A 55558-nucleotide genomic window follows, 5' to 3' on the forward strand; every position below is an offset into this window, starting at 1 on the left:
GGATACCGGTATCATAGCCCAGTTTCTCAGCGGTCTCGATCGCCTCTTCCGTGGTGCCACCCTTGCGGCATTCGGCAACAAATTCAGCAACTTCGGGACTTTCTGCCTCAAGCTCCTTGGCAATCGGGTGGTCTGGTGAGATGCCGACAAAGGACGCGCCCAGCAGCGTATCGGGGCGAGTCGTATATACGGTGATCGGCTCTTCGCCATCGGTACGTTCGAACCCAAACTGAAGGCCGCGTGACTTGCCGATCCAGTTTTCTTGCATCAGGCGTACCTTGGCGGGCCAGTTATCCAGAGTGTCCAGCGCGTCGAGCAGTTCCTCGGAATAGTCCGATATCTTGAAGAACCACTGGGTCAGTTCGCGACGTTCCACCAGCGCTCCGGATCGCCAACCGCGCCCGTTTTCCACCTGTTCGTTGGCCAGCACGGTCATGTCGACCGGATCCCAGTTCACCACGGCGTTTTTGCGATACACCAGCCCGGCTTCGAGCATGTCCAGGAACAAGGCCTGCTGCTGGCCGTAATATTCGGGGTCACAGGTTGCGAACTCACGAGACCAGTCGATCGACAGGCCCAAAGGCTTCATCTGCCCGCGCATGTCTGCAATGTTGCCGTAGGTCCAGTCCTTCGGGTGGCCACCAATCGCCATCGCGGCGTTTTCCGCCGGCATCCCGAACGCATCCCAGCCCATCGGGTGCAGCACGTTGTGGCCGGTCGCCAGTTTATGCCGCGCGATCACGTCGCCCATCGTGTAGTTGCGCACATGCCCCATATGGATTCGGCCGGACGGGTAGGGGAACATCTCAAGCACGTAATATTTCGGCTTGTCCGCCTTGTGGTCGGCGGTGAAGATCCCGGCCCTGTCCCAGGCCTCCTGCCATTTTGCTTCGATTTCGTTGGCCGAGTAGCGCGACATGGTGCGGTCCTTCGTGAATGAAAACGCCGGGCATGAACCCGGCGTGGTAATATTGCGATTTGCGGCGGGTGGCTAGAACTTGTTGTCCGCAATGCGTAGCTGGCGTGCGCGGGACAGGATCGCATCCTCGACCGCGCGGGTGGTTGCGGCACTGACCGGAGCACCGCCACTGGTTTGCAGCGAGACAGTCAACGAGCGCGCCGCCAGCGCCGGGTCACTGATATGGACCGTCGCCCGGTACGAGCGCCCGCCACCCGGCGGCTTGCCATAGCCGGTCACAATCACACCGGTAAACGGGTCAACTTCCTGTACTGGAAGGAAATTCAGCACATCCAGCGAAGCGCGCCACAAGTAGCGGTTCACATTTGTGACCTGCTCGGAGTTGTTCGGTCCGAAGACATCCCAGATCGTTGTACGGCCCGGATCGCTGAGTTCGCGTTCGTCTGTCGAAGAGCCATCGACAGTCAACGAGCGTGCATCCCCCGGCAATGGCTGGCTGCGCCCGCAGGCGACAGCGGCGGTCAGTATTATCAAACCCAGAATCGTTTTCAGGCGCATCGTCGACAGGTCCTGCTTCATTGGTTTTGCGTTGTTGGTTGATACTCCTAGACAAGGCGCAGTGCAGCAACAAGCCTATTCTTTTCTTATATTGGCGCAGAATGCGGGTTCCGGGGGTGGAAATCGACTGTGGCATCCTTGCACCAATCCGGGGCCAATGCAGGCGACGCAATTAAGGTAAGCTTGCGCGAAGGGGGCAAAAAGAGCGAAACGGTGTCCGTGCTGAGACATGTGCTTAGGCATATGTCGAGTAGAAAAACTTTTGAAACCGAGGGAAACAAGATGAAAAAAGTTCTCTTCGCATCGACCGCTCTGATTGCAACCGCAAGCGTTGCAGCGGCTGATGTTCGCTTCAGCGGTTACGGCCGTTTTGGTATCGGCTACCAGGAAGACCGTAGCTTCTCGACCTCCGCCGTTGTCCGCTCCGTGACAGCCGGTGGTGCTGTCACCACCACAACCCTGACTGCATCGGTTCAGGGCTCGGACACCATCTTGGTATCGCGCTTCCGTCTGAACATCGACGCAAACGTTGAAACCGACGGTGGCGTAGAGTTCTCGGGTCGTGTTCGTCTGCAGGCTGACGAAAACGCGGCAACCGGCGAAGCCAACTCGGCTGGCCTGAACGGCGCACGTTTCTCGGTCATCTACGGTGGTCTGCGTGTTGACGCCGGCAACGTATCGGGTTCGTTCGACAACTTGGCAAACTACTACGGTAACGAGCCTGGCCTGGAATCGTTCATCGGTCAGTACTCGGGCGTTGACTACAGCTTCCTGTCGTACTCCTCGACCGGTTCGGGCGCAAACGCTGTGTTCTTCCAGTACGCAGTTGGTGATTTCGCCTTCGGTGCGTCGTACGACCAGGTTGACACTGTGACCACCACAATCGGTACCGTCGCAGGTGGCCCGGCTCTGACAACTGTCACCGGTTCCGGCGACCGTTGGGACGTCAGCGCGACCTACAGCTTCGGCAACATCACTGCCGCTGTTGCTTACGGTCAGACCGACGTTTCGGGCGGTGGCAGCAAGCCTAGCCTGGCTGTTCTGACCCTGGGTGGCGAATGGGGCGACTTCTCGGGCACCCTGTTTGTTGCTGACGATAAAACCCGCGTAAGCGGCACCGACGGCACCGCATACGGTCTGTCGCTGGCCTATAACGTTGGCGCAGCAACCACCATCACCGCAGCATACGGTGACGGTTCGGCAAGCAACGACACCCGTCAGTATGGTATCGGCGCTATCTACGACCTGGGCGGCGGTGCATCGCTGCGCGGTGGTGTAGGCAGCTCGAAGCCGGGCGGCGGAAGCAGCACCATCCGTGCTGACTTCGGTGCTCAGTTCAACTTCTAAGTTGATCTGAAACCGCAAGGTTTGAGGGCAGGTCGAAAGACCTGCCCTTTTCTTTTGTGCCGACTTGGTGTTTGTCTGCGCAGGTAGGCAGATTGAGGAACCCCATGTCGCTGCAGGAAATCACCGACCGTATCGCCAAGGCGGAAATTGCCAATGGACGGCCCGCCGGCGCGGTAAAGCTGATCGCCGTTTCCAAGGTTCAGCCCGATGAACGGGTTCAGGCGGTGCTGGATCAGGGCCATCGGTGTTTCGGTGAAAACCGGGTGCAGGAAGCAGCAGGAAAATGGCCCGCCTTCAAAGAGCGGTACGATGGCATTGACCTGCATCTGATCGGCCCGCTGCAAACCAACAAAGCACGTCAGGCGATGGAACTGTGCAACGCGATCCACTCGGTTGACCGCCCCAAACTTGCCAAGACACTGGCGCGTCTGGCGCAGGAACTGGGCCACTGCCCTGACCTTTTCATTCAGGTGAATACCGGGGAAGAGGAGCAGAAGGCCGGAATCATGCCGTCAGATGCGGATGCGTTTGTTGCCGAATGCCGTGACCTCGACCTGCCAATTCAGGGATTGATGTGCATTCCTCCGATAGAGGAGGAGCCTTCGCTGCACTTCGCCCTGCTGGCAAAGATCGCAGCACAAAACGGCTTGTCCGGACTTTCCATGGGCATGAGCGGGGATTTCGAGAAAGCCATCGCGCTGGGTGCAACGCATGTTCGCGTCGGTTCGGCAATTTTTGGCGAGCGCGTCAGGCCGCAGGGATAATCAATCGCGTGCCTTGGGCGACACGCCTGGCAATCCATTTCAGATGGTCCCGGCGAAAGGCCACGCAGCCTTCGGTGGGAAACCCCTGTCGCCGCCATTGATGAATAAAGATGGCCGAGCCGCGCCCTGGAATCGCGTCGGGCCAGTTCCAGTCAACGACGAGCACAAGATCGTACAAAGGGTCTGATCTGCGCAGTTTCTCGTGGCTGTGGGCGTAGGGCGCCCGTACCAGATGGTTATAACCCGCATCCTGCATGTCGTCAGACCAAAGATCCCCCGGACCGATCGGACGCGCCCATGGCACGGGCCGACAGATGCGGTCCGGCCGGTACAGCATGGCCACAATCCGGTGCGTTCCAACCGGTGTTGCGCCGTCGCCTTCGCGCTTGTCCGCGCTGATCCCGCCTTTCCCGATGGTGCAGGGGAAGACCCGGCCCAGAAACCGGACACCGCGCGGCGTCAGCACAAGATCAATTGGTGTCACAGCAGATGGCCTGACTTTGCCGCCTTGGTCGCCAGATATCCCCGATTATGCGCCGTTTCACCAACCTGCAGCGGTACCCGTTCGGTTACGGCGATTCCTGTTTTCTCCATCATCGCAATCTTTGCCGGGTTGTTGGTCAGCAGGCGGACTGCATTGAAACCAAGGGATTTCAGGATATCCGACCCCAGGCGAAAATCCCTCTCGTCATCTTCAAACCCGAGGCGGTGATTGGCCTCGACCGTGTCAAACCCTTGATCCTGCAGGAAATATGCGCGCATCTTGTTGGCCAGCCCGATGCCGCGACCCTCCTGATTGAGATACAGCAGGACGCCGGCACCTTCCGTGCCCATCTGGGCCAGGGCCCCGCGAAGCTGCGGGCCGCAGTCGCATTTCAGGCTGCCCAACAGATCGCCTGTAAAACAGGCCGAGTGCAATCTGGCCAGAACCGGCTTGCTCCGATCCGGGCGTCCGATCTCGATGGCATAATGCTCTTCTCCACCATCTTCGGGGCGGAAAATGTGCAACCGGCCTGCCTCGGACACTTCCATGGGCAGGCGCGCCGCAACGACTTCGTGCAAGGCGCTGCGGTCGGCCAGATGAGGTGCCGCGCGCGTATGATCAATGCAGGTCAGTCCATGCGCTGCCGCAAAGGCGCGGCCGTCTTCAATTGCGGTGACAACAGCGGAAGGCAACAGGCGCGCGGATTTCGTCAGCGCAATCGCGATCCGGTGCAGATTGGCATGTCCCTGACGCTCGGACATCAGGGGGCCTTTCATCGGCGCGTTCAGATCGTCTGACGGATCGGCGACGGCCTGCACCCATCCAATATCCGCATCCGCCGGAAGGATCACGCGCGCCAGATCGCCGTCATAGGCCCGCGCCTTGAGCGTTTCCGCCCGCCGTCCGGTGATCGTGACAACCGGGTCGCTGCCAAGACCCCTGAGATCGGCAAGCCTTTGCGCGCTGAGTGTTTCCGACGCCAGGGCCAACACGCTAAGTCCGCCGTCATCTGTCAGGACCACAGGCAGGCCCATGCGCAGATCTGCCCGCGCCCGTGCCAGCAATTCCGAGATGTCTGGAATGAGACTCATCCGTGTTATCCTATAACGTTTCGTCCATCAGGTAGCCTGATCCGCGGAAAATGTGAAACATTTCCTATACGTCAGACACGAGGTCGTGAGACAGTTGCAGCAAATCTTGTTGATTGCATATTCCACACGCAAGTGATGCAAAAGGCATAGGAGGACGGGAACATGGCTCAGCTCAAGAAAATTCTGCTTGTGGATGATGACGAGGATCTGCGCGAAGCTCTGAGTGAGCAGCTTGTGATGACCGAGGATTTTGATGTCTTCGAAGCATCCGACGGGTCGTCAGCCATGGAGCGCGCCCGCGAGGCGATCTACGATCTGGTGATTCTTGATGTTGGCCTTCCTGACACCGACGGGCGCGAACTATGCCGCCTGATGCGTAAACAAGGTGTCAAAAGCCCGATTCTGATGCTGACTGGCCATGACAGCGACGCCGACACCATCCTGGGTCTGGACGCCGGCGCAAATGATTACGTCTCGAAACCGTTCAAATTCCCGGTTCTTCTGGCTCGCATCCGTGCCCAGCTGCGCCAGCACGAGCAATCTGAAGATGCGGTGTTCGTCCTGGGCCCTTACACTTTTAAACCGGCGATGAAGATGCTGATCACCGAAGAGGATCGCAAAATTCGCCTGACCGAGAAAGAAACCAATATTCTCAAGTTCCTGTACCGGTCCACCGACGGCGTTGTTGCCCGTGACGTGCTGCTGCACGAGGTCTGGGGCTACAATGCAGGTGTCACAACCCACACGCTGGAAACTCATATCTATCGCCTGCGCCAGAAGATCGAGCCCGACCCGTCCAATGCACGCCTTTTGGTCACAGAATCGGGTGGCTATAGACTCGTTTCGTAACTGGGTGTGGATTGAGGTGGATCAAAGTGATACTCTGTAAACATATTTAAGGTGATCCTATCCCGCGCATGTCCGGGTCATGACATGTACCTCCCTGTTGGACTGCCGGGCCTGCGGGCCCGGCTTTTTTTATTGCAACCGAAGGTTTACGTGTGAATTTCGGCGCTCCGGCCGTGTGGTTGCGCGCTGGCATTATGTAAGTCAGTTGTCTTTCCAGCGGTCTTCATACTCTCCGAGCAATCTGGACATCGCGAGCAGTGATGCGAAAAGACGGGCGTAAACGTCCCGTGACAACATCGGTTTGTTGTCGTCCAGCAACTGCACGAGATCGCTCACACCTTCGGCAAAGGCATCGCACACCTGGTGGTCCGCGATCGTCGGGTCCAGCGTCCAGATGCCGTTCTGATCGTAGTACGCTGCAGGCTGCGGTTCGTGTTCAATCATGGTGTGGCCTCATTCATCCGATGCACACCTGTGACCGCGACATACAGCGGGCAAGCCTGTTGGCAGGAAGTCACAAGAAATTGGCAAACGCGATAAAGCAATGAAGAAAACGAGCGCCTCACATCAAATTACATGCGGGTTCTTTTTCTCATGGCACCCTGACCACCGGGGCGTTAGGTTGCACCAACCGCGATACAGGAGACCTTCTACATGCCCTTCACAATTGCCACATGGAACATCAACTCGGTCCGGCTGCGCGAACCTATCGTGTTGAAATTGCTGCGGGAAGAGGCCCCCGACGTTCTGTGTCTGCAAGAGTGCAAGTCACCGGTTGAAAAAATCCCGACCGAAGGGTTTGCCGGGTTGGGCTATACCCATCTGATCGCGCGGGGTCAGAAAGGGTATAACGGCGTGGCCATTCTGTCGCGTCTTCCGCTGGAGGAGGTGGGCGATAAGGATTTCGCCGGGCTGGGTCATGCCCGCCATATCGCCGGGCGGCTGGAAAACGGCGTGGTGATTCACAACTTCTATGTCCCGGCAGGCGGCGATGTGCCGGACCGTGAGGTGAACGAGAAATTCGGTCAGAAACTGGATTACCTGACGGACATGCGGGACTGGTTCCATTCGGAGAAACCCGAAAAATCCATCCTGGTCGGTGATCTGAACATCGCCCCGCGCGAAGATGATGTCTGGTCGCACAAACAACTGCTCAAGGTGGTGTCGCACACACCCATTGAGGTCGAGCAACTGGCCGAAACGCAGGATGCGGGCGGTTGGGTCGATGTCACACGCAATGACATCCCCGAAGGCCAGCTTTTCAGTTGGTGGTCCTATCGGGCACGGGATTGGGATGCTGCGGACAAGGGGCGGCGGCTGGATCATGTCTGGGCGACGCCTGATATTTCGAACGCGGGTCATTCCAGCCGCGTTCTGCGCGAAGCGCGCGGTTGGGAGAAACCCAGCGACCATGCGCCCGTCTTTGCGACTTTCGACCTTTGAGCCCGCAACTCTACTATTGGTTTCTGCCCTTTGTGGTTGCATATAGAGGCCAAGTTCGAACGAGAGAGTGTAAGCCATGGAACTTCTGAACGCCGCAGCCGGCGCTGATGTCACCGATCTGATCAAGGACGGAACCGAGGCCACGTTCATGGCCGATGTTGTTGAAGCGTCGCAGGAAACTCCGGTCATCGTCGATTTCTGGGCACCGTGGTGCGGGCCGTGCAAGACGCTAGGACCCCAGTTGGAAGAGGCCGTGACCGCCGCCAAGGGCGCGGTGAAGATGGTCAAGATCAATGTGGATGAGGCCCAGATGATCGCCTCGCAGATGCGCGTTCAGTCGATTCCGACCGTCTATGCGTTTTTCCAGGGCCAGCCCGTTGACGGGTTTCAGGGCGCGGTGCCGGGTTCCGAGGTCAAGGCGTTTGTGGACCGCGTGATCGAAGCGGCCGGCGGCCAAAGCCCGGGCGGACAGTTGGATGATGCCGTTCAGGCCGCCGAAGAAATGCTGGCCGAAGGGGCTGCCGTCGATGCGGCGCAGACCTTTGCCGCCATTCTGGGCGAAGATCCGAACCATGCCGGAGCCTATGGTGGTTTGGTGCGTGCGCATATCGCGTCTGGCGATCTGGAACAGGCCGAAGCCATCCTGAACGGGGCACCGGTCGAAATCTCCGGCACAGCCGAGCTTGAGGCCGCGCATGCCCAGCTGGAACTGGCCAAACAGGCAGCCGATGCAGGCCCGGTGGCCGAGCTGAGCGCCGCCGTCGAAGCCGAACCCGGCAACCATCAGGCCCGGTTCGATCTGGCGCAGGCGCTGCATGCCAATGGTGATGTCGAGGACGCGGTGGCGCAATTGCTGGAACTGTTCCGCCGGGACCGCGAATGGAACGACGGAGCCGCCAAAACCCAGCTGTTCACGATTTTCGACGCGCTCAAGCCAAACGACCCTGTGGTTCTGAACGGGCGGCGCAAGCTCAGCTCGATGATATTTGCCTAATTCCGGATCAGGGCTACACTCGGATACATGATGCATCCCGCCGATCTTCCGGAAACGGTATCCGTTTTTCCATTGCCCGGGGCGCTGCTGTTGCCCCGTTCTCGCCTGCCGCTGCACATTTTTGAGCCGCGTTATCTTCAGATGCTGGACGACGCGCTCAAGACTCAGGAACGGCTGATAGCCATGGTTCAGCCGAATCCGTGCCAAAGCGACGAAAGCAAGCTGCACCAGATCGGATGTGCCGGGCGGGTGACACAGTTTTCCGAAACGGAAGATGGCCGATATCTGATCACACTGACCGGGATTTCGCGGTTTCGGGTCAAATCCGAACTGGATGCATTTACGCCCTATCGACGGTGCTCGGTCTCGTGGGATGGGTTTGACCGCGATCTGGGCAAGGCGGAACAGGATGACGGGTTCAATCGCACAAGGTTTCTGAATCTTCTGGAGCGATTCTTTTCCTCACGCCATCTGTCGACGGATTGGGACACGTTGAAGGACGCAGATGATGAGTTGCTGGTCAACTCTCTGTCGATGCTGCTGGATTTCGACCCCGAGGACAAACAGGCTCTGCTCGAGGCGCCCTGTCTGCGCACCCGGCGTGAAACGCTTGTGACGCTGATCGAATTCGCCCTGCGCGGCGGCTCTAACGAGGAAAAACTGCAATGAGCGAACCCGACACCACTTTTGATCGCCGCATGCTCGAGGCGCTGATCTGCCCGCAAACCCATGCGACGCTGCATTTTGATGCCGAAAAGCAGGAGCTTGTGTCGAAAGCCGCAAATCTCGCCTTTCCGATCCGCAACGGCATCCCGGTGATGCTCGTGGATGAAGCACGAGAACTCGACTGATCGTCTCAGGGTGCCCGGCGGCGTTTTAGATCGCGCGCCCCTGCAGCAGTTTTGGCAGGTCTCCGGTCAGCCCGGCGGCCTCGCGCACAAAGCCCCGGCGCAACCCGGGCATAGAGCCGACGATGCCCATGCCGATGTCGCGACCGATCCGCAGCAGCGGGTTGTCGTTGGAAAACAGCTTGTTGAACACATCCGTCGCCATGGCCAATGCGGCTGTATCGAACCGCCGCCACTCCTGATAGCGTTCCAGCACCAGAACCGAGCTGAAATCCTCGCCCCGCCGTCCGGCCAGCGTCAGCACCTCGGCCAGCGCGCCGACATCACGCAATCCGGCGTTTAATCCTTGCCCCGCAATCGGGTGCATGCCGTGCGCGGCATCCCCAACGAGTGCCAACCGCTCGCCGATGAAGGAATTGGCGATGGTCAGGTTCAGCGGGTAGGTGAACCGGTCGCCCTGCAAACGGATGTCGCCCAGGAAATCCCCGAACCGGGGGCGCAGGACCTGCAGATAGTCGGCTTCTGACAGGGCGTTGATGCGCCGGGCCGTGTCGGTCCGTTCACTCCAGACAATGGAGCTGCGATTGCCGGTCAGCGGCAGAATAGCCAGTGGACCTGGCGGCATGAAGAACTGGTGGGCAATGCCGTGATGGGGCAGGTCATGTTCGATTGCGCAGACCAGCGCCGTCTGCCCATAGTCCCAGCCGGTGCGCCTGATGCCTGCCCGCGCGGCAGTGCCGCTTCGGCGCCCGTCGCATCCGACAAGCAGGCCGCCGGTCAGAACAGAGCCGTCGTCAAGCGTCAGAGACACGCCCGTTGTATCGCATTCCTGCGCAACGACTGTTTTCCCGCTCAGCTGCGTGATGCCCTTTTCCTCGGCCATCGCCTCAAGAAAGGCGCGACGCAGATGGCGGTCTTCGACCATGTAGCCCATCGGGCCTTCTTCGATCTCGGCATGGTCGAAATGCATGAAGAAGGGCGACGGGCCGGCCCCGGCATGCCCGTCGGTGACCTTGATCTCGAGCATCGGTTGCGCGTGCCCGGCAACCCTGCTCCAGACGCCGGTCGCCGCCAGCAATCTTTGCGAAGCAAGAGCAAGTGCGTAGGCCCGGCCGTCAAATGCGGCGTCCTTGCGCACGGTCTCGGCCAGCGCGTCGATTACCGTTACAGAATGCCCGGTCTGCGCCAGTGCCAGTGCCAGTGCGGGGCCGTTCAGGCCGCCGCCAACGATCAGGATATCCGAAGCCTTAGTCATGCCCCGCAATATGCGCGCCCTTTCGGGATTGTCCATGTGCGGTCGTGTCGCTACCGTCCCCTCATCGTAGATAAATGGAGGTGAGGGATGCAGGAGTGGCTGACCATGACCGCGTGCGATCTGGGGCGCGGCATCGGAATGGGGCAGATCGACCCTGTGGATCTGACCGAAACCTATCTGGCGGCCATCGACGCGCATCCGCATCGTGATCGTATTTATGCCCGCGTTACCCATGACCGCGCCCGGGCCGAAGCGAAGGCCGCAAAGGAACGAGCTGGCTTGGGGCTGCGCCGATCCCTGCTGGACGGTGTGCCAATCAGCTGGAAAGACCTGTTTGACACGGCAGGCATCGCAACCGAGGCAGGCACGGCCCTGCTGAAAGGTCGCGTTCCGGATGCCGATGCCGTGGTCGTGCGCAACGCCACCGCCATGGGAACGGTGTGTCTGGGCAAGACACATATGAGCGAGCTGGCCTTTTCCGGCCTAGGACTGAATCCCATCACCGGTACGCCGCCCTGTATTGACGATGAAGAGGCGGTGCCCGGCGGCTCATCCTCGGGCGCGGCGGCTTCGGTAGCATGGGGGCTGGCGGCTTGCGGGATCGGATCGGATACCGGCGGGTCGGTACGCATCCCGTCGGCCTGGAACAATCTGGTGGGCCTGAAAACAACAGCCGGACGCGTCAGTCTTGAGGGCACTGTGCCATTGTGCCTGCGGTTTGACACGGTTGGGCCGCTGGCCCGTTCGGTCGAGGATGCTGCGCACGTGCTGGCGTTGTTGGAAGGTGGCACTCCCGCCGACTTGCGGGGGGCCAGCCTGAAAGGGCGGCGGTTTGCCGATCTGCAGAATGTTGCCAGGGATGATTTGCGGGACGGCCCGCGCAAGGCGCTTGAGGAAGCCCTGAACCGACTGCGAGAGGCCGGCGCGCAAATCGTACCGCTGGATGTTCCTGAACTGAACGACGCCATGGGTCTGACTAGTGTAGTCTATACGACAGAAGCGTATGGGCTGTGGCGTGACGTGATCGAAGCGAACCCCGATGCCATGTATCCGGAAATTCTGGAACGATTCCGCATCGGCAAGGCGCATTCCGGCCCGGACTACGTAGCGGCCTGGTCCAGGCTCAAGGCCTGCCGCAGCGCATGGGACGCCGCAACCGCCGGGTTTGACGCGGTTCTGGCCCCGACGGCACCCATTCTGCCGCCGAATCTGGACCGTCTGATGACCGACCATGACTACTACGTCACCGAAAATCTGCTGGCCCTGCGCAACACGCGCATCGGCAATCTGATGGGTTTGGCTTCTCTGACTTTGCCCACCGGAACACCCGGTTGCGGATTGATGATGCTAGGCTATCCCGGTTCGGAAGAAGCGCTGTTACGGCTGGGATCTGCGGCCGAATCCGCGTTGGCCTGAATGCCACAATCCCCTGATTCGGCACCTCTTTGTCTGGACGAGGCGGGGTGCGCCCTGTAATCTGCCAAAAAATCGGGACAAAAACGATCCCGGCATTGAGGCAGTTGTTATGAATTTCCCCGAGCGGTTTTCGGACCTACCGGCATATGCATTCCCGCGTCTGCGCGCCCTGTTGGATCACCATCAGCCGGGCGGTGAGGTCATTCATATGACTATCGGCACGCCCATGCATAATTTCCCGGCGTGGGTGACGAATATCATCGCCGAAAACGCTGCTGATTTTCAGGGATATCCGCCGAACGAAGGTTCGCCCGCGCTGCGGGGCGCGATCACCGATTGGATCGAACGTCGTTATGGTGTTTCGCTTGATCCCGATACCAACGTGATGGCCCTGAATGGCACGCGCGAAGGTCTGTATAACGCAGCTATGGCGCTGTGCCCGGAGCAGAAGAACGGCCAGCAGCCGATCGTGCTGTGCCCGAACCCGTTTTATCAGGTCTACATGGTCGCCGCGATCTCGGTCGGGGCGCAGCCGGTTTTTGTCCCGGCCACGGCCGCCACTGGTCACTTGCCGGACTATGCCGGTCTGCCCGAGGACGTGCTGAACCGAACTGCGGTGGCCTATATCTGCTCACCCGCCAACCCGCAGGGCGCGGTTGCGTCGCGGGACTATTGGGCTGAACTGATCCGTCTGGCTGAGAGATACGATTTCCGCATCTTCGCCGACGAATGTTATTCCGAGATTTACCGCGACGAAGCTCCGACAGGTATTCTGACCGTGGCGCAGGAACTGGGAGCGGACCCTGAGCGGATCGTCCTGTTCAATTCGCTGTCCAAGCGATCCAATCTGGCCGGACTGCGTTCGGGTCTGATTGCTGGTGGACCCGAGACGATCAAAAGGGTCAAACAGCTGCGGGCCTATTCCGGCGCGCCTCTGCCAGCGCCTTTGCAGGCCGCTGCCGCCAAGGTCTGGGCGGATGAGGCGCATGTAAGGGAAAACCGCGCGCTTTATCAGGATAAATACGCCATTGCGGATGAGGTGTTCGCTGGCGTGCAGGGCTATATGCCGCCTGAGGCCGGGTTCTTCCTGTGGCTACCGGTCGAAAACGGCGAGGAAACAGCGTTGAAGCTGTGGCAGGAGACCGGGGTGCGTGTCCTGCCAGGCGCATATCTTTCTCAAGGCGATCCGGGACATAACCCGGGCGAGCAATTTATCCGGGTCGCCATGGTGGCCCCAAAAACAGAGTTGCAGCGCGGGCTGATCACGCTTCGCGACTGCATCTATTCGTGAGGTACGAGGGCAAAATGGCATCATTGAACGCGCGCAACCGCGATCCTTTACTGGACAGCACAACGCAGGCCGCGATTGAGCGGCGCAGCAAGGAATTGATCGGGATCGCCCTGATCCTGCTTGGTTTTGCGGCAGCGGCAATGATCTGGTCCTACACGCCGGATGATCCGAACTGGATGGTATCGACAGACGCGCCGGTGCAGAACTGGATGGGCCGTATCGGGGCCTCGATCGCTGCGCCTCTGTTCATGATCGTGGGCTGGGGAAGCTGGAGCATCGCTTTGGTGTTGATTGGCTGGGGCATCCGCTTTGCCGGTCACTTCGGCGAAGATCGCGCCGTTGCGCGCCTGATCTTTGCGCCGATCTGGATCGCGGTTGTATCGGTTTATGCAGCGACTTTGGTGCCGGGCGACGCATGGCGCGCCACCCACAGCTATGGTCTGGGCGGTTTGTTTGGCGATACCGTGATGGGTGCGTTGCTGACATTGTTGCCGATTTCCTCGCATTTCATGGTCAAGCTGATGTCGCTGGCGATGGCGGTGGGGATGCTGGCGCTGGGCGTTTTTGTGCTTGGGTTTACCAAAGACGACGTCCGGCGCGGGTTCCGGGCTTTCCTGCTTGGTCTTGTTCTGTCCTACGACATGCTGATGAAGGGTCTTGGCCGCAGCGCATCTGCCACGGCCCAGGCCGCGCGTGACCGCCGCGCGCGGTGGGAAGATCGCAAGGCCGCCCGGATCGAGGCTGATGACCTCGTGTTCCAGGACGATATGGATTTTGCCGATCCTGTATTCGAAGAGCCTGAATTCGGGCCCGGGCCGCAGAAAACCGGGCTGCTGGCGCGGATGCCCGCGTTGATCCGGCGACCGGAACCGATGCCGGAACCCGAGCTTGTCGACCCTGAACCGGTTGCAGGTTTCGACGAAATGCCGGGAGAGGATCGTATCCGTTCGAAAATTTCGGCAGCCGTCCGCAGCCGCCGGGTCGCCACCGGTGAGATGACGCCCGAACCCGATCCGAACCTTCCGCTGACCAAGGGCCGCGGCAGAGGGCCCGACCCACTGATCCTGAACACAGCGCGGGCCGGAGAATTGCCGCCCGAGCCACCCATTACTGCGGCCGGGTTGCCACCCGAACCGCCGTTGACTTCAGGGGCGGCGCCCGAATGGCAGGCGCCTGAGCCGAACGCGTACGTGCCTGAACCCGATCACATGCAGGGCTTTCAGCCGGAACCCGATTTTGACGACGACGACGTTTTTGAGGACGCGCCCGAACCCGCGCCAGAGCCGCGCACTGCAATGAAAATCCCGGTGGCCGAGCCTCGCAAACCGGTCGTGGCACAGCCTGTGCGCCGCAGCCCGCCTCCGTCGCGTCGTGCTCAGGCCGAAGCGCAGCCGACCTTGTCGTTCGAGGAACGGCATTCGGATTTCGAATTGCCGCCGCTGGGTCTGCTGTCCAATCCGGCCAGCATTCAGCGCCATCATCTGAGCGATGAGGCGCTGGAGGAAAACGCGCGGATGTTGGAAAACGTTCTGGACGATTATGGCGTCAAGGGTGAGATCGTCAGCGTCCGCCCTGGCCCTGTAGTGACCATGTACGAACTTGAACCGGCTCCGGGCCTGAAAGCCAGCCGTGTGATCGGTCTGGCGGACGATATCGCGCGGTCCATGTCCGCCTTGTCGGCGCGGGTTTCGACATTGCCGGGGCGTTCCGTGATCGGTATCGAACTGCCCAACGAAAATCGCGAGATGGTGGTGCTGCGCGAAATCCTCGCCAGCCGGGACTTTGGCGATGGCAACCACGCGCTGCCTCTGGCATTGGGCAAGGATATTGGCGGGGAATCCGTCGTGGCGAACCTGGCCAAGATGCCTCACCTGCTGATCGCGGGTACCACGGGCTCCGGTAAGTCGGTGGCGATCAACACCATGATCCTGTCGCTGCTGTATAAGCTGACGCCGGATGAATGCCGCCTTATTATGATCGACCCAAAGATGCTGGAGCTGTCCGTTTATGACGGCATCCCGCATCTGCTGTCCCCGGTTGTGACCGACCCGAAAAAGGCGGTTGTGGCTCTGAAATGGGTCGTGGGCGAGATGGAGGACCGCTATCGCAAGATGTCCAAAATGGGCGTGCGCAATATCGCGGGCTACAACGGCCGCGTGAAGGACGCGCTGGCCAAGGGCGAACTGTTCAGCCGCACGGTCCAGACCGGGTTTGACGATGACACCGGCGAACCCACATTCGAGACCGAAGAATTCGCGCCCGAGGCGATGCCCTACATCGTCGTCATCGTCGACGAGATGGCCGACCTGATGATGGTCGCGGGCAAGGAAATCGAAGCCTGCATTCAGCGACTTGCACAGATGGCGCGGGCTTCGGGTATTCACCTGATCATGGCCACGCAACGTCCGTCGGTCGACGTGATCACCGGTACGATCAAGGCGAACTTCCCGACGCGGATTTCGTTCCAGGTGACCTCGAAAGTCGACAGCCGTACCATCCTTGGTGAAATGGGGGCTGAGCAACTGTTGGGGCAGGGCGACATGCTCTACATGGCGGGTGGGGCCAAGATCACCCGCTGCCATGGGCCATTCGTTTCGGACGAAGAAGTCGAGGAAATCGTCAACCACCTGAAACAGTTCGGCCCACCGGACTACATGAGTGGGGTGGTCGATGGCCCGGCAGAGGAAACGGCTGACAATATCGACGCTGTTCTGGGCCTGAATACCGGTGGAAACACCAACGGTGAGGATGCCCTGTACGATCAGGCAGTCGGGATTGTAATCAAGGATCGCAAATGCTCGACCTCGTACATTCAGCGGAAACTTGCCATTGGCTACAACAAGGCCGCGCGGCTTGTTGAGCAGATGGAAGACGAAGGCGTTGTTTCGTCAGCAAATCACGTCGGCAAACGCGAAATCCTCGTCCCCGAGCAGTAGGATATTTAATAACAAGGGCAAAGCGCTTATCTGGTGTCTCATGAAACAGATAGCCTTTGCCCTTGCTTTGACACTGGCCGCGCCTGCGGCCTGGGCGGCAGACAAACTGCCATTGTCGCAGATTTCAAAATACCTGAACGATATGAAAACCGTTCAGACGTCGTTCACTCAGGTCAACGATGACGGATCGCTAAGTACCGGAAAGCTTTGGATTCAACGCCCCGGCAAGATGCGGTTCGAATATGACCCCCCCAATGATGCCGTCGTTCTGGCGCGCTCCGGATCCGTGATGATCTTTGATCCGAAATCAAACCAGCCGCCCGAGCAATACCCGCTGAACCGGACACCGTTGTCACTGGTGCTGAAGCGAAATGTAAATCTGGGTGAGGCGAATATGGTGGTGGGGCACGAGTTTGACGGGACCGCCACAATCGTTACGGCGCAGGACCCCAAAAACCCCGACGCAGGCCGGATCGAGCTGATGTTTACAGGCGATCCCATTGAGCTGCGTAAATGGGTGATTCACGACAATGCCGGGGGGCAGACCACGGTCCTGCTGGGCGCATTGGAAACAGACGGACGCTTGAACCAGAGCCTGTTCTCACGCCCGAATTAGGACAGGCCGGGTAACTGCCGGCCTGCGCAATGGTGTCAGACTCGGCAGGACGCCAGCTGGGCCTGATAAAGACGCGCACGCGCATCGACATCATCCGCCACGTTCAGCAACCAGGATTTACCGTTGTAGGTGCCACGCGCAAAGCCGGCGTGACCTTCGTGATAGGCCAGGTACTGGTTGCGGGTGTCGCTGGGGTGGATGCCGTTGCGTTCGTAGCTTTTGTTCATGTACCAGCCGATGAAGTCCGACGCGTCGCGAATGCGATCCCGCTTGGCGCGCCGTTTTCCGGTTTCGCGCTGATATTGCTCCCACGTGCCATCAAGGGCCTGGCTGAAGCCGTAGGCGCTGCTCTGACGGCCTAGCGGGATCACTCCCAGTGCGTATTTGTGCGGGGTTCGTGCATCGTGGCGATAGCGGCTTTCCTGATAGATTGTCGCCATCTGAACGTGAATGGGCACCCCCCATTTCCGTTCGGTGGATTTGAACGCCTTGATATAGTCCGGCCTTTCGCGCGCAATACTGCACGCGTCATTCAATCTGCTGGGCGGTTGCTTGGAACCACCCCCACAGGATGCCAAAAGCAGCACCCCAAGGAGTACAACTAGAATTCTGCTCATGTGCCTCGTGCCTTTTTTGTTCATTCTAGCGCAGATTGTAGTTTGAGGAAATCACTTTCGTTACAGAACAATAGCCAGAATGACAGGTAATGCCCCCACGGAAAGAAGAGTCGAGACCATGACCATTCCGGCAACCGCGTCTGAATCGGCCTTGAACCGCTCGGCCAGAAGGTACGATGTGACTGCCACCGGGGTGCACATCTGTAAGACCAGCACACCGAATGCCACGGCCCCAAGATCGAACGTCACTGCAACGGTCCAGCCCAAAACAAAGCAAACGCCAAGCTTCAAAACTGACAGCCAGATTGCCTGCCCCAGCCTGTCGGTGGTCAGCCGTGCAATCGCGACGCCGAGCGTGATCAGCATCATGGGCACCGCCATCTGCCCCAGCAGCTCAAGCGTATTGGTCAGAAACAAGGGCGTTTCCCAGCCTTGCCACAAAAACAGGGCGCCAAACAGCGTTGCCCAGACCATCGGCTCGCGTATGACTTTGCCAAACGCGCCTTTTCCGGCCACCAGATAGATTCCGTAAGTGAATGAAAACAGGGCCGTGACCGCAAGAAAGATCACCGCATAGCCCAGTCCGGCCTGCCCGAATGCAAAAATACACAGAGGCAGCCCAAGATTTCCGGTATTCCCGAAAATGAGCGGCGACAGATACGTGCGCTGCTCCAGTTTCAAAAGATGAACGGTCACTTTGAAGACCACGGCAAGTGCCAGATTCCCGGCAATGGTGGCCAGCGTGAACCGTGACAGATCCCCGCCCGGAATTTCGGTCTGCATCAGGGCGACGAAGATCAGACTTGGCACGGCCAGTGTCATCGCAAACCGTGTCACGAACTGCAAACGGTACTCGAATCCCAGCCTGACCCAGGTAAACCCAATCCCTGAAAGCAAAAATACCGGAGCGACAATTTCGAACACTGTCAGTAGTAGGTTCACAGACTGTTTCCCTGAATTTCAGATCAATGATTGGCATTTTGGCCCGGAAAGAGGTAGTAAGACCTCCGGGGGCTGAAACAATGCTGAAGACAAATGCCAAATACGGCTTGGGCCAGGTGGTCCGCCATAAGAAACATCCCTTTCGAGGGGTGATTTTTGACGTGGATCCGGAGTTCTCGAATACGGAAGAATGGTATCAGGCGATTCCTGAAGACAGTCGGCCGATAAAGGATCAGCCGTTTTATCACCTGCTGGCTGAAAACGACCAATCCTTCTATGTTGCTTATGTTTCAGAACAAAATCTGGTTGCCGACCAGTCCGGAGAGCCGGTTGAGCACCCCGACATTCCCAACATGTTCGGCCCGTTCGAGGATGGCGCGTATCCGCTGCACTTTCATCTGAACTGATAACCGCATAGCTGCCGCCTTCCGGTCGCCGAAACTCAATACCCAAGCGCACATCCGTCTTTTCTGGGGTCACTAGCCCCCTCAAGAACACCGCTTTCACAGATTCGGATCGCCTGTGCACCGCCGAGGGGTGTGTCAGGAATTGAAACAGTGTGGCCAATGTCAGACAATTGTTGCGCTACTGCTTGCGGATATCCGCGTTCCAGTTTCAGTACCCCACCATCGGCAAAGGCGCGCGGCGCATCAATGCAGCCCTGAAGACTCAAATCAAAATCGACAAGATTGGACAGGAATCTGGCGTGTCCGGTCGGCTGGTAGGCCCCGCCCATGACACCGAATGGCATCACTACCCGGCCGTCCTGTTTCAGCATCCCGGGAATGATCGTGTGCATCGGGCGTTTTCCACCGCCCAGCTCATTGGGGTGCCCGCCTTGCAGCGTAAAGCCCGCCCCGCGGTTCTGCAGCAGAATGCCATATTTTTCAGACGCGATCCCTGATCCGAAGCTGTGGAAGATCGAGTAGATGAGAGATACGGACATCCGGTCCCGGTCGACCACCGTGATATAGACGGTATCCTTGTGAACGGACTCGGTCAGCCGTGCGGCGGCCGCCATTGCGCTTTTGGGATCGATAAGCGCTGCCAGCCTGTCTGCAATATCCTGATCGGTGAAACGTTCGGCCCTGGCCGTATGATCGGGGTCCGCAATGAATCGGTTGCGGGCATCGTAGGCCAATTTGGTGGCCTCGGCCTCGATATGAACCCTTTGCGCACCAAAAGGGTCCATCCCGGCCAGATCAAAGTTCTTCAGAATATTGAGCAACAGGATCGCAGTCGCCCCTTGCCCATTGGGCGGGTGTTCGACAAGGTCCGTGCCTTTGTAGTGCCCGCTCATTGGGTTGGTTTGCGTCCATCTGGTGGCTTGAAAGTCGTCTGATGTGTGGACCCCACCCAGTGTGTTCAAGGCGGAAATCATGTCTTGCGCGATGTCACCGGTGTAGAATGCTTCGCGCCCGTGACGAGCAATTTGGCGCAGAATCTCCGCCTGACCCGGAGCGCGAAAGACCTGACCTGTTTCCGGGGCCTTGCCATCGATCAGATAGTGGTCGCGGGCCGCACCCTGCAATACAGCCGCGCCGGATTTCCAGTCGAAGGCCACTCGTGCGGCCACCGGAACACCGGTCTCCGCGTAGTCGATGGACGGTTGCAAAATCGCCTCAAGCCCCAGCCGTCCTTCCGTTTCCGCCAGGTGGCAAAACGCATCAACAGCACCCGGAACTGTCACCGCATCCGGAGTGTTCAGGGGCACGGTCTTCAGGTCCTTTGCGCGCAACGCCTCTGCATCTGCTGCTTGGGGCGCGCGGCCTGAACCGTTCAGCGCGCGAATTTCGTTCTCGCCTGCGCGATTGAACAGGACAAAACAATCGCCACCCAGACCGGTCATTTGTGGTTCGCAAATACCCAGCAAAACCGCACCGGCGATGGCGGCGTCCATCGCGTTTCCGCCCTGCGCCAGTATGTCCAGCGCCACCTTGGCCGCCAAAGGGTGTGACGTCGCACACATGCCTTCGGTCGCCAGTACTTCGGAACGTCCGGGTTTGTGCAAATCGCGCATGACGGGCCTCTCCTCATTGAACGCGCAGACCGTATCGCGCGGCAGAGGAATGTCCAGTCAACTTGAGGGGAGGTTCCTCGGCGCCGGTCACTGGGTGGGGGCTGTGATGCTAGGCGCCGAGGGAAGCTATCTGAGCTACAAGACCCTTTTGCCAATTATTTGCGGCGCGACAATGTTTCGATCTGGGCCTTATTGTGGCCATTTTGGGTCAATTCGCCTCATCCGGGAAATCGAAGCGCAAAGACAACCTATTGCACCCTTCGCGCCGTTCATAATGGATGGCGCTGGTCAATTGGTGAATCAGGAACCATCCGAATCCCCCTTCGGGCAGACTCTGTCTGGTTGCGTTGACGTCCGCCGGAATAACATCGGGCACTCGACGCCCCGGCAAAGGGTTGCCGGTATCCGTAATGATAATAACAAGCCGATCCCTGTGCCGGCGGCACCTGACAAGAACACGGGCTGGGCGATGCCTGCATAGGCATGTTCAACCAGGTTGTTTATCGCCTCGGCCAGCGCGATTTTGACGTCGCTTGCCTTTGGTGCGGGCAATCCGCGCTCGGCGAGGCCGGCGCTAAGACGGGCGATACCCATGCTCGCCTCAGCTTCGGTTGCGGCAAAGCTCAGTTCCAGAAAGTCATGATCATGAACAGAAGCCACGCGAATGGTTTCCTTTGCAACTTTAATCCGCAGTCGGCGTCAGGGCGTCTTCCAGCGTCGCAAATAATCGAAAAACTGTATCCATGCGGGTCAGCCGAAATACTTTCTCGACAAACGGATGCAGACCCGCCAGATCCAGGCTGCGGTCATCGCCAAGCTGTTTCATGGATGCGACGATGGCACCCAGTCCGCTGGAATCGATGAATTCGACATCCGACAGGTCCAGCACCACCCGGCCCGCGCAGCCGTCGGTCTGATTGCGCATATCTTCCTTGAACTGTATCGCAATGGCGGCGTCGATCCGGTCTGCCTGAACCTTGATCACCTGCGTCTCACCGGTTGCCGTACTGATCAGACCCATGTCCAATTGCCCTCCAGAATGAAAAATCCTCGTAGAAATACGCTAGACGGCAATTCTTACCATTCGGTATTCAGAACCCGGAAAACGAGAAGGAGAATCCGGATGAAGCAGGTCGTGATCGCGGGTGCAGCCCGCACACCAATGGGCGGGTTTCAGGGCATGTTCGATGGGGTTGCGGCGGCCGATCTGGGTGGCACGGCCATTCGAGCGGCCATGAAGGGGGCCGGAGTACAGACCGTGGACGAGGTTCTGATGGGCTGCGTTCTGCCCGCCGGTCAGGGACAGGCTCCGGCGCGGCAGGCCGGTTTCGCCGCCGGTTTGGGCGAAGACGTGCCCGCAACGACCCTGAACAAGATGTGCGGGTCCGGGATGAAGGCGGCGATGATGGCGTTTGACCAGATTGCGCTGGGTCATGCCGACACCATGGTCGCGGGCGGTATGGAAAGCATGACAAACGCCCCCTACTTGCTGCCCAAAATGCGCCGCGGGGCGCGAATCGGTCACGGTCAGGTGGTGGACCACATGTTTCTGGACGGGCTTGAGGACGCGTATGACAAGGGCCGCCTGATGGGCACCTTCGCCGAAGACTGCGCCGAGGCCTATCAATTCACGCGTGAGGCACAGGACGAATACGCGCTGCAGTCTCTGTCCAACGCGCTGGCCGCTCAGGAAAACGGGGCGTTTGACGGCGAAATTGCGCCGCACGTCGTGCGGACCCGCAAAGGTGAATTCACACAAGATATTGACGAACAGCCAAAATCGGCGCGGCCGGAAAAGATTCCGACCCTGAAACCCGCGTTTCGCAAGGACGGGACCGTAACAGCCGCCAACTCCTCATCGATCTCCGATGGTGCGGCGGCGCTGGTTCTTGCCTCCGCCGAAGTGGCCGAGGCGCAGAGCCTGAACGTTCGTGCGCGCATCCTCGGGCATGCCAGCCACGCGCAGGCTCCGGGCCTCTTTACGACCGCTCCGGTTCCGGCGGCGCAAAAGCTGCTGTCCCGCATCGGATGGAGCAAGGATGACGTCGATCTGTGGGAGGTGAACGAAGCCTTCGCCGTCGTTCCCATGGCGTTCATGCGCGAAATGGGTTTGCCGCGTGAAAAAGTGAATGTGAATGGTGGCGCCTGCGCCCTGGGTCATCCGATCGGCGCATCAGGTGCCCGAATCATGGTGACGCTGCTCAATGCTCTGGAAAAACGAAACCTCAAGCGGGGTGTGGCAGCCATCTGCATCGGCGGCGGCGAAGGCACCGCAATAGCAATCGAACGGGTTTGACCCTTCATCTTTTTCCAAATACTCCGGGGGTGAATTGAGTCAACGGCTCAAGAGGGGGCAGCGCCCCCTTTACCCACCACAGACGGGACTTCCACCATGACAGCAGACTACACCATGCTGGCCAGAACCATTGCCGCTCTGACCGAAGGCGAAAGTGACGAGGTTGCACTGATGGCCACCGTCGCCTGCGAGGTGCATCATTCCGACGACCGGTTCAACTGGACCGGGTTTTATCGGGTGACCGAACCGGGGTTGCTGAAAATCGGCCCTTACCAGGGGGGGCATGGATGTCTGGTCATTCCCTTCGACCGGGGTGTTTGTGGTGCGGCTGCGCGCACAGGGCAGGTGCAGCTTGTTCCGGATGTCGACGCGTTCCCGGGGCATATCGCCTGCGCGTCCTCAACCCGATCCGAACTGGTCCTGCCTGTTCACAATGCCGCAGGTGAGGTAATCGCGGTTTTCGACATCGACAGCGATCTGCCCGATGCGTTTTCGGAGGATGACGCCGAATACCTGACGGAGATATTGTCCAAAACTTTCGCGCGAGCCTGATGGAAACGCAGGGGGCGAAAGGCCCACTCTCGGACTTCGACATTTTGCTTCACGCAAAGACCCGCTAAACTCCGAAGGCCTCGAAACCTGGCGGGTCCGGCATGATTCCACACCAATTCTCTACTCAACGGCTTTCGGTCAGCCACTGGAAAGACCATCTTGCCGAACCGCACTTGCGGCGCAAGCTAGCTGACGATCTTGCCGCGCTACTGACCCCTGCGGTCTTGAAAAACCTGCCGCCGCCCATGCAGTTGCGGGACCGGGACATCTCAGCCTGGATCGAGGCTCGTCACGCCGAAAGCGACATTCTGCTGGTGCGTCAAAGCAGCGACAATAAGCTGATCGGACTGATGGTGCTGGCCGTGGATTTGGACGGTGATGCGCCTCCGAGTGTCCATATCGGCTATCTGATTGCAGAAATTGCCTGGGGAAACGGCTATGCCTCCGAACTGTTAAAGGGGCTTCAGACCGCAGTGCTGTCAGGCCCTGCCATGCGACTCGTTGCCGGTGTCGGTCGCGACAATCCAGCCTCTGCCCGCGTGCTTCGGAAAGCAGGCTTTGAACTTTTGACGGAACGCTGTTCCGCCACCACCGAGATTTATGTCCGCAACATCGGCTGACTGACGGTGCAGTCAGGTCTTGTCACTGCATAAGGGTCGGCAGGCCGTTGGCCATGGCAAGATACAGGGCCAAGACCTGCAACGTGGCAACTCCGAACAGCCAGGCCGAGAATCCGCGTTTTCGGGATTTGTGCCGAAACAGCCATCGTCCAAGCAACGCGCCGGGGCTGCCGCCGAGGGCTGCAAGCCACAACAACCTGCGTTCTGGGATTCTGCGCTTGCGCCGCTGCGCCCGGACCTTGTCCCAGCCGAAACACAGCAGGGTCAGACCGTTAACCGCCCAAAGATAGATCACTGCAATCCACATGAGTGGGACATAGCCAATCGGACAGGTCGACCCAAGTGAAAAAATGCTTGGAATTTTCACGGAATCGCGCCATCGTGAAAAACGAGGAGAAAATTTCACGAGAATCGGAGTGGCCCCCGTGAACAGCCAGGCCCCGCAAAGCGCGACACTCGGAGCGGACATCCGCGCTCTGCGCAAGGCGCGCGGGCTGACGCTGACCGATATCGCGACTCGTCTGGACCGGTCCGTCGGCTGGCTCAGCCAGGTTGAGCGCGACAAGTCCGAACCATCGATCTCGGATCTGCGCCAGATTGCCCAGTGTCTTGGTGTTCCGATGTCGATGCTGTTTGCGCATTCCGCGGCGCCTGCCGCCGAACAGGGCTATGTCGTCCGGGCCGGATCCCGGCGTCCGATGGGGTCCGGCGAAGAAGGGCTGATCGAAGAACTGCTGTCTCCTGATCTGACCGACGATTTCGAGATGGTGCATTCTACCTTTCAACCCCAGTCCCGCATGCAAACCCCTGCAAATCGCCCGACGCAAGAGGTCGGTTACATGGTCTCCGGGCGGCTTGATCTCAAAATCGGCGATCGTGAATACACGGTCGGTCCGGGTGACAGTTTTCGGATCAAGCACGAGCCCTATCAATGGTCCAACCCCTATGACGAGCCCGCGGTTGCGGTCTGGGTCATCGCCCCGCCGGTATACTGATGAGCTTTGAGGCCTGGACCATATTCGCGCTGTTCTGGGTGGTATTCGTTACCACACCGGGGCCGAACGCGGTCAATTGCATCTCGAACGGGATGAACCTGCCATTTGCCAAGGCGATGCTGGGTGTTCTGGCCATTGTGACTCAGGCCAGCGCGTTTTTGATCCTGTCGGCACTGGGCGTGACCGCATTGATCGCGGCGTCCCCAACCGGGTTTTTCATCGCCAAACTGATCGGGGCAGGGTTCCTGATCTGGATGGGCGTGCGCGGCTGGATGAACGCGGCAAAGCCGGTACCTGCCACGGAACGTCCAGCGCGGCACGTCTATCTGCATGCACTGGCCATCGCCACGATCAATCCCAAAAGTGTCGCAGGATACCTGGCCGCGTTTTCGCAATTCGTGCAGCCCGATGTGCCGATCTGGCAGCAAATGTCGGTCATCATGCCAACAGCGCTGGTCATTACGACACTCAGCTATACCGGCTTCACACTTCTGGGCGCGCTCATGGGCAAGGCGGCGCTGGGCGCGGTGTTCAACATCTGGGTGCGCCGGATCATGGCTGCATGTTTCATCATTTACGGTGTGCTGCTGGGAACCAGCACCACGCCTACAGCAAGGGGGTAATAGAATGCAGACAGGATCATGTTTGTGCGGCTCGGTTGCCTTCGCGGTCGACGGTGAGCTTTCACCGCCCTCGGCCTGCCATTGCGGTCAATGCCGCAGGCAGTCGGGTCATATCTGGGCGTCCGCCTCGACGCATCAGGACAATCTCAGTTTTTCCGCCAGTGACACGCTCAGCTGGTTTCGTGCCTCGAATATCGCCCGACGCGGTTTCTGCAGCGCCTGCGGCTCGTTCCTTTTCTGGCAACACAATGACGAGGACACGATTTCGATTTCCATGGGGGCGCTTGACGAACCCACGGGCCTCACGCTCGCCCGCCACATCTTCGTGGCCGACAAGGGCGATTACTACGACATCACGGACGATCTGCCTCAAGAGGCACAGTAACAGGGATCAAACAACATGAATGATTTTCCGACAAAAGCCCGAGTGGTTGTTATCGGTGGCGGTGTGGTGGGGGCTTCCTCGCTGTACCATCTGGCCAAGAAGGGCTGGACCGACTGCGTTCTTCTGGAAAAGAACGAGCTGACCGCAGGTTCGACCTGGCACGCGGCGGGTAACGTGCCGACGTTTTCGACCTCGTGGGCGATCATGAACATGCAGCGCTACTCGACCGAGCTGTATGCGCGGCTGGGCGAAGAAGTCGACTATCCGATGAACTACCACCAGTCCGGCTCGATCCGTCTGGCGCACAGCAAGGAGCGGATGCAGGAATTTGAGCGGGCGATGTCGATGGGCCGTTACCAGGGCATCCCGATGGAGATGTGGACCCCGGAAGAGGCCAAGGAACGCTATCCCTTCCTTGAAACGCATGATCTTGAGGGGGTTCTGTATGATCCGACCGATGGCGACATCGACCCCGCGCAGCTGACGCAAGCGCTGGCCAAGGGGGCCCGCGACATGGGCCAGAAGATCATCCGTTTCTGCCCGGCAACCGGCGTGACCCAGCATGACGACGGCACCTGGACCGTACACACGGACAAGGGCGATATCGCCTGTGATTATGTGGTCAACGCCGCCGGTTACTACGCGCAGCGTGTGGGAGAGTGGTTCAAACCTTATGGCGGCCGAACCGTTCCCGCGATGGTCATGAGCCACCAGTATCTGCTGACCGACGAAATCCCCGAAGTCCAAGCGTGGTCCAAGGAAAACGGGGGCAAGAAGCTGCCGCTGCTGCGCGACGTGGATGTCTCGTACTACCTGCGTCAGGAGAAGAACGGCTTCAACCTTGGCCCGTATGAGCCCAATTGTAAGGGCCACTGGATGACAGAAGATGACCCGATGCCCGAGGACTTCAGCTTCCAGCTGTGGAATGATGATCTGGACCGGATTGAGGACATCGTGACCGACGCGATGGAACGGGTGCCGCTGATGGCAACCTCGGGCGTGGGCCGCGTGATCAATGGCCCGATCCCTTATGCACCGGACGGTCTGCCGCTGATCGGTCCAATGCCGGGTGTGAAAAACGCGTTCGAGGCGCACACATTCACCTTTGGCATCGCGCAAGGCGGTGGCGCGGGCAAGGTGCTGGCCGAATGGATCGTCGATGGCGCGACCGAGTGGGATATGTGGGCTGTCGATCCGCGCCGTTACACCGATTACACCGATCAGGACTATTGCAACCAGAAGGGTCTGGAAGTTTATGGCAACGAGTACGCTATGCACTTCCCCCAGCACGAATGGCCCGCCGCGCGCGACAAGAAACTGTCGCCGGTTCATGCCAAGGTGAAAGAGCTGGGCGGTGTCATGGGCGCCTATAACGGCTGGGAACGGGCCAACTGGTTTGCGCAGCCCGGCGACGACACGTCGCTTGAAGCCACCCACACATGGGGCCGCTCGGGCCCGTGGGAGCAGCGCGTAAAGGAGGAATGCGAGGCCGTGCGCGACCATTGTGGTGTACTGGATCTGCCGGGGTTCTCGCGCTTCATGGTCAAGGGCGAAGGTGCTGCCGAGGCGCTGCGTGGTCTGGTCACGGGTGGCCTGCCCAAGACGGGTCGCATGAACCTTGTCTATATCTCTGATGATCGTGGTCGCATCCTGACCGAGATGTCCTGTATCCGGATGGGCGAGGACGAGTTCGTCATGATCACGGCCGCAACTGCCCAGTGGCATGACCGCGACATTCTGCTGAACGCTATGCCCGAAGGCGTTTCGGTCGAGGATGTGACCACCACCCGCGATACACTGATCGTCACGGGGCCGAAGTCGCGAGAGATCCTGTCGGGCATGACCGATGCGGACCTGTCGACCGGATGGCTGACCCACCAGTCGGCAACCGTCGCCGGGCAACCCGCTTACCTGATCCGTGTTTCCTTCGCAGGTGAGCTGGGTTGGGAGGTTCATGCCCTGAACGAACACATGCCAGCGATCTATGGCGCCATCATTGACGCGGGTGCCAAGCCCTTCGGGATGTATGCGCTCAATTCCCTGCGTGTCGAAAAGGGTTATCGTGCGTGGAAAGGCGACCTGTCGACCGACTACTCGCTTCTGGAAGGCGGTTTGGAGCGGTTCGTGAAACTGGACAAACCACAGGACTTCCCCGGCAAGGCTGCGATCCAGAATGAAAAGCAGCAGGGCGTGAAAAAGCAGTTCGTCACCATGCTGGTCGAGGCCGGAGATTGCGACGCACCGTACATGTCATGCCTCTGGCATGAAGGTCAGATCGTGGGTGAAACCACATCCGGTGCATGGGGGTATCGCATAAATGCGTCGGTCGCACTGGGCATGGTGCGTCCTGATCTGGCTGCTCCGGGCACCGAACTGGAGGTCGAAATCTACGGTCGGAAATGCCGAGCCGTCGTGCAGCAGGACCAGCCGCTCTGGGATCCGGAAAACGCGCGGTTGCGTGCCTGATCCATCAGGGAAAACTGCGGGTCGGCCAAAAGTCAGGCGGACCCGCAATTTGATGCAACACCGCTGTCGGGCATAATGCATCCGCAAAACCTGTAACGGGGAGAGATGGCAATGACCCATCCGGAGACAATGTCCGGTGTTTACCTGACACGCCATGGCGGGCCGGAGGCACTGGAATGGCGTCAGGATATTCCCCTACCCACCCCCGGACACGGGCAGGTTCTGGTCCGGGTGGCTGCGGCAGGCGTCAACAATACCGACATCAACACGCGTGTTGGCTGGTATTCACCGGATGTCACGGGTGCAACGGACGCGGTCGATCAGGATGTCGATGCCGGCGGTTGGGGCGGCGCTCTGCAGTTTCCCAGAATACAGGGCGGTGATTTGTGCGGCATCGTTGAGCGGACAGGGTCCGGCACCGGATTCCAGCCAGGTCAACGTGTCACCTGTCCGATCAACTTGCCGCGCCCGCGCCCCGGTCAACCCAGCGGTTTCATTGCATTGGGTTCTGAGATTGACGGCGCCTTCGCGCAATACTGCCTGGTCGAGGCAAGCGACCTCTACGACGTGTCAGTGTCACCCCTGTCGGACACCGAGATTGCGGCAATACCCTGCGCTTTCGGCACGGCCGAAAACCTGCTGACCCGCGCAGGTGTAACGGCCGGACAAAAGGTTCTGATAACCGGGGCATCCGGTGGGGTCGGGCTGGCTGCCGTCCAACTTGCAACATTGCGGGGGGCTTCGGTCTGGGGTGTAACCAGCGCCTCCAAAGCAGACGTGGTCAAGGGACAGGGTGCGATAGATACCTTTGATCGCGACGCGGCCTTGCCGCCAGACATGTTCGATGTGGTGGTCGACGTCGTCGGCGGACCGGCATTTCCGGGGTTGATTCTGGCGCTGAAGCCGGGCGGGCAATACGCCGTTTCCGGCGCCATAGCAGGCCCGATTGTACAAGCGGATCTGCGCGATATCTATTTGAGGGACATCACCATTCATGGCTGTACACACCAGGCATTCGACGTTTTCGGACGGCTTGTCGAACTTATCAATGCAGGGCGGATCAGGCCGCTTGTTTCGAAGACGTATCCTCTGAAAGACATTGCCCGGGCGCAGGAAGATTTCCAATCCAAAGCGTTTCCGGGGAAACTGGTCCTGATTCCGTAACGAGGTAAGACATGGCAGACATCACCCTTCTGGACGGCTCCATCGGGCAGGAACTGGTCAAACGCAGTGGCGACCGGGCAACGCCGCTTTGGTCAACGCGGGTGATGATGGATCACCCGGAACTGGTGGGCGACGTTCACGCAGATTATTTTCGCCGCGGCGCTACGATCGCGACCACCAATACCTATGCCGTTCACCGTTCGCGCCTGGAACGTGTGGGGTTGGAAGACCAGATCGGAGCGCTGACGGACACCGCCCTGTCTCAGGCAGAACGCGCACGCGCGGGAACCAAAGGGCGCATTGCAGGGTCGCTGGGTCCGCTGCTGGCCACCTACAGGCCCGACCTGCGGCCCGATCCTGAGGACGCCGCTTCGAAATACGCCGAACTTGTCGAACTGATGGCTGACAGGGTCGACCTGTTCCTGATTGAAACCGTTTCGTCGGTACAGGAAGCAGAAGGTGCGTTGCGCGGCACAGTCGATGGCGGGCGTCCCGTCTGGCTGGCCCTGACCGTCGATGACACAGACGGCACACGTTTGCGGTCGGGTGAACACCTGTCGGAAATCTCACCTCTGGTCGACCGCTTTGCTCCAGAGGCCGTGCTCGTCAATTGCTCGCCACCCGAGGCCATGCCTGCGGCTTTGCAAATCATCGCGAACATGGGAAGACCGTTTGGCGCCTATGCGAATGGATTCACCGAAATTTCCGAGGGATTTCTGAAGGACGCCCCGACCGTCGACGCGCTTGAACAGCGCAGCGATCTGGGGCCTCAGGTCTACGCCGAACACGCCATGCGCTGGGTGGAACAGGGGGCCACGATCGTAGGCGGTTGTTGCGAGGTCGGTCCGGACCATATCGAGGCACTGGCCGAACAGTTGCGCGCAGCCGGGCACAGGATTGTCTGAGGGCACAAGAATGCAAAAGCGGACAGGACCCGAACCGCAGGGATCCGGCAAACAGCATCAGTTCGATATCATGGTTGCGCCGGGATACGTTTTGCTGGAGCTCGCGTCATTGGTCGATGTCCTGCGGATTGCCAACCGCGTTTGCCCGAATCCTCCGTTCCGGTACACCTATCGGTCGTTGAAAGGCGGCCCTGTCGAAAGCAGCAGCGGCGCAACCGTTTCAACCGAACCGGTTTCTGCACAACCTGATGCCGACTATCTGTTCGTGATCGGCAATTCCGACCCGGACCTGCCGGACCTGTCACTTGGGCGGGTGGTGTCGGACTATACCTACCGCGGCGCGCAGGTGTTTTTGCTGGCCGAGGCCGCCAGCCGCTATATTGACGAGCAGGGCACGGATGACATGGCCACCCACTGGGAAAACGCATCTTTCCTGCGCGAAAGGGGCGCCCGGTTCGAAGCCAAGATGTCCATCGCAACCCAGCAGGGTTCGGTCGTCACCTGCGCCGGAATGGAGGCGACCACCGATGTCGCCCTGGCCGTTATCGGGCGCCATGTTTCGGGCCCTGCCAGGATGACGGTTGCTGACATCATGCTGCACGAAAACATCCGGGACTTTTCCTCGCAGCAGCCGTTTTCCGGGGTTCGGACCACGGCGACCGGGGATGCAAAACTGGACCAGTGCATCAAGCTGATGCAGGCCAATATCGAAGACCCTTTGCCGATCCAGGACATCGTCAATCTGCTGGGGCTGTCGAATCGGTCGCTCGAACGCAAGTTCCGGTCGATCTTCGGAACCACACCAAACGGATTTTACCGCGAAATGCGGCTGGCGCGCGCGAACAATCTGCTTCTGAACACCACCATGAGCGTGCGCGAGATCGGCCTGGCATGCGGATTTCCCAACGGATTCTCGTCGATTTACAAGAGCTTTTATGGAATCACGCCGTTTGTTCTGCGGCGGGAAAAGCGGGCATCTTCGCAAAGGTGATTTTTGCAGAGGACCTGACGATTTTGATGCATTTGTTGTCGCACATCCGTGGCATTTTATCCCAAACCTGACACAGCGGAGACATCAGGATGGTTGATCTTCCCACCAAGGCCCGAGTGGTCATCATCGGCGGCGGCGTTATCGGATGCTCGGTCGCGTATCATCTGACCAAGAAGGGTTGGACAGATGTCGTGCTGCTGGAACGCAAGCAACTGACCAGCGGCACCACCTGGCACGCCGCGGGTCTGATCGCGCAGCTGCGCGCGACCGCCAACATGACCAAACTGGCGAAGTACAGTCAGGAACTCTATGGCTCGCTTGAGGAGGAAACCGGCGTCGCGACCGGGTTCAAGCGCTGCGGATCGATCACCGTGGCCCTGACCGAAGAGCGCAAGGAAGAAATTTATCGCCAGGCCGCCATGGCGCGGGCATTCGGGGTCGAGGTCGAAGAAATCACGAACGAGCGCGTGGCGGAGCTTTATCCGCATCTGAACCTCGAAGACGTCAAGGGTGCGGTTTACCTGCCGCTGGACGGACAGGGCGATCCTGCCAATATCGCGCTGGCGCTTGCCAAGGGCGCACGGCAGCGCGGCGGCATTGTCAAAGAACGCGTGAAAGTCACCGAGATCGTCAAACAGGGCCGCAAGGTGACAGGTGTGGACTGGGTTGCCGATGACGGCAGCGCCTCGGGCCACATCGAATGCGACATGGTGGTGAACTGTGCAGGCATGTGGGGGCACGAGGTTGGCCGGATGGCGGGCGTCAACGTCCCGCTGCACGCCTGCGAGCATTTCTACATCGTTACCGAGAACATCGATGGTCTGACGCAGCTGCCCGTGCTGCGGGTGCCGGATGAATGCGCCTATTACAAGGAAGACGCGCGCAAAATCCTGCTGGGCGCGTTCGAGCCGAACGCCAAGCCATGGGCCATGGACGGTATCCCGGATACCTTCGAATTCGACCAGTTGCCCGAGGATTTCGACCATTTCGAACCGATCCTCGAAGATGCCTGCAACCGGATGCCCATGCTGGCCGAGGCCGGAATCCATACCTTCTTCAACGGCCCTGAGAGCTTTACCCCCGACGATGCCTACCACCTTGGCCTTGCGCCCGAGATGGACAATTTCTGGGTCGCGGCAGGGTTCAACTCGATCGGCATTCAGTCCGCCGGTGGCGCGGGGATGGCACTGGCCGAATGGATGGATACGGGTGAGAAACCGTTTGACCTTGGCGATGTGGATATCAGCCGGATGCAGCCGTTCCAGGGCAACAAACAGTACCTGTTCGAACGCTCGAAAGAGACGCTGGGCCTGCTCTATGCCGATCACTACCCCTATCGTCAGAAGGCGACTGCGCGCGGTGTGCGGCGGACACCGTTCCACCACCACCTGAAGGAACAGGGCGCGGTATTTGGTGAACTAGCCGGATGGGAACGTGCCAACTGGTACGCCAGTGAAGGGCAGGAGCGTGAGTATCAGTACAGTTGGAAGCGCCAGAACTGGTTCGAGAATTCGGCCGCCGAGCACCGCGCCGTGCGCGAGAATGTCGGCATGTACGACATGTCTTCGTTCGGCAAGATCCGGGTGGAAGGTCCGGATGCCGAGGCGTTCATGAACTATATCGGCGGCGGCGACTACTCGGTGCCCAATGGCAAAATAGTCTATACCCAGTTCCTGAACCGCAGCGGCGGGATTGAAGCGGATGTGACGGTCACCCGCCTGACTGAAACGTCCTATCTGGTGGTCACTCCGGCGGCGACCCGTCTGGCGGATCAGACCTGGATGCAACGCCATGCCGGCAATTTCAACGTGGTCATCACTGACGTCACCGCGGGCGAAGGGGTGCTGGCCGTGATGGGTCCGAACGCCCGCGCGCTGCTTGAAAAGGTCTCGCCCAACGACTTCACCAACGCAACCAATCCATTTGGTACCGCACAGCAGATCGAGATCGGCATGGGGCTCGCCCGCGCGCATCGCGTGACCTATGTGGGTGAACTTGGTTGGGAAATCTATGTCTCGTCTGACATGGCGGGTCATGTGTTCGAAACACTGCACGAGGCTGGTCAGGACATGGGGCTGAAGTTGTGTGGGATGCACATGATGGACAGCTGCCGGATCGAAAAGGGCTTCCGCCATTTCGGCCACGATATCACTTGCGAAGACCATGTTGTCGACGCCGGACTCGGGTTCGCTGTCAAGGTCGACAAGGGCAGTGATTTCATCGGCCGCGAGGCGGTAATCGCGCGCAAGGAAAGCGGGCCAAAGAGTCGCCTGGTGCAGTTCAAGCTGACCGATGCAGAGCCGCTGCTGTTCCACAATGAACCGATCATTCGCGATGGTGAGTATGTCGGCTATCTCAGCTCAGGCAACTATGGCCACACGCTGGGCGGCGCCGTTGGTATGGGATACGTGCCATGTGAGGGCGAGAAGGCGGCTGATGTATTGGCATCGAGCTATGAGATCGACGTGTGCGGTGTGAAGGTTAGGGCAGAGGCATCGCTGAAGCCGATGTATGACCCTAAATCCGAGCGCGTCAAAGTCTGAACCGGTGCGTTGGGGGCGCTGCCCCCGCCGCAGCAAGCTGCGCCTCCCCCGGGATATTTGCAGCCAGATGAATGAAGGATCCCTTGTTCATCTGGCCAAAAATATCCCGGAGCGCGAGGCAGAGCCTCGCAAGCGGTGAAAAGCCAGCTGAAAGCCCAAGGCGCGATCCTATCAAGGTTCTTGATACGTGCGTTCACAGAAATCACAGTTCCCAACCCGGCCTGAACTGCCGTAAAGACGAACGGTATCAGCCGGAGACCTGACATGGCGGACATCGCTGCTCCAACTCAGAACGTCGATACGCCGCGCGGTCTGGCGCTGGCTGTAACCGCCTATGTACTGTGGGGGTTTCTGCCGCTGTACATGAAGGCGATGGCGCATATCGGTCCGGTCGAGGTTGTGGCCCATCGGGTGATCTGGTCCGTGCCGGTCGCCGGTCTGTTGCTGGTCGCGCTTGGACGTACAGGTGATCTGAAGGCGGCCCTGCGAAACCCAAAAATGCTGGGCATGGCCTGCCTGACGGCCGCTTTGATTTCAGTGAACTGGGCGATCTATGTCTGGGCTATTGCCACCGGGCGGGCGCTGGACGCGGCCTTGGGGTACTATATCAACCCCTTGTTCAGCATTGCGCTGGGCGCGGTTTTGCTGCGCGAACCTTTGAACCGAACGCAGATAGTAGCGGTTGGGCTGGCAGCGCTGGGCGTCATCATACTTGTGCTAGAAGCCGGAGCACTGCCCTGGGCCGCACTGGGTATGATGTTTACTTGGGGCTTTTACGCGTTCTTCAAACGCTCCCTTCCTATCGGACCAAACCAGGGATTCCTTCTCGAGGTTCTGGTTCTTCTGATCCCGGCTTTGGCCTATGTGACCTGGCTGGGCGCGCAAGGCAGAGGGCATTTTGGGATGGCTGGGGCGGATACGATGCTGCTGGCGGGTGCCGGTGTGGTGACGGCGGTGCCTTTGCTGGTTTATGCCAACGGCGCCAAGTTGGTGCGGTTGTCCACCATGGGCATTCTGCAATACATCGCCCCGACCATGATCTTCATCACCGCGATTACCTTGTTTGGAGAACAAATCGATCGTGGTCGCATGATCGCCTTTCCGCTGATCTGGGCGGCTTTGATTGTCTATTCGGTTCCGATGATCCGGCAGATTCGGGCTCAGTCCTGACGCAGCGCGCGGGCAACTTCATCCGCCCAGATCGCGTAGGTTTTCGGACTGGGGTGATACCCGTCTGGCGCGGCAAGCGCCGGGTCATCCGGCAAATCCAGCACGAGGTGCCGGCACTGAGGGCGCTCTGCGACCACCTTCTGCAGCGCCTGATCCAGCCGTCGCGCCTGACGGTCCAGAACCCAGGCCAAAGGTTGGGGTAGCGCCGGGAAACGGCCCATTTGCGGGACTGCAGTAACAATCACGCGCCGCGCGCCCATGGTGCCTGTCAGCAGAGACATCAGGCGGGTTTGTCGTTCGGCAAACCGGCGTTGCGTCACGGCGCGGGTGACGTCATTCACACCCAGCGCCGTCACCACGGCATCGAACTGAGTATTCAGTGCCCCAAGACGGTCTATAGTATCCTGCGTTGTATGGCCGGTCGTAGCCTCCAGCCGCCATTCAACACAATAGTGCCGCGCCAGCCGCTGGACGAGTTGCCCGGACAAGGCTTGTTTCTGCGTGCCTGCGCCTACGCCGGCAGCCGAACTGTCACCCGTGATCAGCAACCGCAGCCGGGGCCCGCGGCCATCTCGGCCTTCGCGCGGCCCTGATGGCTCGGGCAGCATCTGGGCATTGCGCCGGACAGACAGGCCCTGCATCGCCAGAACCGGCAGCAGCGGAAGGCGCAGAAGCTGATCAGGGGCGACAGGAGCACGCATGGTCAGCTCAGCGCCTTGCGAAATTCCAGAAAGCGGGCGTCGCTCATCACCCGCGCCATCATCGCCTCACGCAGGGCGCCGACGGTTTTGTGCGGGCGCATGACCACTTCGAATTTCTGGATCAGGCCATCGTCATTCAGCGTGATCAAATCCACACCCACGGCATCCAGTTCACCGACCTTGCATTGGAACTCCAAAGCCCAGTCGCAACCTTCGCCCATAACACGGCGATAGCGAAACTCGGAAAACACCTGGCTGACATGCCCAAGCACTGCCGCAACCGGTGCACGCCCGGTCCATGTGCTGTAATAAGTCGGCGGCAGGAACTGCACATTCTCGGCCAGCAGATCCGGTATCTGGGCCTCGTCACCTTTTGCAACCGCGTCCTGCATGCGCTCGATTGTCGGATGCATCTCTGTTCCTCCTCAACTGGGTCCGAGAGTTGCCGAACGATGGGTCGCAGGCAAGGACGACGTTGCGGGAGGTCGCGCGCTGCGATAGGCAAGCCCGCATGAGCGAGACCTACACCCCCCCAAACATGCCACTGGATGTGCTGCATGAAGACGCGCAGCTGATCGTGGTGAACAAGCCGCCGGGCCTGCTTTCGGTACCCGGCCGGGGGGAGCATCTGTCGGATTGCCTTCTGACCCGGGTTCAGGCGGCTTTTCCTCAGGCCCTGCTTGTTCACCGGTTGGACCGGGACACGTCAGGTGTGATGGTGTTTGCACAAACACCGCATGCGCAACGCCATCTGGGTCAGCAGTTCGAACAGCGCCAGACGCGCAAAACCTATGTTGCGCGTGTGTGGGGCCAGGTTGAACCCAAATCCGGAACGGTTGATCTGCCTCTGATCGTCGACTGGCTAAACCGGCCGCGCCAGATGGTATGCCACGAGACCGGCAAACCTGCGGTGACGGACTGGCGGGTCGTTCGACATGAGGACCGCAGCACGCGCATTCGGTTGTTTCCCAAAACGGGCCGGTCGCATCAGCTGCGGGTTCACATGCAGGCATTGGGGCACCCGATCCTGGGTGATCCGTTCTATGCGACGGGTGCGGCGCGGGATTACCCGCGCCTGATGCTGCATTCCGAAGAGCTTCGCCTGAAGAACCCCGAAGGCGGAGTTGCGATGAAATTCAGGGCCAAGCCCGATTTCTGAAGCTAAAGCACCCAGCCCCATATCATCTTGAGGTTGCCCAGAGAAATTCGTCTGACACGCCTTCGCTGTTGCATGGACCGACAGTGGCGTTCGGCCATGATCTGGCGTTCAATCTCAAACCCGCGCAAGGTGTGATCTTGCGACCATCTTCCGAGTTTCAGCGTCATCATGACGTGGTTGTCGCGGCTTGGCATGATTGCTCTCCATTTTTTCGTGATGTGCCAAACATTGCAGCCCTCTCCTGACACTACCCTGTCAGTGGGGTGTGCTATTGTGTCAGCAGACCGTCAGGAGGATGCGATGGGCCGATCTACCCGTCTGTTTGAAATTATCCAGATCCTGCGCATGTCCGATGCGCCGGTGACAGCGGATGCGCTGGCTGAGCAACTGGAAGTATCTGTTCGCACCGTGTACCGCGATATCGCGGCTCTGCAGGCGCAGCGGACGCCGATCGAAGGAGAGGCGGGCGTGGGCTACGTGATGCGCCGGGGGTATGATCTGCCGCCGCTGAACTTTGATGCGGAAGAGATTGAGGCGCTGTGGGTTGGACTGTCAATGCTGGCCCGCACGGGTGACAGTACCCTGCAACAGGCCGCAGACCGCGTTTGCCGAAAAATCGAAGCGCTGCAGGTGCCCGCAGACTGGTTGCAGGTGGCGCCGTGGGGGGCGCCTCGGGACGATCCTGACAAAGGGTGTGTTCCGGTTGCCAGCTACCGCGAGGCAATCCGGGCGGAACAGAAACTCAGGCTGGTTTACGTCAATTCCGAAGACGAACGTACGGAACGTGTCGTACGCCCGGTTGCGCTGATCTATCACATCGAATGCACGATGCTGGCGGCATGGTGCGAGTTGCGAAACGGGTTTCGACACTTTCGCACGGACCGGATCTGGGCGTGTGACGTTCTGGACGCGCATTTCTGCGGTCAGGGCCAGCCGCTGCGCAACATCTGGCAGGAGAACAACAATTGGGATGCGTCATCAGCCCCTGCTTGACCGGCAGGTAATTGCCGATTTCACCGGAATGTTGCTTGAGGCTTCAACGGCCTGCCGTGATATACTGGCCCAAACAAATCAAACCCGATGAACGGGTTCATGAGCAGAGGGTAAATCCATGACGATTTCCAAGTTTGTTATTTCTGCCGGGCTGTGTTCGGCACTTGTTCTTGGCGCATGTACCGACCCAGGTACGCTTTCAGTGCAAAGTGACCCCAATCAGAATGCAAAGCAGGGTGCCTTGCTGGGCGGTTTGATCGGTGCAGGCGTCGGCGCTATTGCAAATGACTCGGATCCGCTTTTGGGTGCGCTGGCCGGTGGTGCCATTGGTGCCGCAGGTGGCGGCGTCATCGGCAATCAGCTTGATCGCCAGGCGGCGGATCTGCGTCAGCAACTGGCCAATGACGGGATCACCATCGTCAATACAGGCGACCGCCTGATCGTCACCGTCCCCAATGACATCACCTTTGATACCGACAGCTCAACCGTGCGCCCGGGGCTGCGGTCCGATCTGGTGAAGGTGGGGCAGAATCTGGTCAACTACCCGAATTCGAACGTTCAGATCATCGGCCATACCGACAGCGACGGCGACGCCACCTATAATCAGGGCCTGTCCGAGCGGCGGGCCAATGCCGTGGCCGATATCCTGCAGGCCAATGGCGTCAGCTATTCCCGCATCACTACAATCGGTCAGGGTGAAAACAATCCGGTCGCTTCGAACCTGACGCCGGATGGCAAGGCGCAGAACCGTCGGGTCGAGATTGTCGTCGTGCCCAGCGGCAACGCCTGATCGGATCCAACAACCGTGGACAGGGCACATTCTCTTGCCCTGTCCATGCGCACTGACTGTGCGTCAACAGGGCTATGGTCCCGGTCCATCCCCGTATAAGTTCCCGAAAACAACAAAGCGGAGTTCCCGATAATGTCCGAACCGACCCTTCTGGGCCTGTCCGGTTCGTTGCGCCAGAACGCGACAAACCGAAAGTTGCTGCGCGAGGCCGCGCGGTTGTTCGAGCCCGGCACTTTCATCGAGGCCGACCTCAACCTGCCTCTATATGACGGTGATCTGGAGGCGGGTGAGGGCATTCCCGCGTCGGTTCAGGTGCTGGCTGACCAGATTGCGCAGGCCCATGCGGTGATCATTTCGACCCCGGAATACAACAAGGGGCCGTCCGGTGTGCTGAAAAACGCGCTGGACTGGGTCAGCCGAACCAGTGGCAAGCCATGGGCGGACAAGCCCGTTGCGGTGATGTCCGCCGCTGCTGGTCGGGCCGGCGGCGAACGCGCGCAGATGATGTTGCGCGCCTATATGGTGCCGTTTCAGACGCGCATCCTGCAAGGTCCTGAAATCCATCTTGCCGACAGCTCGAACGCATTTGACGATCAGGGGCGGCTGAGTAGCGAGCGCTATGAGAACCCGCTGCGGACGCTGATGCAGAAGCTGAAAGCCGAGGCCGGCTTCTGAGGTCAAGGCGCGGTACTTGTTCCGCAATGCCCTGGCGCGTAACGTGCGGGTATGTCAGATGAAACTCCGGCTGAAACACAGCAGGACATTATGGATCCCGCGCGCGCCGCTGCCTTGCAGGTGGCGCTGGGACAACCAGTTTCCGTTGCGGCGGGCGCACCGCTTCCGCCGTTTTTTCACCAGTTGTATTTCTGGTCACCGCTTCCACCCGATCAGCTTGGCCGGGATGGGCACCCCAGGGTGGGCGGCGGCCTGATCCCGGATCTGGGCCTGCCACGTCGCATGTGGGCCGGAGGCCGGTTGCGGTTCCGCGCGCCCCTGGTCGCGGGCAAGCCAGCCCGGCGCCGGTCCTTTCTGGAAAGCGCCACGTCAAAAACTGGCCGGACCGGGCCGCTGGGTTTTGTCACCTTGCGGCACGAAATCTGGCAGGGGGAAGATCTATGTCTGACGGAATTGCAGGATCTTGTTTACCGTGAAGACCCTTCGGCTGATGCAATCAAGCCGAAGCCGCCAACGGCCAGAACCGACCAAACGGATCGCCGAGAGCTTGGGTTTTCCTCAACTTTGTTGTTTCGGTATTCGGCACTGACATTCAATGGCCACCGGATCCACTATGATCTGGACTATGCGCGCGACGTCGAAGGCTATGACGGGCTTGTCGTTCATGGACCGTTGCTGGCGCAGCATCTGATGTTGTTTGCAACCGATCTGATGGGGCCGCTGTCCGAGTTTTCGTTCCGCGCGTCCTCCCCACTCATGCACTTCGAAACGGCGGCCCTGTGCCGGAACGGTCGCGAGCTGTGGGTCGCGGGGCCGGACGGCCGGAAATGTATGCAGGCGGTTGCCACTCCGGTGTCAGAGTGAGTCTTCGGGTCTGAATCCCTCCGGTATCTGATCGCGGTTTTCCAGTATCAGATCGGCCATGACATCGGCCACTTTGGGGGCCATGCCGAAACCGATCTTGAAGCCGCCATTGGCAATGTACTGACCCCTGTGCATCGGATGTTCGCCCAGCATTGGTGCGCGGCTTTTGCTGCGGGGGCGGACCCCGGCCCAGCGTTCAATCACTTCGGTGCCGTGCAGAACGGGAACGGCGCGCGTGGCGCGGTCGATCACGTCTTCCAGCGCGCTGTCGGTGCTGGAAGGGTCTTCATAGTCCCGCTCGGATGTCGATCCGATGGCCAGAGTGCCGTCCGCATGGGGCACGATGTGAATTGCATCAACAAAAAGCTGAGGCACCGACCCTGCATCGAACCTAAGCAGGGCAGCCTGGCCCTTGACCCCATTGCCAACAGTTTTGCCATAGTGGCGGTTCAGTTCCAGCAGGCCCGCCAATCCGGTGGTGTGTACGACCCGACCCCGGTCGGGCGCGTCTGTGGCAATTTCGACCCCCATCACGGACAGGGCCGCAACCAGCGCGGCACAGGCCCGTCTGGGATGCATGCGCGCACTCAATGTGTCGTGGATGACGTATCCCGTCGGGCTGGGCGGGCACCAGGCGCCGGCCTTGGCGGTTTCAACAACGCGCCATTCTGCCTGTCCCTGCCACAGTTCGATGGCCGTTTTAGCGCGCTGATGCGCAAGATCCAGATTGCGCTGGTCAGCGATGGGCTGCAGGCGACCCAGACGCGCATAACCGGGTGACACGCCACCTGTCGCTTCGACCTGGTTCCAGAACGCTTGGGCCATGATCAGGCTGTCGAACTGAAATGCCTTTTTGGCATTCCAGTTTTCCGGCACATGAGGCGCCAGTGCGCCGACCAGACCACCGCTGGAGCCCGAGCCGGGACCATAAGGATCGACTACCTGCACCTTTGCGCCGCGCCGCGCGCAGGTCCAGGCAATGGACAGGCCGAAAATACCCGCGCCACGCACTGTCACATCGACCATTGCCAATCCCCTTTTCCTTGTTCAGTGTCGCGCCGCCTAGCTACAGGATTCCCCGATGGCAGACCAGCGCGCCGAACTGACCTGGACGGACGAGCAGATCCCGATTTCGGACCGGTTCGACGATCCATATTACTCGCTCCAGAACGGGCTGGAAGAGACACGGCATGTGTTTCTGGCGGGCAACGATCTGCCCGGTCGCTTCGCGCCGGGTTTTCGAATCGCCGAGCTTGGATTCGGAACCGGCCTGAACATGCTGACGGTCTGGTCCGCGTGGGAGGCATCCGGTCAGACAACACCACTGACCTTCACCAGTTTCGAAGCCTTTCCGATGGATCCTGCAGACATGGCACGCGCACTGGCATGTTTCCCAGAGCTTCAACCCTGGAGCAGCCGGTTTCTGGCGCATTGGCAAGGTGGCGAATGCGATCTTGGCACGCTGCACCTGAAAGTGATCGAAGGCGACGCGCGTGAAACCCTGCCCGCTTGGTCGGACATTGCGGACGCCTGGTTTCTGGATGGGTTTTCCCCGGCCAAGAACCCGGAGTTGTGGCAGGCGGACCTGTTAAAGCAGGTCGCCGGTCACACTGTGGCTGGCGGAACAGTCGCGACATATACCGCCGCCGGTTTCGTGCGGCGTGCGTTGACCGAGGCCGGGTTTTCAGTCGCGCGTTCGCCCGGATACGGGCGCAAACGGCACATGACACGGGCGATCAAAGAATGAGTCAGCAGAACAACGTGCGGGCCGGGATCGCCCTGATGGTCGCGGCCACAATCGTCTTTGCGTTGCAGGACGGGATTTCGCGTCATCTGGCCGGAACCTACAACACCTACATGGTCGTGATGATCCGGTATTGGTTCTTCGCGGCATTTGTCATCACCATCGCGGCCCGTGCACCCGGCGGGCTGAAGGCGGCAACACAAACCAGCCAGCTTGGGCTTCAGGTCATCCGGGGTGTGTTGCTGGCGGCCGAGATCTGTGTGGCCGTTTTCGGGTTCACGGTTCTGGGTCTGATCGACAGCATGGCCGTTTTCATCTGTTATCCCCTGTTAGTGGCCGCGCTTAGCGGGCCGGTTCTGGGTGAAAAGGTGGGCTGGCGGCGCTGGTCCGCGATCGGGGTCGGTTGCATCGGGGTCCTGATCATTCTCGAACCGGGTGTTGGCGTCTTCAACCCCTGGGCGGTCATTCCTTTGATTTCGGCCCTGATGTTTGCGGTCTATGGATTGCTGACCCGATACGTTGCCCGTCGCGACAGCACGGCCACCAGCTTTTTCTGGACGGGTGTCGTCGGGGCGGTGGCCATGACGCTGGTTGGCATGTGGTTCTGGGAACCGATGGCCCAGGCGGACTGGTTGTGGATGGCACTATTGTGCGTCAGCGGCGTGACAGGGCATTGGTTGCTGATCAAATGCTATGAAATGGCGGAAGCCAGCGCAGTTCAGCCCTTTGCCTATTTCCATCTGGTCTGGAGCGCACTGTTGGGCATTTCGATATTTGGCGAAACGCTGCGCCCAGCTGTTGTCGTGGGCGCGGCGCTTGTCGTGGCGGCAGGTCTGTTCACCCTATGGCGCGAAAGACGCCAGGGTTGAGCCGGTAAGTTCCTGCGAAAACGGAATGGGCAGGGCCGGCTTGCCCAGACGCGCGCGATAGACGGGCATGCTTTCCGCGACGCGCATGACATAGTTGCGCGTTTCGCTGAACGGGATGGTTTCGATCCAGTCGATGACGTCGACCTCTCCGGCGCGGGGATCGCCAAAGCGTTCCATCCACGAAATCGGACGCTTGGGTCCCGCGTTGTACCCGGCCGCCATCATGACCACGTTGCCTTTGAACTCGGCGGCCAGCCCGGACAGGTAGTTCGCCCCCAACTTGGCGTTGTATTGCCAGTCCGATGTGAGGCGTCCGGTCTGATGGCCGCTGAGGATACCCATCTCCTGCGCGACCAGCTTGGCGGTGGCTGGCATGACCTGCATCAAACCACGTGCGCCGGCTCCGCTGACCACGACCGGGTCAAACTCGCTTTCTCTGCGGGCAATGGCCAGGGTCATTTCTTTCGCCATGGGCAGGCCCATATCGGCCACCGGATGGACAGGGTAGTAGGCCGCAGGCAGAACCGATCCTGTTCTGGCGGCGCGCTTGGCGATCATGACTGCCAGATGTGGCTCCTTGAGTTCCAGCACCAGATCACCCAGTTGACCGGCCTCAACCGGATCGAGACCTTCCACCAGATGGGTCAGAAACTGTTCTGTCAGATTATCTTCGCCGGCTCGCAGCAGCAGAAGCCCAGCTTCCAATACACTGGAATTCGCAAACCCGGCCTGTTTCCAATGCGGTGCACGGCGCGGGTTGGCAAGCTCGCTGTCAAACGGGCGCCCGATGCGCTCGGCAGCCAGCAGGCCATAGAAGGAAGTCTGGTAATCCGCGCCGATTGCGTAGGCGTCATAGGCCTTGTCCGCATCGCCCTGCGCCGCATAGGCCCGGCCAAGCCAATAGCCGCCGCGCCCTTTGGAAATTGGCGACTGAACTGCGGCCGAGAAATTCTGGAAATGGCGCACGGCCGTGTCCGGATCGTTCAGTTTGCGCAGCGCGAGGAACCCGGCGAGCCATTCCAGATCAGCGTAACCATAGCCCATTTCGGGCGTCATGTGATGGTTGGCTGCCACGTCATAGGCGCGTGCGATATTTCCGTTGCGCATCTCCAGCCGCGCCAGCCTGCGCCGCCCTTCGGCCCATTTGTCCGGCTCGCCCAATGCCTGTGGGCTGGTCGAGCGTTCCAGCATCAAGTCGATGGCGCTGTCGTCAAGTTCCTTGCGGTCCCGCCATACGAATCGGTCATAGGCCAGCCCGGCTGACGACGCCAGCGAGTCCGGTACTGCGGAAATCTTTGCATCCACACCGGGCTGGCGTTTTTGCAGCGCGATTCTGGCTTCGGCCAATTTCCGTTCATCCGCACTGACCAGCGGCAACATCTGATCAGCGCTGACCAGATGCCCGTCCCAGAGCATACGGTCCAGCCGGGCCGCGTGATGCGGTTTCAACAATTTGCCGAAGTTTTCCAGATAGTCCTTCTGCAAACCCGACCCCATGGGCATCGTGCGCCAGGCCATCACGATATCCGCCTCGGCATCGCCCCTGCGACCCTTGGCCATCAGGGCAACCGCGAAATTCAAGGCACCCTCGGCGGTTTGCGGCGGTGAGCCGTCGTAGAACTTCAATACCCGGTCTGGGTCGGCCCCGGTGAACGAAGGTTCGCTTTTGCGGCGCAGCCAGGCCAGTCCGGGCCAGTCCGACCGGCGGTCGAGAAACACAAGTACATCGCCCGAACTGCCAAAGCCGCTGCGCAACCAGTGCCAGACGATGATGTCACGGGACACCGACCCGCGCGTTCCTGCGACGCGCAGGGCCTCGTTCCAGTCGCCTTTGCGCATCTCATTCAGCGCGGCGCGCAGGTCCGCGGCGGCATCCGCGCGCGCCTGAGCCGTCGAACAAAGAATCACGGTGATCAATACCGCCAGAAAACGTGTCATCCCTTGCATTTCCCAACCAACCAAGGATACAGCCATTCAGGATAAACCTTGCGCCGCCGGGATCAACTCACAAACCGAAGATTGTGATAAAGGGTGGCGCGTTCACAGCAAACTGTACGCTAAGGAGCGTTCCATGTTCAAAGGCTCGATGCCAGCACTCGTCACCCCGTTCCGAAACGGTGAGTTGGACCTGGACACGCTCAAACATCTGGTGGAATGGCAGATCCAGGAAGGTTCGACCGGGCTGGTGCCGGTGGGAACCACGGGCGAAAGCCCAACGCTCAGCCATGAAGAACACGAAGTGGTGGTGGAAGAGGTCGTCAAGGCCGCTGCCGGCCGCGTACCGGTCATCGCGGGTGCCGGATCCAACAACACCGTCGAAGCGATCCGGTTCGTACAGTTCGCCGAGAAGGTCGGCGCGGCTGCGGCTCTGGTTGTCACGCCGTATTACAACAAGCCGACCCAAAAGGGTCTGATTGCCCATTTCAGGGCGTTGCATGATTGCGCGGGTATTCCGATTGTCATTTACAACATCCCGGGCCGCTCGGTGATCGACATGACACCGGCGACAATGGGCGAACTGGCACAGCTGCCGCGCATTGTCGGGGTGAAGGATGCAACCGGCGATCTGGCGCGGGTCAGCCAGCAGCGGGCAAGCTGCGGTACCGACTTCTGCCAACTGTCCGGGGAAGATGCGACCGCTTTGGGCTTCAACGCGCATGGCGGGGTCGGATGCATCTCGGTGACGGCAAACGTGGCACCGCGCCTGTGCGCCGAATTCCAGCAGGCGACCCTTGCAGGTGATTACGCCAAGGCGCTGGCCTATCAGGACCGTCTGATGCCCCTGCACGAAGCGATCTTCATCGAACCCGGCCTTGTCGGCGCCAAATACGCGCTCAGCAAACTGAACCGTTGCAGTGAAGACGTGCGCTCGCCCCTGACCGGGCTGGACAGCAGCACAAAATCTGCCATCGACGCGGCAATGGCCCACGCCGGACTTCTCTGAACGCGCTCGACACGAAAAAAGGGCGGCATTCACCGGGTGAAGCCGCCCTGTTTCTTTTCGGTATCCGGACTTCTTTTGTTCGAAATTCCCCCGGTGGTGGACTGAGCCTATGGTTCAGGAGGGGCTGACCCCCTCGCTTCAGCGCTTGCCGTAATACAGCCCGACCACATGCTCTGCCTGAGCGAAGAACAGCCAGCGTGATACGGCAACGCCAGCCAGGTGCGACAGCACGGCCAACAGCACAAAGAAATGGCTGAACGGCAATACCAGCAACACAACGGGGACAAGGAAGGCCAGCGTGAACGAAATGATCCGCAGCTTTTCGGCGTGTTTGCGTCCGACCACATGCACGAATTCGCGCAACAGGTAGTTAGTCCCGGTATGCGGCGGTTCAAACGCCCGGACGGTCCCCCTCGACCCAAGCCCTGTTGCGGTGCCCAGATCCGTTCCCGAAGCCGCAAGGGCTTTGTCGCCCCGCACCCAGTACAGAATCTGAACCAAACCGGCAATCATCAGCAGGGGACGGGCCAGTCCCGTCTGTCCGGCCAGCAAGGCGCCGCCGGCCAGGCTGAAGGTAATAAACATGAGCGGGGTCAGTTTCATGTTCCAGCGTGGAATGGTCTTCAACTGGGTATAGATCATCGAGGTGGTAAACACGGTCGCCAGTGAAAACAGCGCCCCCAATGCGCCCAGAACGCTCCAGCTCTGGCCCAGAAAGACCACGCCAAAGGCATAGAGGCCCATAAGAACCAATGCGATGACCGCGCACCAGCCCTCACGCGAAAGCCAGCTTGATCGCCACTGCGAAAAGGCTTTGAGCGCGCGTTCGGGGTGGCCCAGATGGAAGGTCGACGCCATCAGGCCGCCAACGGCCAGACCATAAGCGATAGCGTAGAAAACAAAAGCCACCCAGCCGGTGACGTCCGGGCTGCCAAGGCCAAGAAAGAACAGCAGGCCAAAACCAAGGCCGGACAGCGTGGTGAAGATGATAACGGAAGGTGCCGGATGCATCAGAGCTTCTCCAGAGTTTTGTCGAGCCAGCCCAGAAACCCCTTAGGTTCTTCGGCGACGGGTGCCAGAAGCGGTGCCAGGATGTCGATCTGTTCTTCGACAGTGTCCTTCGGGCGCGGCGGCAGGTATTTGTTGACGGGCTTGGTGCCCATTTCCGGCATCAGATCCATGCCATCCCGTTCGGCGACCAGTTTTGATACATCGCTGTTCGGATCACCCAGATCGCCAAAATGCCGGGCCCCGGCGGGGCAGGTACGCACACATGACGGGATGCGATCCACCTCGGGCAGGTTGTCGTTGTAAATCCGGTCGACGCAGAGGGTGCATTTTTTCATCACCCCTTCGGCCTGATCCAGTTCGCGGGCGCCGTAAGGGCAGGACCATGCACACAGGCCGCAACCGATGCAGTCGCTTTCATTGACCAGTACGATTCCATCCTCGACCCGTTTGTAGCTGGCTCCGGTCGGGCAGACGGTGACACAAGGCGCGTCTTCGCAGTGCAGGCAGGATTTGGGGAAGTGGATCAGCTGGGCGTGCCCTTCGGCAGGCTGCACCTCGTAGGAATGCACGCGGTTCAGGAAAGTCCCCGACGGGTTGCCGCCATAGGCATCCTGATCCGACAAAGGCGCGCCATAGTTTTCGGTGTTCCAGCCTTTGCAGGAAATCACGCAGGCGTGGCAGCCGACACAGGTGTCCAGGTCGATCACCAGACCCATCTTGCGCTCGGTTGACTGAGGGAGTTGGGTCATGTCATTGGATCTCCGCTGCCGGGGAGGGGGCCAGCCCCCTCTTGAGCCTCCGGCTCAATTCACCCCCGGGATATTTCTGGCCAGATGAAGTTTGGACCTCGGTCATTTGCCCACCTTCCATGCCAGATCGGTCGGACCGGTTCCGACAGGTGATTTGATCGGTGGGAAGGCCGGCTGGCTTTCCGTCATTTCCTGCGGCGCGGCTGCTTTTTCGATTTTGACTTTCAGATCGAACCATGCGGCCTGCCCGGTGATTGGATCGGAGTTTGCCCAACGCAGCCCGTCACCTTTCGGGGGCAAAAGCTCGTGGATCAGATGGTTCAGAAGGAATCCCTTGGTGGCCTCGGGGGCGTCCTCCTGCAGGGCCCACGCGCCTTTGCGTTTGCCAATGGCGTTCCAGGTCCAGACAGTATTGTCGTTCAGCGCCGCCATTTCCATCACCGGCACGGTGATTTCACCATGCGGAGACGTGACTTTGGCCCAGTCGCCGTCCGACAGGTTGTGTTCTCGCATCAGTTTGGTCGGCACATAGAGCGGGTTGCGTCCGTGCAACTGGCGCAGCCACGCATTCTGGGTGCCCCAGCTGTGATACATTGCCATGGGCCGCTGGGTCAGGGCGTTGACGGTGAACCCCTCGTTCCCGGTCTGATCGGTTTCGTACCAGATCGGCAAAGGATCCATCGTGTCCTTGATGCGCTGGCGTAGATGATCGGGCGGTTGGCGCTCGCCATACCCTTCGGCTGCCAGCTGGAATTTTCGCATCGGCTCGGAGTAGAGCTGGAACAGGTATGGTTGTGGACTGTCATAGAGGCCCAGGTTGACGGCCCAGTTCTGATAGGCGCTGTTCCAGGGTTTGTAGTACAGCGCCTCATCCGGCACATGTTCGACGTAGAACCCGCCGTTTTCAATGTAACGGTCCAACTGATCCGGGTTCACCTCGCCGCGCCCGGCCTGATCGCCGTTCTCGCCGCGGAAGCCGGCCAGCGGGCCAATGCCCGGCTTGCGCTGGTGATTGACCATATAGTCGGCGTAATCGGTGTACTTGGCGGCGCCGTCTTCGTTCGTAAAGCCGGGCAGGCCCAGCTTGTTGGCAAGCTGGATCAGAACCGTCTGGAACCCGCGCACATCCCTGTCAGGCTCGATCACCGGCCAGCGGATGGCGTCTGCGGCGCCGTCCGCCTCGCAGATCGGGCGGTCAAGCAGCGAAATGCAATCGTGCCGCTCCAGATAGGTGGTGTCGGGCAGGATAAGGTCGGCATAGGCGACCATTTCCGAGGAATAGGCGTCGGAATAGATGATATGCGGGATCACATAGTCGCCGTTCTCATCCTTGTCCGTCAGCATGTCCATGACACCCTTGGTGTTCATGGTCGAGTTCCAGGACATGTTGGCCATGTACATGAACAGCGTGTCGATCTTATAGGGATCGCCGGCATGTGCGTTTGAGATCACCATATGCATCAGTCCATGGCTGGACATCGGGTTTTCCCAGGTGAATGCCTTGTCGATCCGTGCTGCGCTGCCGTCGGCCTTCAGCGCCAGATCATCCGGACCGCGTACAAAGCCCAGATGTGGGCCGTCCAGCGGTGAGTTCGGTGTGACCTTGCAGTGTGGCGTCGGGTGCGCCTCGACCGGTTTGGGGTAGGGCGGTTTGAACCGGAAACCGCCGGGCACTTCGACCGTGCCCAGAATGATCTGCAGCACATGCAGCGCCCGGCAGGTCTGGAATCCGTTGGCATGGGCCGAGACGCCGCGCATCGAGTGCATGGCGACGGGGCGGCCGATCATCTTGTCATGTTTCTCGCCCCGGAAGTCGGTCCATTCCTGATCGATCTCGAAGGCCTCGTCAAAGGCGACGCGGGCGAGTTCCGCTGCAATGGCGCGGATGCGCTTGGCGGGGATGCCGCACTTTTCGGCGATGGCTTCGGGGGCGTATTCCTCGCTGAGGTATTTCTCGGCCATCAGGTGGAAGACCGGGCGGTGGGTGACGCCGTCTTTTTTGTAGGTGGCCGACAGGTCTGGGCGCACGCCGGGTTTGTCAAAGGCGGTCAGTTCGCCGGTTGCACGATCAATGACCAGCGGTTTGCCGTCTGAATCGCGCAGGAACAGGCCCTGTTCCGGCCCGTCCGAGGCGTTTACCAGCACAGGCGCGTTGGTGTAGCGGCTGAGATAGTCCAGATCGATCTTGCCGGCTTTCATGAGCACATGGATCATCGACAGGATGAACAATCCGTCAGTGCCGGGTTTGATGCCAACCCAGTCGTCAGCAACAGCGTTATAGCCCGACCGGATCGGGTTCACGCCGATCACCCGCGCGCCGCGCGCCTTGATTTTGCCGATGCCCATCTTGATCGGGTTGCTGTCATGGTCTTCGGCCACGCCGAACAGCATGAACAGCTTGGTGTGATCCCAGTCGGGCTGTCCGAATTCCCAGAATGCGCCGCCCATCGTGTAGATGCCGCCAGCTGCCATGTTGACCGAGCAGAACCCGCCATGGGCTGCATAGTTACAGGTGCCGAAATTCTGCGCCCAGAAGCTGGTGAAGGATTGGGACTGGTCGCGGCCGGTGAAAAAGGCCAGCTTCTCGGGGTTGTCTTCGCGCAAGGGCTTCAGCCAGCCGACGGCGATGTCCAGCGCCTCGTCCCAGCTGATTTCTTCGAACTCGCCCGAGCCGCGCGGCCCAACCCGTTTCAACGGTGCGCGCAGCCGTGACGGCGCGTTGACTTGCATGATCCCGGCACTGCCCTTGGCGCACAGAACGCCCTTGTTCACCGGGTGATCGCGGTTGCCTTCGATATAGGCGACCTTGCCGTCTTTTATGTGCACATTGATGCCGCAACGGCAGGCGCACATATAGCAGGTGGTCCGCCTGATCTCGTCCGAGACCTTGGGAGAAGTGTCTAGGATCGGCTGCTGATGCGTCATTGGCGGGTCCTGTCGGTTGTGTCGGGATGAACTTGTCACTTTCATTCCGAATTGAGAACACCGTTCTGCGAACGGCGCAAAAATAAGTTCTATGTTCCGTCGGCCTGCAGGGCGGTCACGGCGATCATCTGAGTCACATCCTCGGCGCTGCAGCCGCGTGACAGGTCGTTGGCCGGCTGTGCCAGCCCCTGCAAAACCGGGCCGATGGCAGAATATCCGCCAAGGCGCTGGGTGATTTTGTAGCCGATATTGCCCGCGTCGAGATTGGGGAAGATCATGACGTTGGCCTGACCGGCCACAGACGATCCGGGGGATTTGCGATCTCCGACCGATGGTACGAAGGCCGCATCGAACTGCAATTCGCCGTCGACCTCAAGATCTGGTGCCGTCTGCCGCAGGGTTTCGGTGGCTTCGATGACCTTGTCCACAGCGGCGTGTTTCGCACTGCCCTTGGTTGAAAAGCTGAGCATGGCGATTTTGGGATCAACACACAGCAATGCCCGCGCGGAGTTGGATGATGCGAGTGCGATCCTGCTCAGCTCTGCAGCGCTGGGATCGATCACAAGGCCGCAATCGGAATACAGCATCGCCCGCGCGCCGGGCATTGCGTTTTCTGGCGGGTACATCAGGAAGAATGAGGACACCATTCCCGCGTCCGGCGCCATGCCGATCACCTGAATGGCCGTCCGCACGATATCACCGGTGGTATGGACAGCACCGCCAACCGTTCCGGTGGCGCGCCCGCTGCGAACCAGCATGGCGGCATAAACCAGAGGAGATTCGGCGGCTTTTCGGGCTTTGGCCTGATCCACGCCTTTGTGCTGGCGCAGTTCGAAATAGGTTTGGGCAAACTCTTCGGTCAGATCCGAAGTTGCAGGGTCGTGTATCGTCACGCCATCTGATGCGGACGCGCCCAGGTCTTTCAGAGTGGCTTCGATGTCGGCGTGTACGCCGACCAGAATGACATCGGCAAGTTCAGCCGCATGGGCGGCAAGCGCCCCCGCAACAATGCGGGGATCACTGCCTTCGCATAAGGAAATTACAGGTCGGGTTGCCGGGGCGCGCTGACGCAACAGCTCGATGGGTGTCAGGGTCATGCGCTCCGGCTCCGTCCTGCAATTACACGATCTGTTCGCGCATGTCGTCCGCGGACACACCGGCAACGGCGACGGGTTTCTTCATCGCGTCGCGGCGGAACGGTTCGCCCAGTTCCTGGTTGATCAAGGCTTCGATCAGGGTGGTGATACCGTTCTTCTGATCCTCAATCGCCTGGTTCAACGCTGCGGTCAGCTCGTCCTGGGTACGGGCAACGACGCCTTTCAGACCACAGGCCTGCGCGATTCCGGCGTAGGAAACCTTAGTGTCCAGTTCGGTGCCGACGAAGTTGTCGTCGAACCACAGGGTCGAGTTCCGCTTCTCCGCACCCCACTGGTAGTTGCGGAAGACGATCTGGGTCACGGCGGGCCATTCGTCACGACCGATGGCGGTCAGTTCGGTCACGGCAATGCCGAAGGCACCGTCGCCCGAGAAGCCAACGACCGGAGTGTCCGGGCAGCCGATTTTGGCGCCGATCACCGATGGCAGGCCATAGCCGCAAGGGCCGAACAGGCCGGGGGCCAGGTATTTGCGGCCTGCCTCAAACGACGGGTAGGCATTGCCGATGGCGCAGTTGTTGCCGATGTCGGACGAGATGATCGCCTCTTTCGGCAGTGCGGCCTGAATGGCGCGCCACGCCATGCGGGGGCTCATCCAGTCGGGCTTGGCAGCACGGGCACGTTCGTTCCAGGTGGTGCCCGGATCGTCCTGCTCGTGATCCATCGAGGTCAGTTCCTGCGCCCAGCGCGACTTGGTTTCCGCGATTTTCGCCTTGCGCGCATCGCGTCCTTCGTCGCCTGCTGTGTCCGACAGCTGCGCCAGAATATTGGTTGCAACGGTGGCCGCATCGCCCACGATGCCGACCGAGACCTTCTTGGTCAGGCCAATACGGTCGGGGTTGATGTCAACCTGGATGATCTTGGCGTTTGTGGGCCAGTACTCCATTCCATAGCCGGGCAGGGTCGAGAACGGGTTCAGACGGGTGCCAAGGCAAAGAACAACGTCGGCTTCCTTGATCAGCTCCATACCCGCTTTCGAACCGTTGTAGCCCAGCGGGCCGGCAAACAGCGGATGGGAGCCGGGGAAAGCGTCGTTGTGCTGGTATCCAACGCAAACCGGCGCGTCCAGACGCTCGGCCAACGCCTTGGATGCCTCGATTCCGCCCTTGGACAGAACAGTACCGGCGCCGTTCAGGATGACCGGGTTCTTGGCCTCCGACAGCAGGGCGGCCGCTTCGGTGACGGCGGATGCGCCGCCCGAAGGCAGTTCGAATTCGACGACGGCGGGCAGGTCGATATCAACAACCTGGGTGAAGAAGTCGCGCGGTACGTTGATCTGTGCCGGTGCCGAGGCGCGCTTGGCCTTGGTGATCACGCGGCTCAGGACTTCGGCCATCCGCGAGGGGTCGCGCACTTCTTCCTGATAGCAGACGCAGTCCGCGAACATGCGCATCTGTTCCATTTCCTGGAAGCCGCCCTGACCCATGGTCTTGTTCGCGGCCTGCGGGGTGACCAGCAGCAGCGGGGTGTGGTTCCAGTAGGCGGTTTTGACGGCGGTGACAAAGTTGGTGATGCCGGGGCCGTTCTGCGCGATCATCATCGACATCTTGCCGGTGGCGCGGGTGTAGCCGTCGGCCATCATGCCGCCCGAGCCTTCGTGTGCGCAATCCCAGAAAGTGATGCCAGCTTTTCCAAAAATGTCGGAGATCGGCATCATAGCCGACCCGATGATCCCGAACGCGTGTTCGATTCCGTGCATTTGCAGGACCTTAACAAAGGCCTCTTCCGTGGTCATTTTCATGTGTGCGCTCTCCAAGCAAAGGTGGAACGGGCCAGGCACCTTGCCTTGCCTTTGCATATGGTTTTGGCGCAAGGGTGGCAGCTGCGTTAGGGCCAGAACGCGCGGCGGAATATGTCCAGAGTCGGGTCGGATCACTCGCCAATAAAAGGTACCGCTGGTCCCCTGTCGCGCCGTTGGCGTCCTTGGGAGGGTGAGGCACAGGGCGATTCTGTTTGAAAGCCGGGCGTCCTAATACGCGCGGATTGCGTCGGCAATCAGCTTGATGCCCGGGGCTATGCGATCCGAAGTGATTGACGAATATCCGAGGCGGTAAAAGTTCTGCGGGCGGTCCGGTCCGGAAAAGAATGGCTCGCCCGGTTCGATATGTACGCTTTGGCTTTGCAGGTTGCGCGAAAGCTGTGTCGCATCCACATGGTCGGGTGCCGACATCCATATCGATGATCCGCCCAACATACCGCGACCGGCAACCGTCAGGCCGTATTGTTCTACGGCTTTCTCAAGGGCGTCCCGCCTTTGGGAAAGCGCGTTCGACATGCGTCGGATCTGCGCGTCATAGTGCCCGAGCGACAAGAAATAGGCGGCTGTGCGCTGGATGTGGCCGGGCGGGTGGCGCAGAACCAGCGATCTCAGGGCGCGGGCTTCGCGAATGAAGGGCTCGGACCCGACCATGTAGCCCAGGCGCAAGCCGGGAAACAAAGATTTCGAGAAGCTGCCGACATAGATCACACGCCCGTCCCGGTCCATGGATTTCAAAGCGGGTGAGGGTGCGCCCAGAAAGGACATCTCGAACTCGTAATCGTCTTCGACGATCATCGCGTTTAGGTGGCGCGCCCTGTTCAGCAGTTCGCCCCTTCGAGACACCGGCATGGTCGCGGTGGTCGGGCTTTGGTGACTTGGCGTGGTGAAGATGACGTCCGTATCGTCGGGGATGATGTCCGGCGAAAGGCCGTCCCGGTCGACCTTCAGCGGTGTGAGCTGACACTCGGAGTGGCTCAACAGTTCGCGGAGGGCGTAATAGCAGGGGTCCTCGATCGCCGCCTTGCGTGTTTTGTTCAGCAGTATCCGCGAGGCCAGCCAAAGCGCGTTCTGGGCGCCCAGCGTGATCAGAATTTCTTCTGGGCGCGCCGCGATTCCCCGGCGCGGCAAGGTATGACGGGCAATGAACTCGATAAGCAGGGGATCATCCTGATCCACATAGTCGCCGGTCAGCGAGGCAAAATCCTTGTGACCCAGCGCCCGCACGGCGCACAGACGCCAGTTTGCGTGATCGAACAGGGTTCTGTCTGCCTGGCCGTAGATGAAAGGATACCGGTAATCGCGCCAGTCGCTGGGCTTGGGAAGGACATCGCCTTCGGAGAACCGGCGCGCCAGCGCGGTATTCCAGTCAACAATTTCAGCCCCACGCTGAACCGGAGTGTATTTTGGCGGCACCGGCGCATTGTTTGAGACATAATACCCGGACCGCCCTTTGGCAGTCAGGTAGTCATTTGCCAGAAGTTCGGTGTAGGCCAAAGTCACCGTGATCCGGCTGACACCCAGATGCGCGGCCAGTTTGCGGGACGAGGGCAGTTTTTCCCCGACGTGAAACCGCCCTGACAAGATGCCTTCGGCAATCATCTGCTGGATTTGCGCCTGCAGCGTGCCCTGTCCGTTCAGCTCAAGAAAGAATGTGTCGACCGATATCCCCATAGGGCCTTATAGAGTGGACTTAATCGCGGGGCAATCTGGACTTAACATCTTGTGGCACGATTAGGCAAAAATCTGTTGACACGAAGAAACTATAAACCTAAATAACTAGAAAATTAGTTTAATAGAGGTGATGAAAATGTGGGAAACCGCTGCTGCAGGGTTTTCAGCCATGGGGTCCGAGGCCCGGCTGAAAGTTCTTAAGACCCTGGTCCGCGCCGGGCAGGCGGGCCTGACCGTGGGCGAAATCCAAATTCGCACGGGCATTGCGCCATCGACGTTGGCCCATCATCTGCGGTTCCTTGCCGCCGGTGGTGTCGTGGAACAGGAAAAGATCGGGCGCACCACGATTAACCGCGCCTGTTTCGATGAGCTTCGGGATCTTGCCCAGTTCATTCTGAGTGAGTGCTGCATGGACGAAGTGGGAAAGGCCGCGAACGATGGCTGAACTGA

General features: G+C 59.9%; 57 protein-coding genes and 1 pseudogene (2 of these 58 only partly in view). 34 read left to right on the top strand and 24 right to left on the bottom strand.

The genetic code is table 11. The features are described from left to right. On the bottom strand, positions 1-919 hold the 5' portion of the coding sequence (gene leuS, locus ACR0MI_RS08170; protein ID WP_170816960.1) for a leucine--tRNA ligase. 1619 nt of this gene lie to the left of the window's left edge; 919 of the gene's 2538 nt are visible here — the first part of the coding sequence; it begins with the start codon at positions 917-919; its stop codon lies off the left edge, out of view. Between the two features lie 72 nt (positions 920-991). Beyond that, entirely contained in the window at positions 992-1477 is a 486-nt protein-coding gene (locus ACR0MI_RS08175) for a DUF3576 domain-containing protein (protein ID WP_170816981.1), read from the bottom strand. 282 nt (positions 1478-1759) lie between these two features. On the opposite strand from ACR0MI_RS08175, the gene ACR0MI_RS08180 reads away from it, so the two are divergent. Beyond that, positions 1760-2824, top strand: a complete 1065-nt coding sequence (locus tag ACR0MI_RS08180) for a porin (protein WP_170614241.1) — start codon at positions 1760-1762, stop codon at positions 2822-2824. Positions 2825-2928: 104 nt separating this feature from the next. Beyond that, on the top strand, positions 2929-3588 hold the full coding sequence (locus ACR0MI_RS08185; RefSeq protein WP_170614242.1) for a YggS family pyridoxal phosphate-dependent enzyme: 660 nt from the start codon (positions 2929-2931) through the stop codon (positions 3586-3588). On the opposite strand, the gene ACR0MI_RS08190 is transcribed toward ACR0MI_RS08185, so the two are convergent. Continuing rightward, positions 3572-4072, bottom strand: a complete 501-nt coding sequence (locus ACR0MI_RS08190; RefSeq protein ID WP_170619279.1) for a L,D-transpeptidase family protein — start codon at positions 4070-4072, stop codon at positions 3572-3574. The genes ACR0MI_RS08185 and ACR0MI_RS08190 overlap by 17 nt on opposite strands. After that, positions 4069-5163, bottom strand: a complete 1095-nt coding sequence (gene ribA / locus ACR0MI_RS08195) for a GTP cyclohydrolase II (RefSeq protein ID WP_170816959.1) — start codon at positions 5161-5163, stop codon at positions 4069-4071. The genes ACR0MI_RS08190 and ribA overlap by 4 nt, the downstream gene beginning before the upstream one ends. A 162-nt stretch (positions 5164-5325) precedes the next feature. Between ribA and ACR0MI_RS08200 the strand changes: the two genes are divergently transcribed. Continuing rightward, a complete protein-coding gene (locus ACR0MI_RS08200; protein ID WP_050605036.1) occupies positions 5326-6012 on the top strand; it encodes a response regulator transcription factor in 687 nt (228 codons plus the stop codon). A gap of 201 nt (positions 6013-6213) precedes the next feature. Here the strand turns inward: ACR0MI_RS08200 and ACR0MI_RS08205 are convergent, their stop codons facing one another. Continuing rightward, complete coding sequence (locus ACR0MI_RS08205) at positions 6214-6456, bottom strand: hypothetical protein (protein WP_170816958.1); 243 nt, start codon at positions 6454-6456, stop codon at positions 6214-6216. A gap of 210 nt (positions 6457-6666) precedes the next feature. On the opposite strand from ACR0MI_RS08205, the gene ACR0MI_RS08210 reads away from it, so the two are divergent. The 4 genes from ACR0MI_RS08210 (at position 6667) to ACR0MI_RS08225 (ending at position 9300) form a co-directional block, all read left to right on the top strand. After that, positions 6667-7455, top strand: coding sequence for an exodeoxyribonuclease III (locus ACR0MI_RS08210; RefSeq protein WP_170816957.1), 789 nt, complete (start codon positions 6667-6669; stop codon positions 7453-7455). A gap of 76 nt (positions 7456-7531) precedes the next feature. Next, positions 7532-8449, top strand: coding sequence for a thioredoxin (trxA, locus tag ACR0MI_RS08215; protein WP_170614248.1), 918 nt, complete (start codon positions 7532-7534; stop codon positions 8447-8449). A gap of 27 nt (positions 8450-8476) precedes the next feature. Beyond that, positions 8477-9118: an LON peptidase substrate-binding domain-containing protein gene (locus tag ACR0MI_RS08220; protein WP_170619278.1), complete on the top strand. Its 642-nt coding sequence runs from the start codon at positions 8477-8479 to the stop codon at positions 9116-9118. After that, the gene (locus tag ACR0MI_RS08225; protein WP_170816956.1) at positions 9115-9300 is read left to right on the top strand and encodes a Trm112 family protein; all 186 of its coding nucleotides are present in this window, start codon (positions 9115-9117) and stop codon (positions 9298-9300) included. The genes ACR0MI_RS08220 and ACR0MI_RS08225 overlap by 4 nt, the downstream gene beginning before the upstream one ends. Positions 9301-9325: 25 nt before the next feature. Here ACR0MI_RS08225 and ACR0MI_RS08230 read toward each other — a convergent pair whose 3' ends face one another. Continuing rightward, positions 9326-10552, bottom strand: a complete 1227-nt coding sequence (locus ACR0MI_RS08230) for an FAD-dependent monooxygenase (protein ID WP_170614450.1) — start codon at positions 10550-10552, stop codon at positions 9326-9328. A gap of 87 nt (positions 10553-10639) precedes the next feature. On the opposite strand from ACR0MI_RS08230, the gene ACR0MI_RS08235 reads away from it, so the two are divergent. The 4 genes from ACR0MI_RS08235 (at position 10640) to ACR0MI_RS08250 (ending at position 16811) form a co-directional block, all read left to right on the top strand. Beyond that, positions 10640-11968, top strand: coding sequence for an amidase family protein (locus ACR0MI_RS08235; protein WP_170614251.1), 1329 nt, complete (start codon positions 10640-10642; stop codon positions 11966-11968). Positions 11969-12077: 109 nt separating this feature from the next. Continuing rightward, positions 12078-13259, top strand: coding sequence for an aminotransferase class I/II-fold pyridoxal phosphate-dependent enzyme (locus ACR0MI_RS08240; protein WP_170614252.1), 1182 nt, complete (start codon positions 12078-12080; stop codon positions 13257-13259). 14 nt (positions 13260-13273) lie between these two features. After that, on the top strand, positions 13274-16195 hold the full coding sequence (locus tag ACR0MI_RS08245; protein ID WP_170614253.1) for a DNA translocase FtsK 4TM domain-containing protein: 2922 nt from the start codon (positions 13274-13276) through the stop codon (positions 16193-16195). A gap of 40 nt (positions 16196-16235) precedes the next feature. Further along, a complete protein-coding gene (locus ACR0MI_RS08250; RefSeq protein ID WP_170614254.1) occupies positions 16236-16811 on the top strand; it encodes a LolA family protein in 576 nt (191 codons plus the stop codon). 35 nt (positions 16812-16846) lie between these two features. Here ACR0MI_RS08250 and ACR0MI_RS08255 read toward each other — a convergent pair whose 3' ends face one another. Continuing rightward, complete coding sequence (locus ACR0MI_RS08255) at positions 16847-17428, bottom strand: transglycosylase SLT domain-containing protein (RefSeq protein WP_170614255.1); 582 nt, start codon at positions 17426-17428, stop codon at positions 16847-16849. 60 nt (positions 17429-17488) lie between these two features. Then, positions 17489-18370, bottom strand: coding sequence for an AEC family transporter (locus ACR0MI_RS08260; protein ID WP_170614256.1), 882 nt, complete (start codon positions 18368-18370; stop codon positions 17489-17491). Positions 18371-18450: 80 nt separating this feature from the next. On the opposite strand from ACR0MI_RS08260, the gene hspQ reads away from it, so the two are divergent. Next, complete coding sequence (hspQ, locus tag ACR0MI_RS08265) at positions 18451-18777, top strand: heat shock protein HspQ (protein WP_170614257.1); 327 nt, start codon at positions 18451-18453, stop codon at positions 18775-18777. A gap of 35 nt (positions 18778-18812) precedes the next feature. Here the strand turns inward: hspQ and ACR0MI_RS08270 are convergent, their stop codons facing one another. The 4 genes and pseudogenes from ACR0MI_RS08270 to ACR0MI_RS08285 all read right to left on the bottom strand — a co-directional run bounded on the left by ACR0MI_RS08270 (position 18813) and on the right by ACR0MI_RS08285 (position 21411). Further along, on the bottom strand, positions 18813-20390 hold the full coding sequence (locus ACR0MI_RS08270; RefSeq protein WP_170614258.1) for a gamma-glutamyltransferase family protein: 1578 nt from the start codon (positions 20388-20390) through the stop codon (positions 18813-18815). Positions 20391-20598: 208 nt separating this feature from the next. After that, the gene (locus ACR0MI_RS08275) at positions 20599-20781 is read right to left on the bottom strand and encodes an ATP-binding protein (protein WP_480552851.1); all 183 of its coding nucleotides are present in this window, start codon (positions 20779-20781) and stop codon (positions 20599-20601) included. A 116-nt stretch (positions 20782-20897) separates the two neighbouring features. Further along, a pseudogene (locus ACR0MI_RS08280) lies at positions 20898-20984 on the bottom strand (ATP-binding protein); the annotation flags it as partial. 88 nt (positions 20985-21072) lie between these two features. Then, entirely contained in the window at positions 21073-21411 is a 339-nt protein-coding gene (locus ACR0MI_RS08285; protein WP_170614259.1) for an STAS domain-containing protein, read from the bottom strand. A gap of 102 nt (positions 21412-21513) precedes the next feature. Here ACR0MI_RS08285 and ACR0MI_RS08290 point away from each other — a divergent pair, with 102 nt between their 5' ends. From ACR0MI_RS08290 to ACR0MI_RS08300, 3 genes are all read left to right on the top strand, one after another. Next, positions 21514-22686, top strand: a complete 1173-nt coding sequence (locus tag ACR0MI_RS08290) for an acetyl-CoA C-acyltransferase (RefSeq protein WP_170614260.1) — start codon at positions 21514-21516, stop codon at positions 22684-22686. 96 nt (positions 22687-22782) lie between these two features. Further along, positions 22783-23238, top strand: a complete 456-nt coding sequence (locus ACR0MI_RS08295; protein ID WP_170614261.1) for a GAF domain-containing protein — start codon at positions 22783-22785, stop codon at positions 23236-23238. A gap of 101 nt (positions 23239-23339) precedes the next feature. Continuing rightward, complete coding sequence (locus ACR0MI_RS08300; protein ID WP_170614262.1) at positions 23340-23858, top strand: GNAT family N-acetyltransferase; 519 nt, start codon at positions 23340-23342, stop codon at positions 23856-23858. Positions 23859-23880: 22 nt separating this feature from the next. Here the strand turns inward: ACR0MI_RS08300 and ACR0MI_RS08305 are convergent, their stop codons facing one another. Beyond that, entirely contained in the window at positions 23881-24225 is a 345-nt protein-coding gene (locus tag ACR0MI_RS08305; protein WP_480440844.1) for a DUF1294 domain-containing protein, read from the bottom strand. A 58-nt stretch (positions 24226-24283) separates the two neighbouring features. Here ACR0MI_RS08305 and ACR0MI_RS08310 point away from each other — a divergent pair, with 58 nt between their 5' ends. The 9 genes from ACR0MI_RS08310 to rarD all read left to right on the top strand — a co-directional run bounded on the left by ACR0MI_RS08310 (position 24284) and on the right by rarD (position 35100). After that, complete coding sequence (locus ACR0MI_RS08310) at positions 24284-24853, top strand: XRE family transcriptional regulator (protein ID WP_170614263.1); 570 nt, start codon at positions 24284-24286, stop codon at positions 24851-24853. After that, positions 24853-25476 (top strand): LysE family translocator, encoded by a 624-nt coding sequence (locus ACR0MI_RS08315; protein ID WP_170614264.1) that lies wholly within the window; start codon positions 24853-24855, stop codon positions 25474-25476. Before ACR0MI_RS08310 ends, ACR0MI_RS08315 begins: the two co-directional genes overlap by 1 nt. Before the next feature lie 4 nt (positions 25477-25480). Then, positions 25481-25861 carry a GFA family protein gene (locus ACR0MI_RS08320; protein ID WP_170614265.1) on the top strand — a complete coding sequence of 127 codons (381 nt, stop codon included), beginning with the start codon at positions 25481-25483 and terminating at the stop codon, positions 25859-25861. A 15-nt stretch (positions 25862-25876) separates the two neighbouring features. Beyond that, positions 25877-28327 carry a GcvT family protein gene (locus ACR0MI_RS08325; RefSeq protein WP_170614266.1) on the top strand — a complete coding sequence of 817 codons (2451 nt, stop codon included), beginning with the start codon at positions 25877-25879 and terminating at the stop codon, positions 28325-28327. A 111-nt stretch (positions 28328-28438) separates the two neighbouring features. Then, positions 28439-29491 (top strand): zinc-binding dehydrogenase, encoded by a 1053-nt coding sequence (locus ACR0MI_RS08330; protein ID WP_170614267.1) that lies wholly within the window; start codon positions 28439-28441, stop codon positions 29489-29491. Between the two features lie 11 nt (positions 29492-29502). Beyond that, on the top strand, positions 29503-30396 hold the full coding sequence (locus ACR0MI_RS08335) for a homocysteine S-methyltransferase family protein (RefSeq protein WP_170614268.1): 894 nt from the start codon (positions 29503-29505) through the stop codon (positions 30394-30396). 10 nt (positions 30397-30406) lie between these two features. Continuing rightward, positions 30407-31387 carry a helix-turn-helix domain-containing protein gene (locus ACR0MI_RS08340; protein ID WP_170614269.1) on the top strand — a complete coding sequence of 327 codons (981 nt, stop codon included), beginning with the start codon at positions 30407-30409 and terminating at the stop codon, positions 31385-31387. A gap of 89 nt (positions 31388-31476) precedes the next feature. Continuing rightward, a complete protein-coding gene (locus ACR0MI_RS08345; protein WP_170614270.1) occupies positions 31477-33930 on the top strand; it encodes an FAD-dependent oxidoreductase in 2454 nt (817 codons plus the stop codon). A 264-nt stretch (positions 33931-34194) separates the two neighbouring features. Continuing rightward, positions 34195-35100, top strand: a complete 906-nt coding sequence (rarD, locus tag ACR0MI_RS08350) for an EamA family transporter RarD (RefSeq protein WP_170614271.1) — start codon at positions 34195-34197, stop codon at positions 35098-35100. Here rarD and ACR0MI_RS08355 read toward each other — a convergent pair. Further along, positions 35091-35801 (bottom strand): SGNH/GDSL hydrolase family protein, encoded by a 711-nt coding sequence (locus tag ACR0MI_RS08355; protein ID WP_170614272.1) that lies wholly within the window; start codon positions 35799-35801, stop codon positions 35091-35093. The two genes, rarD and ACR0MI_RS08355, sit on opposite strands and share 10 nt — an antisense overlap. 2 nt (positions 35802-35803) lie before the next feature. Further along, a complete protein-coding gene (locus tag ACR0MI_RS08360) occupies positions 35804-36214 on the bottom strand; it encodes a nuclear transport factor 2 family protein (protein ID WP_170614273.1) in 411 nt (136 codons plus the stop codon). Positions 36215-36312: 98 nt separating this feature from the next. Between ACR0MI_RS08360 and ACR0MI_RS08365 the strand changes: the two genes are divergently transcribed. Then, a complete protein-coding gene (locus ACR0MI_RS08365) occupies positions 36313-36960 on the top strand; it encodes an RluA family pseudouridine synthase (RefSeq protein ID WP_170614274.1) in 648 nt (215 codons plus the stop codon). Between the two features lie 2 nt (positions 36961-36962). On the opposite strand, the gene ACR0MI_RS08370 is transcribed toward ACR0MI_RS08365, so the two are convergent. Then, positions 36963-37154 carry a hypothetical protein gene (locus ACR0MI_RS08370; protein ID WP_170614275.1) on the bottom strand — a complete coding sequence of 64 codons (192 nt, stop codon included), beginning with the start codon at positions 37152-37154 and terminating at the stop codon, positions 36963-36965. Between the two features lie 106 nt (positions 37155-37260). On the opposite strand from ACR0MI_RS08370, the gene ACR0MI_RS08375 reads away from it, so the two are divergent. The 4 genes from ACR0MI_RS08375 to ACR0MI_RS08390 all read left to right on the top strand — a co-directional run bounded on the left by ACR0MI_RS08375 (position 37261) and on the right by ACR0MI_RS08390 (position 40282). Continuing rightward, the gene (locus ACR0MI_RS08375; protein WP_170614276.1) at positions 37261-37953 is read left to right on the top strand and encodes a helix-turn-helix transcriptional regulator; all 693 of its coding nucleotides are present in this window, start codon (positions 37261-37263) and stop codon (positions 37951-37953) included. 118 nt (positions 37954-38071) lie between these two features. Next, positions 38072-38743, top strand: a complete 672-nt coding sequence (locus ACR0MI_RS08380; protein WP_170619275.1) for a YiaD family glycine zipper/OmpA-like lipoprotein — start codon at positions 38072-38074, stop codon at positions 38741-38743. 132 nt (positions 38744-38875) lie between these two features. Beyond that, complete coding sequence (locus ACR0MI_RS08385; protein ID WP_170614278.1) at positions 38876-39418, top strand: NAD(P)H-dependent oxidoreductase; 543 nt, start codon at positions 38876-38878, stop codon at positions 39416-39418. Positions 39419-39469: 51 nt separating this feature from the next. Beyond that, positions 39470-40282 (top strand): HTD2 family dehydratase, encoded by an 813-nt coding sequence (locus tag ACR0MI_RS08390; RefSeq protein ID WP_170614279.1) that lies wholly within the window; start codon positions 39470-39472, stop codon positions 40280-40282. Here ACR0MI_RS08390 and ACR0MI_RS08395 read toward each other — a convergent pair. Further along, a complete protein-coding gene (locus ACR0MI_RS08395; protein ID WP_170614280.1) occupies positions 40274-41308 on the bottom strand; it encodes an NAD(P)/FAD-dependent oxidoreductase in 1035 nt (344 codons plus the stop codon). The two genes, ACR0MI_RS08390 and ACR0MI_RS08395, sit on opposite strands and share 9 nt — an antisense overlap. 55 nt (positions 41309-41363) lie before the next feature. Here ACR0MI_RS08395 and mnmC2 point away from each other — a divergent pair, with 55 nt between their 5' ends. Together mnmC2 and ACR0MI_RS08405 are read left to right on the top strand one after the other, a co-directional pair. Beyond that, complete coding sequence (mnmC2, locus tag ACR0MI_RS08400; RefSeq protein WP_170614281.1) at positions 41364-42029, top strand: tRNA (5-methylaminomethyl-2-thiouridine)(34)-methyltransferase MnmC2; 666 nt, start codon at positions 41364-41366, stop codon at positions 42027-42029. Then, positions 42026-42895 (top strand): DMT family transporter, encoded by an 870-nt coding sequence (locus ACR0MI_RS08405; RefSeq protein WP_170614282.1) that lies wholly within the window; start codon positions 42026-42028, stop codon positions 42893-42895. Before mnmC2 ends, ACR0MI_RS08405 begins: the two co-directional genes overlap by 4 nt. Here ACR0MI_RS08405 and ACR0MI_RS08410 read toward each other — a convergent pair. Continuing rightward, positions 42869-44833, bottom strand: a complete 1965-nt coding sequence (locus tag ACR0MI_RS08410; RefSeq protein WP_480854110.1) for a lytic transglycosylase domain-containing protein — start codon at positions 44831-44833, stop codon at positions 42869-42871. The two genes, ACR0MI_RS08405 and ACR0MI_RS08410, sit on opposite strands and share 27 nt — an antisense overlap. A 133-nt stretch (positions 44834-44966) precedes the next feature. Here ACR0MI_RS08410 and dapA point away from each other — a divergent pair, with 133 nt between their 5' ends. Next, positions 44967-45839 (top strand): 4-hydroxy-tetrahydrodipicolinate synthase, encoded by an 873-nt coding sequence (dapA, locus tag ACR0MI_RS08415; RefSeq protein ID WP_170816952.1) that lies wholly within the window; start codon positions 44967-44969, stop codon positions 45837-45839. 138 nt (positions 45840-45977) lie between these two features. On the opposite strand, the gene ACR0MI_RS08420 is transcribed toward dapA, so the two are convergent. From ACR0MI_RS08420 to pdxR, 6 genes are all read right to left on the bottom strand, one after another. Next, positions 45978-46850 carry a DmsC/YnfH family molybdoenzyme membrane anchor subunit gene (locus tag ACR0MI_RS08420; protein ID WP_170816951.1) on the bottom strand — a complete coding sequence of 291 codons (873 nt, stop codon included), beginning with the start codon at positions 46848-46850 and terminating at the stop codon, positions 45978-45980. Further along, on the bottom strand, positions 46850-47599 hold the full coding sequence (locus ACR0MI_RS08425) for a 4Fe-4S dicluster domain-containing protein (protein ID WP_170614286.1): 750 nt from the start codon (positions 47597-47599) through the stop codon (positions 46850-46852). Before ACR0MI_RS08425 ends, ACR0MI_RS08420 begins: the two co-directional genes overlap by 1 nt. A gap of 102 nt (positions 47600-47701) precedes the next feature. Then, entirely contained in the window at positions 47702-50524 is a 2823-nt protein-coding gene (locus ACR0MI_RS08430; RefSeq protein WP_170816950.1) for a molybdopterin oxidoreductase family protein, read from the bottom strand. 89 nt (positions 50525-50613) lie between these two features. After that, the gene (gene pta / locus ACR0MI_RS08435; protein WP_170619273.1) at positions 50614-51621 is read right to left on the bottom strand and encodes a phosphate acetyltransferase; all 1008 of its coding nucleotides are present in this window, start codon (positions 51619-51621) and stop codon (positions 50614-50616) included. A gap of 22 nt (positions 51622-51643) precedes the next feature. Next, a complete protein-coding gene (xsc, locus tag ACR0MI_RS08440) occupies positions 51644-53419 on the bottom strand; it encodes a sulfoacetaldehyde acetyltransferase (RefSeq protein ID WP_170614289.1) in 1776 nt (591 codons plus the stop codon). A 228-nt stretch (positions 53420-53647) separates the two neighbouring features. Next, positions 53648-55108 carry a MocR-like pyridoxine biosynthesis transcription factor PdxR gene (gene pdxR / locus ACR0MI_RS08445; RefSeq protein WP_170614290.1) on the bottom strand — a complete coding sequence of 487 codons (1461 nt, stop codon included), beginning with the start codon at positions 55106-55108 and terminating at the stop codon, positions 53648-53650. Positions 55109-55244: 136 nt separating this feature from the next. On the opposite strand from pdxR, the gene ACR0MI_RS08450 reads away from it, so the two are divergent. Next, a complete protein-coding gene (locus ACR0MI_RS08450) occupies positions 55245-55553 on the top strand; it encodes an ArsR/SmtB family transcription factor (RefSeq protein ID WP_170614291.1) in 309 nt (102 codons plus the stop codon). Further along, positions 55546-55558, top strand: partial view of a permease gene (locus tag ACR0MI_RS08455; protein ID WP_170614292.1) — the start only. 1019 nt of this gene lie beyond the right edge of the window; 13 of the gene's 1032 nt are visible here — the first part of the coding sequence; the start codon lies at positions 55546-55548; its stop codon lies off the right edge, out of view. Before ACR0MI_RS08450 ends, ACR0MI_RS08455 begins: the two co-directional genes overlap by 8 nt.

The organism is Ruegeria sp. D4 (genome assembly GCF_056534475.1).

Coding starts and splice junctions, on each gene's coding strand:
- ACR0MI_RS08295 (WP_170614261.1), top strand. CDS start 22,783: ATGACAGCAGACTACACCATGCTGGCCAGAACCATTGCCGCTCTGACC.
- ACR0MI_RS08450 (WP_170614291.1), top strand. CDS start 55,245: ATGTGGGAAACCGCTGCTGCAGGGTTTTCAGCCATGGGGTCCGAGGCC.
- ACR0MI_RS08365 (WP_170614274.1), top strand. CDS start 36,313: ATGAGCGAGACCTACACCCCCCCAAACATGCCACTGGATGTGCTGCAT.
- ACR0MI_RS08360 (WP_170614273.1), bottom strand. CDS start 36,214: ATGCATCCGACAATCGAGCGCATGCAGGACGCGGTTGCAAAAGGTGAC.
- ACR0MI_RS08220 (WP_170619278.1), top strand. CDS start 8,477: ATGATGCATCCCGCCGATCTTCCGGAAACGGTATCCGTTTTTCCATTG.
- xsc (WP_170614289.1), bottom strand. CDS start 53,419: ATGAAAATGACCACGGAAGAGGCCTTTGTTAAGGTCCTGCAAATGCAC.
- ACR0MI_RS08175 (WP_170816981.1), bottom strand. CDS start 1,477: ATGCGCCTGAAAACGATTCTGGGTTTGATAATACTGACCGCCGCTGTC.
- ACR0MI_RS08255 (WP_170614255.1), bottom strand. CDS start 17,428: ATGAGCAGAATTCTAGTTGTACTCCTTGGGGTGCTGCTTTTGGCATCC.
- ACR0MI_RS08210 (WP_170816957.1), top strand. CDS start 6,667: ATGCCCTTCACAATTGCCACATGGAACATCAACTCGGTCCGGCTGCGC.
- ACR0MI_RS08375 (WP_170614276.1), top strand. CDS start 37,261: ATGGGCCGATCTACCCGTCTGTTTGAAATTATCCAGATCCTGCGCATG.
- ACR0MI_RS08250 (WP_170614254.1), top strand. CDS start 16,236: ATGAAACAGATAGCCTTTGCCCTTGCTTTGACACTGGCCGCGCCTGCG.
- ACR0MI_RS08285 (WP_170614259.1), bottom strand. CDS start 21,411: ATGGGTCTGATCAGTACGGCAACCGGTGAGACGCAGGTGATCAAGGTT.
- ACR0MI_RS08230 (WP_170614450.1), bottom strand. CDS start 10,552: ATGACTAAGGCTTCGGATATCCTGATCGTTGGCGGCGGCCTGAACGGC.
- ACR0MI_RS08355 (WP_170614272.1), bottom strand. CDS start 35,801: ATGCGTGCTCCTGTCGCCCCTGATCAGCTTCTGCGCCTTCCGCTGCTG.
- ACR0MI_RS08395 (WP_170614280.1), bottom strand. CDS start 41,308: ATGGTCGATGTGACAGTGCGTGGCGCGGGTATTTTCGGCCTGTCCATT.
- hspQ (WP_170614257.1), top strand. CDS start 18,451: ATGCTGAAGACAAATGCCAAATACGGCTTGGGCCAGGTGGTCCGCCAT.
- trxA (WP_170614248.1), top strand. CDS start 7,532: ATGGAACTTCTGAACGCCGCAGCCGGCGCTGATGTCACCGATCTGATC.
- ACR0MI_RS08420 (WP_170816951.1), bottom strand. CDS start 46,850: ATGCATCCGGCACCTTCCGTTATCATCTTCACCACGCTGTCCGGCCTT.
- ACR0MI_RS08405 (WP_170614282.1), top strand. CDS start 42,026: ATGAGTCAGCAGAACAACGTGCGGGCCGGGATCGCCCTGATGGTCGCG.
- ribA (WP_170816959.1), bottom strand. CDS start 5,163: ATGAGTCTCATTCCAGACATCTCGGAATTGCTGGCACGGGCGCGGGCA.
- mnmC2 (WP_170614281.1), top strand. CDS start 41,364: ATGGCAGACCAGCGCGCCGAACTGACCTGGACGGACGAGCAGATCCCG.
- ACR0MI_RS08270 (WP_170614258.1), bottom strand. CDS start 20,390: ATGCGCGATTTGCACAAACCCGGACGTTCCGAAGTACTGGCGACCGAA.
- ACR0MI_RS08180 (WP_170614241.1), top strand. CDS start 1,760: ATGAAAAAAGTTCTCTTCGCATCGACCGCTCTGATTGCAACCGCAAGC.
- ACR0MI_RS08320 (WP_170614265.1), top strand. CDS start 25,481: ATGCAGACAGGATCATGTTTGTGCGGCTCGGTTGCCTTCGCGGTCGAC.
- ACR0MI_RS08380 (WP_170619275.1), top strand. CDS start 38,072: ATGACGATTTCCAAGTTTGTTATTTCTGCCGGGCTGTGTTCGGCACTT.
- ACR0MI_RS08390 (WP_170614279.1), top strand. CDS start 39,470: ATGTCAGATGAAACTCCGGCTGAAACACAGCAGGACATTATGGATCCC.
- ACR0MI_RS08240 (WP_170614252.1), top strand. CDS start 12,078: ATGAATTTCCCCGAGCGGTTTTCGGACCTACCGGCATATGCATTCCCG.
- ACR0MI_RS08225 (WP_170816956.1), top strand. CDS start 9,115: ATGAGCGAACCCGACACCACTTTTGATCGCCGCATGCTCGAGGCGCTG.
- ACR0MI_RS08235 (WP_170614251.1), top strand. CDS start 10,640: ATGCAGGAGTGGCTGACCATGACCGCGTGCGATCTGGGGCGCGGCATC.
- ACR0MI_RS08345 (WP_170614270.1), top strand. CDS start 31,477: ATGGTTGATCTTCCCACCAAGGCCCGAGTGGTCATCATCGGCGGCGGC.
- ACR0MI_RS08185 (WP_170614242.1), top strand. CDS start 2,929: ATGTCGCTGCAGGAAATCACCGACCGTATCGCCAAGGCGGAAATTGCC.
- pta (WP_170619273.1), bottom strand. CDS start 51,621: ATGACCCTGACACCCATCGAGCTGTTGCGTCAGCGCGCCCCGGCAACC.
- ACR0MI_RS08385 (WP_170614278.1), top strand. CDS start 38,876: ATGTCCGAACCGACCCTTCTGGGCCTGTCCGGTTCGTTGCGCCAGAAC.
- ACR0MI_RS08425 (WP_170614286.1), bottom strand. CDS start 47,599: ATGACCCAACTCCCTCAGTCAACCGAGCGCAAGATGGGTCTGGTGATC.
- ACR0MI_RS08315 (WP_170614264.1), top strand. CDS start 24,853: ATGAGCTTTGAGGCCTGGACCATATTCGCGCTGTTCTGGGTGGTATTC.
- ACR0MI_RS08300 (WP_170614262.1), top strand. CDS start 23,340: ATGATTCCACACCAATTCTCTACTCAACGGCTTTCGGTCAGCCACTGG.
- ACR0MI_RS08430 (WP_170816950.1), bottom strand. CDS start 50,524: ATGACGCATCAGCAGCCGATCCTAGACACTTCTCCCAAGGTCTCGGAC.
- pdxR (WP_170614290.1), bottom strand. CDS start 55,108: ATGGGGATATCGGTCGACACATTCTTTCTTGAGCTGAACGGACAGGGC.
- ACR0MI_RS08290 (WP_170614260.1), top strand. CDS start 21,514: ATGAAGCAGGTCGTGATCGCGGGTGCAGCCCGCACACCAATGGGCGGG.
- dapA (WP_170816952.1), top strand. CDS start 44,967: ATGTTCAAAGGCTCGATGCCAGCACTCGTCACCCCGTTCCGAAACGGT.
- ACR0MI_RS08205 (WP_170816958.1), bottom strand. CDS start 6,456: ATGATTGAACACGAACCGCAGCCTGCAGCGTACTACGATCAGAACGGC.
- ACR0MI_RS08335 (WP_170614268.1), top strand. CDS start 29,503: ATGGCAGACATCACCCTTCTGGACGGCTCCATCGGGCAGGAACTGGTC.
- ACR0MI_RS08370 (WP_170614275.1), bottom strand. CDS start 37,154: ATGCCAAGCCGCGACAACCACGTCATGATGACGCTGAAACTCGGAAGA.
- ACR0MI_RS08330 (WP_170614267.1), top strand. CDS start 28,439: ATGACCCATCCGGAGACAATGTCCGGTGTTTACCTGACACGCCATGGC.
- ACR0MI_RS08200 (WP_050605036.1), top strand. CDS start 5,326: ATGGCTCAGCTCAAGAAAATTCTGCTTGTGGATGATGACGAGGATCTG.
- ACR0MI_RS08325 (WP_170614266.1), top strand. CDS start 25,877: ATGAATGATTTTCCGACAAAAGCCCGAGTGGTTGTTATCGGTGGCGGT.
- rarD (WP_170614271.1), top strand. CDS start 34,195: ATGGCGGACATCGCTGCTCCAACTCAGAACGTCGATACGCCGCGCGGT.
- ACR0MI_RS08245 (WP_170614253.1), top strand. CDS start 13,274: ATGGCATCATTGAACGCGCGCAACCGCGATCCTTTACTGGACAGCACA.
- ACR0MI_RS08340 (WP_170614269.1), top strand. CDS start 30,407: ATGCAAAAGCGGACAGGACCCGAACCGCAGGGATCCGGCAAACAGCAT.
- ACR0MI_RS08410 (WP_480854110.1), bottom strand. CDS start 44,833: ATGACACGTTTTCTGGCGGTATTGATCACCGTGATTCTTTGTTCGACG.